51 protein-coding genes (1 of these 51 running past the window's edge) are annotated in these 57,671 nt (G+C 43.6%); 22 read left to right on the top strand and 29 right to left on the bottom strand.

Going from position 1 to position 57,671, the window contains the following annotated elements; genetic code table 11:
- Positions 1-23: 23 nt before the first annotated feature.
- On the bottom strand, positions 24-548 hold the full coding sequence (locus V7R55_RS16460; RefSeq protein ID WP_334060355.1) for a hypothetical protein: 525 nt from the start codon (positions 546-548) through the stop codon (positions 24-26).
- Between the two features lie 519 nt (positions 549-1,067).
- On the opposite strand from V7R55_RS16460, the gene V7R55_RS16465 reads away from it, so the two are divergent.
- The gene (locus V7R55_RS16465; RefSeq protein WP_012518669.1) at positions 1,068-1,289 is read left to right on the top strand and encodes a TA system antitoxin ParD family protein; all 222 of its coding nucleotides are present in this window, start codon (positions 1,068-1,070) and stop codon (positions 1,287-1,289) included.
- A complete protein-coding gene (locus tag V7R55_RS16470; protein ID WP_159120624.1) occupies positions 1,282-1,572 on the top strand; it encodes a type II toxin-antitoxin system RelE/ParE family toxin in 291 nt (96 codons plus the stop codon). Before V7R55_RS16465 ends, V7R55_RS16470 begins: the two co-directional genes overlap by 8 nt.
- 220 nt (positions 1,573-1,792) lie before the next feature.
- On the opposite strand, the gene V7R55_RS16475 is transcribed toward V7R55_RS16470, so the two are convergent.
- The gene (locus tag V7R55_RS16475; RefSeq protein WP_334060356.1) at positions 1,793-2,251 is read right to left on the bottom strand and encodes a hypothetical protein; all 459 of its coding nucleotides are present in this window, start codon (positions 2,249-2,251) and stop codon (positions 1,793-1,795) included.
- Between the two features lie 232 nt (positions 2,252-2,483).
- Positions 2,484-3,449, bottom strand: coding sequence for a cysteine synthase A (cysK, locus tag V7R55_RS16480; protein WP_334060357.1), 966 nt, complete (start codon positions 3,447-3,449; stop codon positions 2,484-2,486).
- Between the two features lie 271 nt (positions 3,450-3,720).
- Here cysK and V7R55_RS16485 point away from each other — a divergent pair, with 271 nt between their 5' ends.
- From V7R55_RS16485 to V7R55_RS16495, 3 genes are all read left to right on the top strand, one after another.
- A complete protein-coding gene (locus V7R55_RS16485; RefSeq protein WP_334060358.1) occupies positions 3,721-4,557 on the top strand; it encodes an AAA family ATPase in 837 nt (278 codons plus the stop codon).
- Positions 4,557-5,738, top strand: coding sequence for a vWA domain-containing protein (locus tag V7R55_RS16490; protein WP_334060359.1), 1,182 nt, complete (start codon positions 4,557-4,559; stop codon positions 5,736-5,738). Before V7R55_RS16485 ends, V7R55_RS16490 begins: the two co-directional genes overlap by 1 nt.
- A gap of 139 nt (positions 5,739-5,877) precedes the next feature.
- Positions 5,878-6,564, top strand: a complete 687-nt coding sequence (locus tag V7R55_RS16495) for a nucleotidyltransferase family protein (RefSeq protein ID WP_334060360.1) — start codon at positions 5,878-5,880, stop codon at positions 6,562-6,564.
- A 40-nt stretch (positions 6,565-6,604) separates the two neighbouring features.
- Here V7R55_RS16495 and V7R55_RS16500 read toward each other — a convergent pair whose 3' ends face one another.
- From V7R55_RS16500 to cmoA, 9 genes are all read right to left on the bottom strand, one after another.
- Complete coding sequence (locus tag V7R55_RS16500; RefSeq protein WP_334060361.1) at positions 6,605-7,978, bottom strand: MATE family efflux transporter; 1,374 nt, start codon at positions 7,976-7,978, stop codon at positions 6,605-6,607.
- A 140-nt stretch (positions 7,979-8,118) separates the two neighbouring features.
- A complete protein-coding gene (gene moeA / locus V7R55_RS16505; protein ID WP_334060362.1) occupies positions 8,119-9,333 on the bottom strand; it encodes a molybdopterin molybdotransferase MoeA in 1,215 nt (404 codons plus the stop codon).
- A 151-nt stretch (positions 9,334-9,484) separates the two neighbouring features.
- Positions 9,485-10,156 carry a phosphoglycolate phosphatase gene (locus V7R55_RS16510; RefSeq protein ID WP_334060363.1) on the bottom strand — a complete coding sequence of 224 codons (672 nt, stop codon included), beginning with the start codon at positions 10,154-10,156 and terminating at the stop codon, positions 9,485-9,487.
- Between the two features lie 75 nt (positions 10,157-10,231).
- The gene (locus tag V7R55_RS16515) at positions 10,232-11,986 is read right to left on the bottom strand and encodes a sugar phosphorylase (RefSeq protein ID WP_334060364.1); all 1,755 of its coding nucleotides are present in this window, start codon (positions 11,984-11,986) and stop codon (positions 10,232-10,234) included.
- 5 nt (positions 11,987-11,991) lie between these two features.
- Positions 11,992-13,215 (bottom strand): glycosyl transferase, encoded by a 1,224-nt coding sequence (locus V7R55_RS16520; RefSeq protein WP_334060365.1) that lies wholly within the window; start codon positions 13,213-13,215, stop codon positions 11,992-11,994.
- 12 nt (positions 13,216-13,227) lie between these two features.
- Positions 13,228-14,037 (bottom strand): HAD-IIB family hydrolase, encoded by an 810-nt coding sequence (locus V7R55_RS16525; protein ID WP_334060366.1) that lies wholly within the window; start codon positions 14,035-14,037, stop codon positions 13,228-13,230.
- Positions 14,034-14,906 (bottom strand): kinase, encoded by an 873-nt coding sequence (locus tag V7R55_RS16530; protein WP_334060367.1) that lies wholly within the window; start codon positions 14,904-14,906, stop codon positions 14,034-14,036. Before V7R55_RS16530 ends, V7R55_RS16525 begins: the two co-directional genes overlap by 4 nt.
- A gap of 94 nt (positions 14,907-15,000) precedes the next feature.
- Positions 15,001-15,999 (bottom strand): tRNA 5-methoxyuridine(34)/uridine 5-oxyacetic acid(34) synthase CmoB, encoded by a 999-nt coding sequence (cmoB, locus tag V7R55_RS16535; protein WP_334060368.1) that lies wholly within the window; start codon positions 15,997-15,999, stop codon positions 15,001-15,003.
- A gap of 56 nt (positions 16,000-16,055) precedes the next feature.
- On the bottom strand, positions 16,056-16,787 hold the full coding sequence (gene cmoA, locus V7R55_RS16540) for a carboxy-S-adenosyl-L-methionine synthase CmoA (protein WP_334060369.1): 732 nt from the start codon (positions 16,785-16,787) through the stop codon (positions 16,056-16,058).
- Between the two features lie 174 nt (positions 16,788-16,961).
- Between cmoA and V7R55_RS16545 the strand changes: the two genes are divergently transcribed.
- Positions 16,962-17,597: a response regulator transcription factor gene (locus V7R55_RS16545; protein WP_334060370.1), complete on the top strand. Its 636-nt coding sequence runs from the start codon at positions 16,962-16,964 to the stop codon at positions 17,595-17,597.
- Between the two features lie 383 nt (positions 17,598-17,980).
- Here V7R55_RS16545 and fadE read toward each other — a convergent pair whose 3' ends face one another.
- The 4 genes from fadE to purM form a co-directional block, all read right to left on the bottom strand.
- Complete coding sequence (gene fadE / locus V7R55_RS16550; RefSeq protein ID WP_334060371.1) at positions 17,981-20,443, bottom strand: acyl-CoA dehydrogenase FadE; 2,463 nt, start codon at positions 20,441-20,443, stop codon at positions 17,981-17,983.
- Between the two features lie 384 nt (positions 20,444-20,827).
- Positions 20,828-21,580, bottom strand: a complete 753-nt coding sequence (locus V7R55_RS16555) for a DUF3108 domain-containing protein (RefSeq protein WP_334060372.1) — start codon at positions 21,578-21,580, stop codon at positions 20,828-20,830.
- Positions 21,540-22,190: a phosphoribosylglycinamide formyltransferase gene (gene purN / locus V7R55_RS16560; RefSeq protein ID WP_334060373.1), complete on the bottom strand. Its 651-nt coding sequence runs from the start codon at positions 22,188-22,190 to the stop codon at positions 21,540-21,542. The genes V7R55_RS16555 and purN overlap by 41 nt, the downstream gene beginning before the upstream one ends.
- On the bottom strand, positions 22,187-23,227 hold the full coding sequence (gene purM / locus V7R55_RS16565) for a phosphoribosylformylglycinamidine cyclo-ligase (RefSeq protein ID WP_334060374.1): 1,041 nt from the start codon (positions 23,225-23,227) through the stop codon (positions 22,187-22,189). The genes purN and purM overlap by 4 nt, the downstream gene beginning before the upstream one ends.
- Before the next feature lie 303 nt (positions 23,228-23,530).
- On the opposite strand from purM, the gene V7R55_RS16570 reads away from it, so the two are divergent.
- Complete coding sequence (locus V7R55_RS16570; protein ID WP_334060375.1) at positions 23,531-24,967, top strand: DUF2066 domain-containing protein; 1,437 nt, start codon at positions 23,531-23,533, stop codon at positions 24,965-24,967.
- Between the two features lie 6 nt (positions 24,968-24,973).
- A complete protein-coding gene (hda, locus tag V7R55_RS16575) occupies positions 24,974-25,711 on the top strand; it encodes a DnaA regulatory inactivator Hda (RefSeq protein WP_334060376.1) in 738 nt (245 codons plus the stop codon).
- Between the two features lie 58 nt (positions 25,712-25,769).
- Here the strand turns inward: hda and V7R55_RS16580 are convergent, their stop codons facing one another.
- The 4 genes from V7R55_RS16580 to arsC form a co-directional block, all read right to left on the bottom strand.
- Positions 25,770-27,734, bottom strand: coding sequence for a hypothetical protein (locus V7R55_RS16580; protein ID WP_334060377.1), 1,965 nt, complete (start codon positions 27,732-27,734; stop codon positions 25,770-25,772).
- A 104-nt stretch (positions 27,735-27,838) separates the two neighbouring features.
- Entirely contained in the window at positions 27,839-28,261 is a 423-nt protein-coding gene (locus V7R55_RS16585) for a DUF2069 domain-containing protein (RefSeq protein ID WP_334060378.1), read from the bottom strand.
- Between the two features lie 74 nt (positions 28,262-28,335).
- The gene (wrbA, locus tag V7R55_RS16590) at positions 28,336-28,944 is read right to left on the bottom strand and encodes an NAD(P)H:quinone oxidoreductase (protein WP_334060379.1); all 609 of its coding nucleotides are present in this window, start codon (positions 28,942-28,944) and stop codon (positions 28,336-28,338) included.
- On the bottom strand, positions 28,944-29,297 hold the full coding sequence (gene arsC, locus V7R55_RS16595) for an arsenate reductase (glutaredoxin) (protein ID WP_334060380.1): 354 nt from the start codon (positions 29,295-29,297) through the stop codon (positions 28,944-28,946). The genes wrbA and arsC overlap by 1 nt, the downstream gene beginning before the upstream one ends.
- A gap of 215 nt (positions 29,298-29,512) precedes the next feature.
- Between arsC and V7R55_RS16600 the strand changes: the two genes are divergently transcribed.
- The gene (locus V7R55_RS16600) at positions 29,513-30,031 is read left to right on the top strand and encodes a TlpA family protein disulfide reductase (RefSeq protein WP_334060381.1); all 519 of its coding nucleotides are present in this window, start codon (positions 29,513-29,515) and stop codon (positions 30,029-30,031) included.
- Positions 30,032-30,077: 46 nt separating this feature from the next.
- Here V7R55_RS16600 and V7R55_RS16605 read toward each other — a convergent pair whose 3' ends face one another.
- Positions 30,078-31,541, bottom strand: coding sequence for a M48 family metalloprotease (locus V7R55_RS16605; RefSeq protein ID WP_334060382.1), 1,464 nt, complete (start codon positions 31,539-31,541; stop codon positions 30,078-30,080).
- A 386-nt stretch (positions 31,542-31,927) separates the two neighbouring features.
- Between V7R55_RS16605 and V7R55_RS16610 the strand changes: the two genes are divergently transcribed.
- Positions 31,928-33,001 carry an AI-2E family transporter gene (locus V7R55_RS16610; RefSeq protein ID WP_334060383.1) on the top strand — a complete coding sequence of 358 codons (1,074 nt, stop codon included), beginning with the start codon at positions 31,928-31,930 and terminating at the stop codon, positions 32,999-33,001.
- 66 nt (positions 33,002-33,067) lie between these two features.
- Here the strand turns inward: V7R55_RS16610 and bcp are convergent, their stop codons facing one another.
- Together bcp and V7R55_RS16620 are read right to left on the bottom strand one after the other, a co-directional pair.
- The gene (gene bcp, locus V7R55_RS16615; protein WP_334060384.1) at positions 33,068-33,532 is read right to left on the bottom strand and encodes a thioredoxin-dependent thiol peroxidase; all 465 of its coding nucleotides are present in this window, start codon (positions 33,530-33,532) and stop codon (positions 33,068-33,070) included.
- On the bottom strand, positions 33,510-34,073 hold the full coding sequence (locus V7R55_RS16620) for a glycine cleavage system protein R (RefSeq protein ID WP_334060385.1): 564 nt from the start codon (positions 34,071-34,073) through the stop codon (positions 33,510-33,512). The genes bcp and V7R55_RS16620 overlap by 23 nt, the downstream gene beginning before the upstream one ends.
- A gap of 178 nt (positions 34,074-34,251) precedes the next feature.
- Here V7R55_RS16620 and dapA point away from each other — a divergent pair, with 178 nt between their 5' ends.
- The 5 genes from dapA (at position 34,252) to V7R55_RS16645 (ending at position 40,780) form a co-directional block, all read left to right on the top strand.
- On the top strand, positions 34,252-35,136 hold the full coding sequence (gene dapA, locus V7R55_RS16625) for a 4-hydroxy-tetrahydrodipicolinate synthase (protein ID WP_334060386.1): 885 nt from the start codon (positions 34,252-34,254) through the stop codon (positions 35,134-35,136).
- Positions 35,137-35,148: 12 nt separating this feature from the next.
- Complete coding sequence (bamC, locus tag V7R55_RS16630; protein ID WP_334060387.1) at positions 35,149-36,252, top strand: outer membrane protein assembly factor BamC; 1,104 nt, start codon at positions 35,149-35,151, stop codon at positions 36,250-36,252.
- Positions 36,253-36,264: 12 nt separating this feature from the next.
- Positions 36,265-36,978, top strand: a complete 714-nt coding sequence (gene purC / locus V7R55_RS16635) for a phosphoribosylaminoimidazolesuccinocarboxamide synthase (protein WP_334060388.1) — start codon at positions 36,265-36,267, stop codon at positions 36,976-36,978.
- A 203-nt stretch (positions 36,979-37,181) separates the two neighbouring features.
- A complete protein-coding gene (locus tag V7R55_RS16640; protein ID WP_334060389.1) occupies positions 37,182-38,057 on the top strand; it encodes a DMT family transporter in 876 nt (291 codons plus the stop codon).
- 389 nt (positions 38,058-38,446) lie between these two features.
- Entirely contained in the window at positions 38,447-40,780 is a 2,334-nt protein-coding gene (locus tag V7R55_RS16645; RefSeq protein WP_334060390.1) for a sensor domain-containing phosphodiesterase, read from the top strand.
- Positions 40,781-40,830: 50 nt separating this feature from the next.
- Here the strand turns inward: V7R55_RS16645 and V7R55_RS16650 are convergent, their stop codons facing one another.
- Positions 40,831-41,928 carry an NADH:flavin oxidoreductase gene (locus V7R55_RS16650; RefSeq protein WP_334060391.1) on the bottom strand — a complete coding sequence of 366 codons (1,098 nt, stop codon included), beginning with the start codon at positions 41,926-41,928 and terminating at the stop codon, positions 40,831-40,833.
- 931 nt (positions 41,929-42,859) lie between these two features.
- On the opposite strand from V7R55_RS16650, the gene V7R55_RS16655 reads away from it, so the two are divergent.
- Entirely contained in the window at positions 42,860-43,102 is a 243-nt protein-coding gene (locus tag V7R55_RS16655; RefSeq protein WP_334060392.1) for a DUF2164 domain-containing protein, read from the top strand.
- Positions 43,103-43,185: 83 nt separating this feature from the next.
- Here the strand turns inward: V7R55_RS16655 and V7R55_RS16660 are convergent, their stop codons facing one another.
- From V7R55_RS16660 to ubiG, 5 genes are all read right to left on the bottom strand, one after another.
- Positions 43,186-43,923: an SDR family oxidoreductase gene (locus V7R55_RS16660; RefSeq protein WP_334060393.1), complete on the bottom strand. Its 738-nt coding sequence runs from the start codon at positions 43,921-43,923 to the stop codon at positions 43,186-43,188.
- Positions 43,924-44,037: 114 nt separating this feature from the next.
- Positions 44,038-44,310: a class I ribonucleotide reductase maintenance protein YfaE gene (yfaE, locus tag V7R55_RS16665; protein ID WP_334060394.1), complete on the bottom strand. Its 273-nt coding sequence runs from the start codon at positions 44,308-44,310 to the stop codon at positions 44,038-44,040.
- Between the two features lie 12 nt (positions 44,311-44,322).
- Positions 44,323-45,453, bottom strand: a complete 1,131-nt coding sequence (gene nrdB, locus V7R55_RS16670) for a class Ia ribonucleoside-diphosphate reductase subunit beta (RefSeq protein ID WP_334060395.1) — start codon at positions 45,451-45,453, stop codon at positions 44,323-44,325.
- Positions 45,454-45,579: 126 nt separating this feature from the next.
- A complete protein-coding gene (gene nrdA / locus V7R55_RS16675) occupies positions 45,580-47,901 on the bottom strand; it encodes a class 1a ribonucleoside-diphosphate reductase subunit alpha (RefSeq protein WP_334060396.1) in 2,322 nt (773 codons plus the stop codon).
- A 546-nt stretch (positions 47,902-48,447) separates the two neighbouring features.
- Complete coding sequence (gene ubiG, locus V7R55_RS16680; protein WP_334060397.1) at positions 48,448-49,152, bottom strand: bifunctional 2-polyprenyl-6-hydroxyphenol methylase/3-demethylubiquinol 3-O-methyltransferase UbiG; 705 nt, start codon at positions 49,150-49,152, stop codon at positions 48,448-48,450.
- A 302-nt stretch (positions 49,153-49,454) separates the two neighbouring features.
- Here ubiG and gyrA point away from each other — a divergent pair, with 302 nt between their 5' ends.
- The 6 genes from gyrA to ihfB form a co-directional block, all read left to right on the top strand.
- Positions 49,455-52,169: a DNA topoisomerase (ATP-hydrolyzing) subunit A gene (gene gyrA, locus V7R55_RS16685; protein ID WP_334060398.1), complete on the top strand. Its 2,715-nt coding sequence runs from the start codon at positions 49,455-49,457 to the stop codon at positions 52,167-52,169.
- Between the two features lie 144 nt (positions 52,170-52,313).
- Entirely contained in the window at positions 52,314-53,399 is a 1,086-nt protein-coding gene (gene serC / locus V7R55_RS16690; RefSeq protein ID WP_334060399.1) for a 3-phosphoserine/phosphohydroxythreonine transaminase, read from the top strand.
- 1 nt (position 53,400) lies between these two features.
- On the top strand, positions 53,401-54,684 hold the full coding sequence (gene aroA / locus V7R55_RS16695; protein WP_334060400.1) for a 3-phosphoshikimate 1-carboxyvinyltransferase: 1,284 nt from the start codon (positions 53,401-53,403) through the stop codon (positions 54,682-54,684).
- Positions 54,685-54,865: 181 nt separating this feature from the next.
- Positions 54,866-55,537, top strand: coding sequence for a (d)CMP kinase (cmk, locus tag V7R55_RS16700; RefSeq protein WP_334060401.1), 672 nt, complete (start codon positions 54,866-54,868; stop codon positions 55,535-55,537).
- 118 nt (positions 55,538-55,655) lie between these two features.
- Positions 55,656-57,326, top strand: a complete 1,671-nt coding sequence (gene rpsA / locus V7R55_RS16705) for a 30S ribosomal protein S1 (RefSeq protein ID WP_039220847.1) — start codon at positions 55,656-55,658, stop codon at positions 57,324-57,326.
- 76 nt (positions 57,327-57,402) lie between these two features.
- Positions 57,403-57,671, top strand: the 5' portion of a protein-coding gene (gene ihfB, locus V7R55_RS16710) for an integration host factor subunit beta (RefSeq protein ID WP_014949641.1). Its footprint extends 19 nt past the window's final position; only the first 269 of its 288 coding nucleotides appear in the window; it begins with the start codon at positions 57,403-57,405; its stop codon lies off the right edge, out of view.

The raw sequence follows: 57,671 nt of genomic DNA on the forward strand, positions 1-57,671 counted from the left end.
GTTTATGCGATTGTTAGGTGCGTTTATGAAAAATGAGACAGACCTGCTTTTTTAATGTAAGGAGCTAAAGTCGCTATCGTCTTACTGTTACGATACCAAACAATATAGGTGTAATCCCATTCTTCTGAGATAACGCATTCTAGTTCTGGAATTACAAACTGGTAAAACTGTGAAGAGTCTTTATTTAATGACTGTTCGTAGCTATCAAGAATAGCTGAAACATCGGTAATTTTAGTTAGAGTTTCAGTGTTGCAATTTACCTTTTGAATTTGAAACTTACTCTCTAAAAGAGCTAAGAAATTGTAGAATCTTTGCCACTCATGCTTAGTAACCGAATCCAGTTTGTACTGGTTGTTTTCACCGAGCCAACCAGACCATAAGGAAATGAATTCCTTTTTAAATTCAGATTTAACTTCCGAATTCTGAAAATATTTGTGATACATGGTTTTACTTGAAGCACCTAACGATAAGCTAACGGGCAGTGACGTAGCGGCATAATCGCGAAGCGCCGCTGCGTTACTGTCCCAGTGTGGTACGCAGTGGCACACGTGTTAAGCGCCTTGTTATGTTCGTTCGCTACCATGGAACACCATTTAAATGTGCAAAAACCCCAGATGCAGCAGAGAAAAGGAATGGCACTAAACAACAAGATAGCAATTTAAAGTTGACCTGTTTTCGCAAAAAATAGACGAAGAACAAAAACACCAAAAATAGTAAAGCACATTGAACAACGGCTAGCCCAATTAGATAAAGATATTCCTGTCTACTCGGGCTATCAGGGTTATTAATGAAGCCTTGGATACCAATAAATGAGAAGTAGCAGGGTAACAACGCTAACACTGATATGAGAGGTAGTACAAACTTCGCTTTAATTAGAATTCTCCAAAGAACATAACACCCGCATAACAGGCAAAAATACGTAGGCTACAATACCAAGCGAAGCGCAGGGAGCCTACGTGTTTTTGTCCCTAGCGAGCGCAGCGAGTGTTAATGCGTTTGTTATGCGCAATTTGCCACACCTGTAGCGTATTGCTACAATGTAATGGGTAATCATTAGGAGACATATTATGGCAACCGCGAGCGTAAGACTAGACCAAGATCTAGTTGAGAAAGCTACAATCATGGGAAAAGCACTAAATCGAACTATGCCAAAACAGATTGAGCATTGGGCAAAGATAGGTGAAATGATGGAAGATAACCCTGATTTGCCCTACGAATTCGTGAAACAGGCAATTATTTCCAAAGCTGAAAAAGAGGCTGGAAAATTGGAGCCTTACGATTTTGGCTAAGATTACAAGTGTTTTACAGACAGCTAATTTTAAGAGAGCAGTAAAGAAGTTACATCAGAATCAGAAAAAAGATTTGGATAAAGCCGTTAAGGAACTAATGGCCGATCCTCTTCTAGGTGAGCAGAAAAAAGGCGACCTGGCCTTTCTTCGCGTGCACAAGTTCAAGATGGTTAAGCAGTTAACCTTATTAGGCTACAGCTACGAGGATGGCACTGTAATACTTGAGTTGATTGCACTTGGCTCTCATGAAAACTTTTATCGCGATGTTAAAAAGTTATTCTGACTAATTGCGTATAACAATTTAGTTTACGGAAAAAATCCTTTATGCAAGATGGAAAATATCCGTATATCAGTTTGATGTTGTTTCAAGTTATCACCCTAAAACAAACCTTTAAATAAAAAAGCATCACTCTTGAGCAGGAAAGTCGGAAAAAATCCTTTTTATTTTTCGTATAATAAAATTATTGGTTAACTGTATATAAAAACAGTTGTCATTCTGCTCGTCATAAATAAGCGTCTGGGTGAATTTTGTTTACCTTCCATTCGCCGCCTTCTTTTATCAAATCTAGGCTTCTTAGGTCTTCTACTTTGTCACCGTTGTAGTTTCCGCTCAAAAATACGGTAATAGTGGATTTCTCTGCAAATTCGTTTCTGCCAATTTTACCAGCACTTTGCGGGGTTACGGTTACAGTGTCGTACTTCAAATTAAGCAGATGTCGTTGAACGTTACTATTGGTGTGGTATCGCGTCAGTATGCGGGACATTTTTTCACTGGATAGGCGTATTGCTGTGTCAAGATTGTCGTCTTCGTAAACGCTTTTGAGGAACATAACTGTGGTGTATTCAGGTGTGCTTTCGTCAAGCATGCCATACCGCCCAATTCCTTCTTTTTTCTCACCACAAGCCGATAAAATCAAAACTGTAAAGAGCCCTAATAGGGCGTACTGCATACGCGTTTTCATTTGGGTTACCTTAATAAAAAGAGGTCCGTTTCTTATTGATAGTTTCATATCTTAACTAAGTCAATGTAACGACTGCCAAGAAGTTTGCTAAGCGGATTATTCACAAAAACCTGTATAAAAGCAAAATGACGATAGGATTTTACAAATTGATGTTGTAGACGGGTTGTAATCAGAAGCATAAAAAAACGAGACGCTAGGCCTCGTTTTTAGAGTTGTTGAAATTAGAAGGCAATTATTGCACTTCTTCTTGCTCGTCAAATGCACCGGCAAATAGTGGGCTGCTTAAGTAACGTTCTGTACCACTTGCCAGCAGTACCACAACCACTTTGTCTTTGTTTTCTGGACGTTCAGCGAAACGCTTAGCGGCAACAACGGCAGCACCAGAAGAGATACCCGCTAGAATACCTTCGTCAGTCATTAGCTTGCGCGCCATGTCCATACATTCGTCGTTAGTTACTTGTTCAACTTCGTCAATTAGGTCCAAGTCTAGGTTACCTGGAATGAAACCTGCGCCAATACCCTGAATTTTATGTGGTCCAGGCGTAAGTTCTTCACCCGCAAGCGCTTGGGTAATTACTGGTGAGTCTGTTGGCTCAACGGCAATAGAAGTGATCGCTTTGCCTTTTGTGTTCTTAAGGTAGCGACTTACACCCGTAATAGTACCACCCGTACCTACACCTGCTACAAACGCGTCAACTTTACCGTCGGTATCTTCCCAAATTTCAGGGCCCGTCGTTTTTTCGTGAATAGCGGGGTTAGCCGGGTTGTCGAATTGTTGAAGCAGTACGTACTTGTCTGGGTCTGACGCAACAATTTCTTGTGCAGCGGCAACCGCACCTTTCATGCCCTTAGGTGCTTCGGTAAGTACAAGGTTTGCGCCCAATGCTTTTAGAAGTTTACGGCGTTCAAGGCTCATGCTGCTAGGCATGGTTAGCGTTAGCTTGTAACCGCGAGAAGCCGCAACAAATGCTAACGCGATACCTGTGTTACCACTGGTCGGCTCTACAATTTCTTTACCTTCGGTAAGGACACCGCGCTTTTCAGCATCCCAAATCATGTTAGCGCCAATACGGCACTTAACGCTGAAGCTTGGGTTACGCGATTCAATTTTTGCGTATACATTACCTGATGTTACGCGATTTAGCTTAACTAGTGGCGTGCGGCCAATAGATAGGGAATTGTCGTCAAATACGTTCATTATAAATCCTTACCTCGTTCCTTATTTTACAGGAAACCCCGTCTGTCGTGATCTGTACGACCTTTTTAGTAGTTAATAATTCAACGCGTGTGATAGTTAATAATTCACAGCCTGAATTAGGGGATTTCGTCATACCCCTATATCATTGGTCCCAATCAGTAAAATGCAAAGTGCTTTTTAGCTATATGTTATATCTATGGGCAATCATGAGAAGGCCTTGATATTATAGTTAAAATTGCAAAGACGAAAAATTATACGGAGTACAACAATAATGGCTTTTAGTGGCACGTCTAATTATATCGCAACCAAAGACTTACAATTGGCGGTTAATGCTGCCATCACGTTAGAACGTCCGCTTTTAATCAAGGGCGAGCCAGGCACGGGTAAAACCATGCTTGCTGAAGAGTTGGCCGAGAGTTTAGGCACCGAATTAATTCAGTGGCACATCAAATCAACCACCAAAGCGCAGCAGGGTTTGTACGAATACGATGCAGTATCGCGCCTTCGTGACTCTCAACTTGGCGATGACCGTGTTCACGATATAGGCAACTACATCGTAAAAGGAAAGTTGTGGCAAGCGTTTAGTGCAGAAAAGCGCCCGGTACTTCTGATTGACGAAATCGACAAAGCAGACATTGAGTTTCCGAACGATTTATTACTAGAGCTCGATAAAATGGAGTTTTTCGTATACGAAACACAAGAACGTGTAGTCGCGAAGCAGCGTCCAATTGTTATTATTACATCGAACAACGAAAAAGAGCTGCCAGATGCTTTCTTGCGCCGCTGTTTTTTCCACTACATTCAATTCCCAAATCCAGAGGACATGCAAGAAATCGTTAACGTGCATTTCCCAGATTTAAAGAAAAAGCTGCTTGATGAAGCGTTAAAGGCCTTCTTTGAAATTCGCGATGTTCCAGGGCTTAAGAAAAAGCCTTCTACGTCTGAACTTATCGACTGGTTGAAGCTACTAGTTGCTGAAGATATTCCACCTGAGGCGCTGCATTCAAAAGACGGTAAAGCAGCTATTCCACCGCTTTACGGGGCACTACTTAAAAACGAACAAGACATACATTTGTTTGAAAAACTGGTCTTTATGGCGCGTCGCTAATGCTTATTCAGTTTTTTTATACACTGCGAAAATATCAGGTTAAAACCACGCTGCGCGAGTTGCTGGATTTGCTTAGCGCGCTAGAAAAGCACGTGGTGTATGCCGATATCGAAGCGTTCTACAGTTTGTCGCGTACCATAATGGTGAAGGACGAAACTCAGTACGATAAGTTCGACAGGGCGTTTGCTGAATATTTTGAAGGTGTTGAATCTATCGACTTGTTCGGTAAAGACATTCCTGAAGAATGGCTTCGTAAGAAAACCGAGAAAAACTTGAGCCCAGAAGAGCGCGAGGCGCTCCGTAAGGCGGGCGGTCTCGACGAACTGATGGAAACCTTGAAGAAACGCTTAGAAGAACAAGAAAAGCGTCACCAAGGTGGGAATAAATGGGTTGGCACCGGCGGAACTTCGCCCTTTGGTGCGTATGGCGACAATCCAGAAGGCGTGCGAATAGGGCAAAAGGGCAATAGAAAGTTCTCGGCGGCTAAAGTGTGGGATAAGCGCGAGTTTAAAAACTTAAGCTCGGATGTAGAACTGGGTACGCGTAATATTAAAGTTGCCCTTAGAAAGCTGCGCAAGTTTGCTCGCACCGGCGCAAGCGAGCATTTAGATGTGCCTACGACGATAGGCGAAACCGCGAAAAAAGGTGGCTTGCTCGATATTCATATGGCGCCAGAACGTCATAACGCGGTAAAGGTGCTAATGTTTTTTGATGTGGGTGGCTCAATGGACCCTCACGTTAAGAGCACCCAAGAGCTTTTTTCAGCAGTGCAAACCGAGTTTAAGTACCTCGAGTACTTTTACTTTCATAATTGCGTGTATGAGGAAGTGTGGAAAGATAATCTTCGCCGTAATAAAGAGCGTATTCCAATCTGGGATATCATTCATCGATACGGCAAAGACTATAAGGTTATCTTTGTAGGTGACGCTACCATGGGGCCATATGAAATTACCTACCCAGGGGGCAGTGTAGAGCATTGGAATGAAGAGCCAGGTAGCGTATGGATGCAGCGTTTGTTAAACCATTTTAATAACGCGGTATGGCTAAACCCGCAGCCTGAAAATTATTGGCCGTATTATTCGTCTGTTAAAATTATTCGCGAAATAATGGAAGACAGAATGTATGGGCTGACCCTTGAAGGGTTAACGGAAGCGATTAAAGGGCTTAGTAGAAGCCGTTAAATCATTTTAGGGAGCAAGGCTATTATGCACACCCGTATACTGCGCTGGCACAAGCGCGTTAATAAAAAAATGGGTTTTATTGCGACGTTAGTGATTTTTCGTTTGTCTTGATAAAGCGCATTAACTAATAGGTGTTACATTGAGTTCGGATGTTTATTGCTTAGGTTTTGTTTTACTTGCAGGCGGGCAGAGTTCCCGCTATGACGGCAATAAACTCTTGTCAAAGCATCCTGTTACAAAATTACCGCTTGTTCAGCATAGTGCTAATATTGTTATTCGCGCTCGCGATGTAATAGGGTCAATGAGTAAACATCCTGTCACGGTTGTAGTAGGTAAATGGCACGACAGCGTTAGTTCGCAGTTGGCTGAGACTTTTTGTTGTCCAACTGAAACTCCCATTGAGGTGATACACAATAAACAGTGGGGAGAGGGGATAGCGTCAAGTATTCGCAGTGGGCTTACACATGTGCTGAACCTAGCATTGCCGAACACCAAGCCTTCACACGTACTTTTTACCCTCGCTGACTTGCCAAGCCTTAACATACAGGATCTTACTCTCCTTATTGATGCTTCTAAAGCTTACCCAAACCACATAGTGTGTAGCGAATGGCAGAAGGATGGAGAACCTAATAGTCGGTTAACAGTGCCTGCTATTTTTCCAGAGTCGATGTTTAGCGAACTATTAGCGCTACAGGGAGATACCGGTGCTAAGCCAATCATTAAAAGGTATGCGAAGTTAGGGAAAGTAAGGGCTGTGTCTATACCCAATGCACAATTCGATATAGACACCCCGCAAGATTGGGACATATTCAAAAGACGGAATTAACGGCCCCGTCTTTCTTATCTAGTCAAAACGTTGAACGCGTTTACGCATTCGCTATACGATGGGCTGCACTTGGTCGTTGAATATAAAGAAGGCGCGCCCCAAGCATTACTGCTGCCGCACTTAGGCCTACGATAAATCCAATCCAGAACCCTGCAGCAGCCATCGGCTCAGCTGTTATCCAGTCAGTTCTTCCCAAAACTACACCAGTAGGAAGACCTATTAGCCAGTACGACACAAAGGTAATGATAAACATCGCTGTAGTATCTTTGTAGCCGCGTAATGCATTGGCAGAGATAACCTGAACAGCGTCTGATAGCTGAAACAGTGCAGCGTATATGAGTAGCGCGTTAGCTAACGTGTAAACAGCATCGTCGCTGGTATATAGCCCAATAATGAAACCTTTAGCCAGCAGAGTGAAACTCGCCGTACATGCTGAGGTGAAAAAGCCGATAAAAATAGCGGTACGGGCTGCTATTTTAGCCTGACGCTGATTTCTTTGCCCAATGCGATACCCAATGCGAATCGCGGCAGCCATCCCAATACTCATAGGAAACATAAACATAAGCGCGGAGAAATTCAGGGCAACTTGGTGGGCCGCTACCGTAGTGGCGCCAAATGGTGCTAGTAACAATGCAACTAGTGAAAACAGCGTTACTTCGAACAAAATTGTCATGGCGATAGGCAACCCCATTTTAAAGGTTCGGCTTATAGTTACCATGTCTGGCTTGTACAGCTGGCTAAACAAATTATATTTTTGCAAGGCCGGGGCGAAACGCACGTAAATGAAAGTTGCAATCAGCATGGTATAAATAACAATGGCCGTAGCTATACCACAACCTGCGCCGCCCATAGCAGGCAGCGGGCCAACACCGTATATAAATAGGTAGTTTCCAACAATATTAGCCATTAAGCCAATAACGGTAATGATCATCGTTGGCTTGGTTTTACCTAAGCCTTCACAATAGTTTCTAAGCCATTGGTACAGTGCGAACCCCGGCATGGCAAATAGTACGTAAAGCACGTAGTCTACCGTAATGCTGTGCAGTTCAGGCGCCATAGGGAAAAGCGCTACCATATTTTCAGTAAAAGGAATTAACCCTGCTATTACTAGTCCTACAAAGAAAATTAGGTAACCTGCTTGCTGACTGGCATCAGCAATGCTGCTAATACTTTTGTTGCCCTGTAAGCGTGAGATAATAGGGGGAAGCGCAAGGGCTATACCTTGTATAAAACACAGAAGCGGTACGGTTATGCTAAATCCAAGGGCCACTGCTGCCATGTCGGTAGCGCTGTAACGTCCTGCCATAATCGTATCGCTTACGCCCATTAGCATTTGTGTAATTTGTGCAACTAGCAATGGCCAGGCTAGCTTTAAAATATCTCTTCCTTCTACAAGAAAGCGTTTCTTATTCACGGTAATGTGTCTCTGTATGGGTCGCAATGAGCGAGAAGAATAATGTTTAATTGTTTCGCGTAACGTTTTGATAAAGGCTTCTGAATAAATACAGCCACAAAACTGAATTGCGAAAAAAATGCGCTAAAGCAATATCCGTTTTAAAAATGCAACGGCATAACAGGAACTGTGTCGCCGGCTTTTAGCTCACTGGTATCTTCATGGACTATCATAAGGCAGTTGGCAGAGGTGATTGACGTCATAACACCAGAGCTTTGTGATTTAAACGGCGTGACTTCCCATTCTCCCTGGTCGTTTTTTACCATAGTTGCGCGCTGGAAATCTCGTCGGCCCGCACGGCGTTTAAGCGGTGTGGTAATCGTCGCGTTCACAAAAAACGGCTCATGTCTTTGTGCTTGGCCCTGCATTTTCTTGATAACGGGCACAACCAGTAACTTGGCCGTGACAAATGAAGAAACGGGGTTGCCCGGCAAACCACAAAACAAGGTATTATTAATTTTGCCTAAAGCGAAAGGCTTGCCAGGTTTAACCGCAACTTTCCAAAAATCGATAGCACCTAATTCAGCGATGATATCTTTAACATAGTCTGCGTCGCCAACTGAAACACCACCGCTACTTACCATCACGTCAACACGCTCGCTGGCTTCAATAAAAAGTTTACGCAAAGAGGTTTCGTCATCTTGTACAATACCAAAATCTACAAGCTCTACATTTTCATTGCGTAATATGCTGCTCACACCCACACGGTTCGACTCGAAAATTTGTGTTGGTTTAAGGGCGTCACCAGGGGCAGCTAGTTCAGAACCCGTTGCTACCACTCCAACGCGGAGTTTTCGGTAAACCGCTACGGTGCTATTTCCCTGAGAGGAAAGCAACATAAGATGCTCGGCGTGAAGGCGGGTGCCTTTACTAATGAGGGTATCGCCACAAGCAATATCATTGGCTTTTTTGCGAATATTCTCTTTCGCAGAGGGAAGTTTGTTTATGACTACAGCCTCACCGCGGCTTTCAGTATTTTCTACCATCACGACGGCATTGGCATTATCTGGAATTGGCGCGCCAGTCATTATTTTAAACGCTTTGCCATTTTCAAGCGGCTCGTCAGCGCTCATGCCTGCGGTAATAACACCTTGCACTTCAAGCTCAGTACTATCAGAAAGGCCTTCAACGTTAACGGCGTAGCCGTCCATCGCCGAGTTGTCCCAAGGGGGGACATCAATATGAGCAATAACATCTTCGGCTAAGATGCGGTTGTTGGCGTCAAAAATACTCACATGTTCAATGTCGCTTATCGTTTCTGCAGCGTTAAGCGCTTTAGTAAGGGCTTCTTCAAGTGAAAGCCATTTAGATGACATACCAACAACTCCAATTAATTATTTAACAGGCGGATATTACAGAAAAAGACACCTTATACCAAAGGTTAAAGCGTGAAATCAAAGAAAGTAGCTAGCAATGCGTGTAAAGCGCAGTCACGGATTCTACCCAAGTGACATCTGTAGAGTTTTATCAATAATGCAGTGTCAGGATTTCACTAAAGCTGTCAAACACCCAGTCAGGTTGATAGGTCGCAATACTTTCGCCGTAATTGTAGCCATAGGTAAGGCCAATACTTTTTATATTGGCGGCTTTTGCAGCAAGAATATCGTTCTTGGAGTCACCTACCATTACGCACTGTGAAGGCGAGATGTTAAGTTGTTCACAGGCATGCAAAAGGGGTAGGGCCGACGGCTTTTTCTCCGATAAACTGTCACCGCCGATAGTAAGTGAGAACAGAGACGACAAAGAGAATGAAGACAAAATAGGCTCAATAAACTCTGAAGGCTTGTTAGTTATTAATGCTAGCGTACAACCACGCTGTTTTAACGTATGAAGCGTGTCGAATACACCTTCGTAAAGCGCGGTGCTTTTAGTGTCTAACGTTCGGTAATAGAACAGGAAATTTTCTAATAAAGCGTCAACATCAGATTGCATGTGGTGGTGATTAATCTCCGCCCCACCACTCAACCCACGTTCCACAAGAACCCGAGCACCATTCCCTACCCAGTGTCGTATGACGTGCTCGTCATAAGTCGGTAGTTGATGATCACTTAGCATTTTATTAAGAGCGGTAGCTAGATCTGGCACGGAATCGACAAGGGTTCCGTCTAAGTCGAAAAGAAAGGTATTAATCTCTTGCATTAAAAACTTGATTAACTAATTAGTGAAGGAAGCATAACACCGCAGTATCCATACCGCGGTAGATTTTTCAGCTATTTACTCAAAATCTTGGTTGCTTATCCAAAGTACTTGATAAGGTTTCATTTGCAAGAAACCACTTGATAGTTGTATCTCATCGCGAGTAACGAGATCGATCCAATTATCGGTACCAATAAGGTTGATGTCAGACAGTAGAATAGTTTGTTCTTCGTCCGAAATATTGCTAACACAGAAAATACTTTGCTTTCTATCCAAGCTTTGACGCCAGTAACCGAATAATTGATTACCGAGCTGTAAAGTAAATTGTGTAGCGTTGGGGTGGAAAGCAGGCTGTGCTTTACGTATGCGTATCAGCTGCGAAATTCGCGTGAGTACTTTATGATGTTGAGAGAAAGGTGAGTCCAACAGGGCCTCTAACTCACCAAAGTCCCACCTCTTCCTATTTATAGAGCGATTTTGGCCGGTATTAGCAACTTTCTCATAATCGTTAGATGTGCCAAGTAAACTGTGAATGTAAATACCTGGAATGCCTTCCATACCCAACATAATGGCGTGGGCGCAGATAAAGCGGTCAACCTGATATTTGTCGGGACCTTTAATAGTGCCTTGCAGAGCGTCAAATAGCGTAATATTGATCTCATAAGGTTTTTGCTGTCCGTGCTCAGATGCACGCCATGACACTTTTCCTCCAAAGTGCTGCATAGCATGAACTAAATCAGATATTTCTTCTTCAGAGAGCAAACCTTCGGCTGGGCGAAGCCCAATACCGTCATGAGAAGCAATAAAGTTGAAATAAGCCGTGCCGTTTTGTGCCGGCGGCATGCTCATCATCCAACTTTTCAAGTACGAGCAGTCACCAGTAACTAGAGTGTTTACAAGCAAAGGCGGTAGTGAAAAGTTATAGATTGCGTGAGCCTCGTTTGCATTACCAAAATATGTAAGGTTTTCCCTGTTGGGAATATTGGTCTCGGTAATAATGATAATGGATGGGTCAACATGCTCGATAAGAGTTCTTATTAAGCGAATAACCTCGTGGGTTTGAAATAGGTTTATACAGTTTGTACCTACAATTTTCCAAAGAAATGCAACGGCATCCAAACGGAAAATTTTAGCGCCTTTATCGATGTAAAGCTTGATAATATCAATAAAGGCCAGCAGCACTTTGGGGTTTCTAAAGTCAAAGTCGACTTGGTCGTGACTAAAGGTACACCAAACGTGTTTTGTACCGTCTGCGGTTTCTGTTTCACGAAGTAATGGCGACACGCGCGGGCGCGTTACCATTGATAAGTCATCGGTTGGCTCGGCTGTGAAAAAAAAGTCAGATCCCGGCCCTTCGCCTTTGATAAAGTTATCGAACCACGCGCTTCTTGCAGAGCAGTGATTGATCACTAAATCCGTCATCAATCCGTAATCAGCGGCTATGGCTTCAACATCCTCCCAAGAGCCTAAAGATTCGTTCACGGTGGAATAATCAATAACCGAAAATCCATCGTCTGAACTGTAGGGGAAAAATGGCAAAATATGCACGTTGTTTACTGTGTTCTTACAATAACGATGTAAAAACTTGTTTAATGTAACCAACGGGCGCTCACCTTCGTCGATAACGCTATCACCGTAGGTAATCATGATGATGTCGTCTTCATCCCAGTAATTGTGATGTGACTTAGGTGAAGCAATGTCCGTTTGCTGCTGAAGGCCTATTGTATTCATTAGAGCAGTTGCTAGCGTCTCGTACGAGACGTCTAGCGTTACATCAGTATAAATACTTTCTAAATGGTGTTTTACTTTGTCATGGAGTTGATCCCATGCCATATTACTTACTCCATATATTCTGCAGTATCGGCTTCGACCGCTTCTAATAATCTTTCTAAAATATCAGGTACCGCACTAGTTACGCGGTTCCAGCTAGGTATAAACGGCGTTTCCATCGGATTTTCTAAGAAGTTTTGCCCCGCCTTCATAATATTGCTGGCGAACATTTCTACCGCTTTTTCTTCACTGTGAATGTCTAAGCTCAGTCCATTCATTACCGCGTCATTGTGATAAGTTTCTATAAAGTCTAGCGCAATTCTAAAATAGGTGGCTTTAATCGACCGGAACATTTCATTGCTAAATGTGTAGCCTTGCGTTGCCAGCTTTCTGAAAATAGCTTTAGTAATGTCGATAGACATCTTAGACAAACCACCTTGATCGTTATTAAGCGAAAGGTCTTGGTGTTTATGGTCGTAAATATCACATATATCCGCTTGGCACAGTCGGTTGTGAGAATAGTTGCGGTGCATTTCCGACAACACGCCAATCTCTAAGCCCCAGTCACTCGGTATACGAATATCGTTTAAAACATCTCTTCTAAACGAAAATTCACCCGCAAGTGGGTAGCGAAAGCTGTCCATAAATTCCAAGTACTCGTTATCACCCATAATGCGTTTTAGTGCGCGAAGTAGGGGAGTGACAAGAAGGCGTGAAACACGACCATTAATTTTGCCGTTCGCTACACGTGCATAGTATCCCTTACAAAATTCATAGTTGAACATAGGGTTAGCGACAGGATAAATAAGCTTAGCAAGCAAGTCTTTGTCGTAGGTAACAATATCGCAATCGTGTAATGCCACAGATTCTGCACGATTAGACGCCAATACATAGCCCATGCAATACCAAACATTGCGGCCTTTTCCTAACTCTTTAGGCGCTAGACCTTGAGACTGAAGCTCTTCGTCAAGGGCTTTTAGACGCGGACCATCGTTCCAAAGAACTCTGTGGTGTTGAGGGAGTTTTCCAAAGAATTTTAGCGCATGTTTATACTGATCTTCGTTGGCTCGATCTAAACCAATGACAATTTCTGATAAATAGGGAACGCCTGTAAGTTCATTGACTATATGCGGAAGTGCATCGCCTTCTAGTTCAGAAAAAAGCGACGGAAGAATAAGAGCCATAGGGCGCTTTTGCGAAAACTGTAAAAGCTCTTTTTCTAGCTCTTCGGTAGGACGACGAGCCAAGTTATGTAACGTAGTAACCACACCATTTTGATAAAAATCAGCCATGTGTCCTCCTGATCATAGGGATAGCAATTGAGTAAGCATTTCGTTCCAGCCTTCAGGGCCGGTTAGGGTGCTGGTATAGACCTCTTCTTTTTTTACAGCAGGTGGAGGATTTACCGGTGATAAAATGCGAATTGGGACGTGCGCCGCTTCAAGCATTGCTACGTCATTCTTACCATCGCCAAGTGCGATGGTGTTAACTTTGGTGGTATGTTGCTTTTGATATTCACTAGCTAGCCATTTAAGAGCTTGGCCTTTATCGCAATTACCTGAAACATGAATAAAACGACCACCCTCTAACGGAAAGGCGCCGCGCTCCTTTACAACTTTAAGAAAGCGCTGTTTTTCTTCGTCGCTGCCTAGCCATAATACGGGTTCGCCAAACTGACGTTTAGCCGCCAGTGATGCTGAACGTTCATCAAGATCTGTACATTCCTGAATTTCTGGTACCGACATTTTTGAGAATTGCTTATATTTACCCTCAAATTCGCCGCCAATTTTTTCTAGTAATTTGATCCAGTAATTTTTATTAGATATAAATGCTTTACACCAATAGCCGTCTATCCAGACCGTGCCACTAGGCTTTTGTTTGAAAAAGCCGTGAGGGATGAAGATAGCGGCGCCATTCTCAATAATGAACGGTCCGTCTAAGCCAATTTGTTCACGTAATGGCTGTAATTCAGCAAAGGTTTTACTGGTAGTGGGAATAACGGGAATGTCTTGTGCTTCTAATGCCGTTAAAGCCGGTTTCGCCGCCTCGAAAGAGTAGGTATGGTGGTCTAACAGCGTGCCGTCCATATCGGTGAAAACAAGCGTTTTCGTCATCGTTCTACGTCCTGTTTAGTTATTGTTCTTGTTTCATCAAGATAGAATACGGTATCGCACATTTCAGGCAAATGCGCTAATGCGTGTTCAGTAATACGCTGATAGTGTTGCACAAAGTTTGCCACTTCTTCATCAGACATGATTCCGTCACTATCTTTCAAAGCTTTTTTGGCAAGTTTATGTTCTTGTTCCAAACGCCATTGGTAAACACAATCGAAACTGGGTGCTTTAAGCATAATGCGATAGTCAATTTTTTCGAAGAGTGTTTGATAGTCACCCGCTAATTCAGTATTTACGAATGAACGCCAAATGCTTAGTGGATCTTCAACTTCTTCAAGGTGGTTGACGGGGCGTTTTAAGTCGCCTGAAGCCTGAGGAGGCGCACCTACACACCACCCTTCTAGTATGATGAAATCAGGTGAAGATTCTATGACAGGCCACTGCTCTTGCGGAAATGGGTTGTCCGTTGCTTTGTTAAAACGAGGTAGGGAGGTCCGTGTACCTTTGGCTAAACTACGAAGCGTATTTAAAGCTAAGGTTATGTCGTGCGTGCCCGGTACACCGCGTGTTGCCAAAAGCGGGTGCACTTTGATAGCAAGCGCATTGCGCTGAGATTGGTCGTAGTAAAAGTCGTCAATAGACAATGATACAACTTGTTTATTGTGGTCCGATGAAAGGAAAGATTCGATAAAACTGGTCAGAGTAGATTTTCCCGAACCCTGACTACCGTTTATACCAACGATAAAAGGTTTTTTTGCACCCTTTTGGTGCTTTAGCAGCTGCTCACATAATGGGGTGAACCATTTTTGTGCAGTTTCTGCATAGCTACTTGGCAATTGGTGCGTCGTTAAAAAGCTATGTATATCCATGTTGTCACCTTAATCAATGCAGAATTCGCACGTTCTTCTTGATTAAGATAACAACATTTGTGCCAATCAGGTAACTTGCAAGGTACCCTAGGAATTACTTCTTATTTGCTACGATAACGGCCCGTTGTGGTGCAGGATAACCTTCAATGGTGCGAGTAATATCTTCTGGATCGAGAAAATCTTTCAAAGATTGCGATTCCATCCAAGACGTTGCACGTTGTTCGTCTAGGGTCGTGTGGTTAACATCCACAGCGCGGATATTTTCAAACCCAAGGCGACCCAGCCATACAGAAAGAGCGGCGGTACTCGGTAAAAACCAAACGTTTCGCATTTGAGCATAGCGCTCACCGGCCATTAGCACGGTGTTTTCGTCACCATCAACAACAAGGGTCTCAAGTACTAGCTCCCCACCTTTTCTTAGCTGATCTTTCAGCTGCTGTAAAAAAGCCATAGGATCTTTACGGTGATACAGCACGCCCATAGAAAATACAGTGTCAAAGGCTTTTAGTGGCTGCATATCTTCAATGCCCAATGGCAAAAAGTGAATGTTGTCACAGGGCGTTGAGGAATTACTGATAAATTGTTTAATGGCGTGAAATTGAATGAGAAACAGTTGAGTCGGATCTATACCCACCACTTTATCGGCACCTTCACCCAGCATACGCCACATGTGATAGCCACTACCACAACCTACATCTAAAACGTTTCGGCCTTTTAATGAAGCAATGTGAGGTGCAACACGGTCCCATTTCCAGTCTGAACGCCACTCTGTGTCTACGTGAATTCCGTGCAGATGGAACGGCCCTTTACGCCAGGGCATAAACTGTTTCAGCAAACCTTCTATTTGCTTTTGAGTGTATTCATCAATGTCTTTATTTGTACCTATCGAAACGCTAGATGACAGGTCAACACGGCTTGGTGAGGTCGAAGGAAGTTTTCCAAGTAGACGGCACCACTTATCAAATTCGCCATGCTTAGCGTTTCGCTGCCAATCGTCCATTTGGGCTGGTAGGGTTTGCAACCAGTGCGAAAGAGGGCTGTCTATCAACGATTTAAAGCAGTCGTTAAACCAAGTCTGTTCTAGTTTACTCATAGTTGTCTTTATATATATTGAAATCTAAATAATGCGACGCTGACATGCACTGGTGTCTAACTCTTGATAGCGACCATCGACGTAAAGTTGTAGCACTTGTACCACATTACAACGTCCGCAAACCCTGCTTTTTTCAGGCGCGTTTCATGTTCATTGAAGGTATCGGTCAACATGACTTTCTCTAGCGCAGCGCGCTTTTGGCTTACTTCTAGTTCGCTGTATCCGTTGTCACGTTTAAATTGATGGTGTAAGTCTACAAGCAACTCGTTTCCCTTTAGGGTAGGGTGACGAATTTTCTCTGACAATACTAGGATACCGCCAGGGTTTAACCCGTCATGAATGCGCTTTAATAGTGCTTCTCTCTCTGCAGGAGGGATAAATTGCAGGGTAAAGTTCATCACAACCATGGACGCATTTCTTATCTCAATGTCTTGTGCGAAGCCGTGCTGGATAGAAATAGGGTTTGGAATTGAAAATGTTTGAATAACGCGTTTGCAGCGTTCAACCATTGCCTCAGATGCATCTACACCAATGATTTTACATGTCTCTTTTGGCAATGCCCTAGCAACAGATAAACTCGCAGCGCCTAAACTACAGCCAAGATCATAAACCACCGAATTTGGAGTAACGGCAGTTTTAGCCAATTCACCTATGGTGTGAACAATCGTTTCGTACCCAGGTACTGAACGCTGAATCATATCAGGAAAAACATCAACGACTGACTCATCAAATTTAAAGTCATCTACTTTATTTAGTGCCTTTGCGTAAATATTGTCGTGCTTCTTCACTGTGAATCTTCTATTAGCTAATTTGGTGCGCAATTTTACCGCCTGATACGTAAATGCCAATGGAAAACACTAAATTTGTTAGTTTTTTACATGATATTTCGGTATTAGGTCTTTTAGTTACTATTCTAAAGTATTAATCTATACCAATAATACAAAAAGGAAGCAGTAACGCTAATGACGAGAATTCTAGTAGCAGACGATCACCCATTGTTCCGCGAAGCATTGAGCGGCGCATTGGAACCTTACTTTGAGAATGCACAGATAATTCAAGCTGGAAGTTTGGACGATGCATTGGCTAAGCTTAATGAATATGACGGCGTGGAGCTTGTGCTTCTTGATCTAAACATGCCTGGTGGTGAATACTTTAACGGCCTTATTACACTGCGTGAGCAATACCCTAATATTCCGGTTGGCGTCATTTCTGGCAGCGATACGGTAGAAGTGGTAGCGCAAGTAATGAGTTTGGGCGCACAGGGCTTCATTCCTAAAGTATCTGAAACACGAGAAATCGCTCAAGCTATCGTAGACATCATCGCTGGCAAAAAATGGCTTCCAGAGGGCATGGAAGAAGAGCTAGAGAAAGTTGATGATGAATTGAAAGTACTGCTTCAGCGCTTCCGTGAGCTAACGCCAAAACAAATTCAGGTGCTTTCTTACCTAAGAGCGGGCTTGATGAATAAGCAAATCGCTCATGAAATGAACGTTACCGAAGCAACAATCAAAGCGCACATCAGTGCTATACTACGTAAGCTAGAAATTAATACGCGTACACAAGCCGTGTTGCTGATGGATAAACTTCAGCTCAGCTAAATCCACGTAGTCTAAAAAACCGGATTATAAAGCGACCCCCATTAGTTGGACATTCCAATTGTTGGGGGTTTTTTTATGTCAAAACGCAATAGAGCGTTTAAAATAACTTCGCCGCCCTAGATTACGATGTCCAAGCTTCTCTCAACCATGTCTTTTGCTTTATTTCAGCTGTCTCACTAAGGAGTAGGTTACAGTGCAAAAGTTTGCGTTTTTGCCCTTTAATCGAAATCAATGAATAAAGTTAAGGTTTTGGCGGGCTCTGTATTACTGCATGTGACCGGGTTAACAAAGCTAATACCATGTGCAATTAGTAAAGTGAGCGTGGATATAATGAATTTTTGACAAAAAAAAGGCCGCATTAGCGGCCTTGTTTATGGTTTGAATTAAGCAGCTTTACCACCACGTTTTTTAGCAGCAGTTGTAGAATTAACTTTGGCTACTAACTCTTCATGATCGAAGTCATCAACATTGATAGTGCGAAGTCTTCCTGCTTCTGTCTTGCGTAGCAAGTTCGCTTCTTCTTCATTAATAACATCTTCAGCAAGCGCTTCGTCAGCTAATACGTCCAATCGAGTGAACGGTAGCTTGGCCTTTTTGTGCTTACAAATACGCTCGAAGATAGGCTCGCTTGCTAATACATCATCAAGAGTTTGCTCAAGGTCACCAAACAAACTGCCTTCCTCACGTGTCAGATACTGGCCATAGCCTAAACGGCTACGTGCAGTTGAAGGTGTTTGAAGCATTTGCGCAATAGCATGTTCTGTTTTATCAGATGGCTTACCAATACGACGACCAAATGGAATAACCATAACGCGAAGTGCTGCGGCAATTGCGCGGTTAGGGAAGTTCGCTAAGAAGTCATCTATTGCAGTTTCAATATCGTGCAATGTGGTTTGCATTGCCCAATGAAGAAGCGGAAGATCTTCTTTCAAACGACCTTCTTCGTCGAAACGCTTCAAGGTAGTGCTGCCCATGTATAGGCCACTAAGAATATCGCCTAAACGAGCAGACAAACGCTCGCGACGCTTAAGGTCACCGCCAAGTACGCCCATAGAAACATCAGTAAGCAGAGCTAGGTTAGCGCTATAACCTTGAAGCAACTTATAGTAGCGCGCTGTTTCATCTGTAAATGGTGCGCTGCTAAACGCGCCATTGGTTAATGAGAACCAAATACTGCGAACCGTGTTAGCAACCGCAAAGCCGATATGACCGAATACGGCTTTATCGAATGCTTGAAGCGCTTCTTTCTTATCTTCAATTGATGCAGCTTGAATTTCTTTAAGCACGTATGGGTGACATCGCATTGCGCCTTGACCGAAAATCATCATGTTACGAGTTAGAATGTTTGCACCTTCAACTGTAATTGATACCGGCACACCTTGATAGCCACGACCTAGGTAGTTATTTGGCCCAAGCATTACGCCTTTACCGCCGTGAACATCCATCGAGTCATTAATGACTTGACGCATTTTCTCAGTTAAATGGTACTTACAGATTGCCGAGATAACTGAAGGTTTCTCGCCTAGGTCAACACCCACTGTTGAAAAGCGCGTTACGCCGTCCATCAAGTACGCATTACCACCGATACGCGCGAGCATTTCTTCAACGCCTTCCATATGGCCTACAGGCATGCGGAATTGACGACGAATACGTGCATACGCACCTGTTGCAAGTGAAACAGATTTTGCGCCACCAGCAGCAGAAGAAGGCAGGGTAATACAACGACCTACTGATAAACACTCTACAAGCATACGCCAGCCACGACCTGCCATTGCCGGACCACCAATGATGTAATCGATAGGCACAAAGATTTGTTCGCCCTTGATAGGACCATTCTGGAATGGAGTATTAAGAGGGAAGTGGCGACGGCCAATTTCTAGACCTTTGGTGTCACGAGGGATGAGTGCACAGGTAATGCCAGGCTCTTTGTTATCCCCAAGAAGACCTTCAGGGTCTTGCAGTTTGAACGCTAGCCCGATGACGGTAGCCACAGGAGCAAGAGTAATGTAGCGCTTGTTAAAAGTAAGGCGCATACCCAGCACTTCTTCACCGTTCCATTCGCCCTTACAAACAACACCAACATCAGGGATTGCGCCAGCGTCAGAACCCGCTTCGGGGCCTGTTAATGCGAAACACGGAATTTCTTCACCCGCTGCAAGGCGAGGTAGATAGTGGTCCTGCTGCTCTTTCGTACCATAGTGTTGCAGAAGTTCGCCTGGACCTAGTGAGTTTGGTACACCAACCGTGCTTGATAGCACTGCGCTTACGCCTGCAAGTTTTTGCAGAACGCGCGATTGTGCGTAAGCCGAGAACTCAAGACCGCCATATTCTTTTTTAATGATCATGGCGAAGAATTTGTGTTCTTTTAGGAACTGCCAAATTTCAGGAGGAAGGTCTGCATCTTTGTGGTTTATTTGCCACTCATCAACCATCGAACAAACTTCATCACAGGGGCCGTCTAAAAACGCTTGTTCTTCGGCAGTTAAGCGGCCTCTAGGGATACGATGTAGCTTGTCCCAATCAGGCTTACCACTAAAGATGTCGCCGTCCCACCAAACAGTACCTGCGTCGATGGCTTCCTGTTCAGTGCTCGACATTTCTGGCATAACCTTGCGATAGAAAGCAAGCAGCTTCTTAGAAATATGCTGTTGTCTAATGTTAACAAGTGTGAATGGCAGTGTTAAAGCAAGAAACACTACCCAACCGAGGAGGCCGATATCACCGAAAAGGGTGCCTAAAATCATGACACCTGCGCCCATGGCAACAGCCGTTACCAAGCTGGTGCGCTGATAGCTAGCAACCGCTAGTGTCAGAACCACCAGTAAAAACCATATAAAATCTGCCATACTTCACTCCTGAAAGGCGTTAAACGTTACGCTCGTCATACGCTCTGACCTGCAAAACGCTTTCGTAAAAAACGTCTATAACCGAGGTCTGACCAGCATGCTGTAAACCTATTATTTAATAAGGCAAAGATCAAGATTTTTACATGAATATTCTATTAACAACGACATAAATAATAGGGTAGTGAGCATTACCAGAGTTAAGTATAGACGTTAGTTATATCGGATGATTTAAAATATGAATCGATGCAGTTTATAGATGAGTGTAGCAGCTAGTTTCCGTCGAAATGTGATAATAAAAAAGCACGCCTAACTTTTAATTAGAGCGTGCTTTATACACAATTAGATAAGTTATCAGAAAAATGCGTTGAGCCGTTTTAGCATACTTTAAAGCAAGTCAAACGACTTAAGCTTGATATCACCTTGCTCATCACCTTCTTTAAACTGCTGAAGCCTGACTAGCGTGTAATTTAGTGAAGGTGCGAACCAAGCAAAGGTTTCTCGTTTTTTGGAGTCGCGGATAAGCTTCACTTTAACTGCTTCAACTTTTCCAAACGGCAATGACAATATTTCTTCATCTACCACTTGTACGCCATAGTGCCGTAGCTCGCCACGGTAGTTAACAAAGTTATAGTCTAGAGACGTTTTACCTTCGGCAAGCTGCTTAGCTAGATCTATTCGATAAATTTGATTATCAAATTCACCGTTCCATTCAAAGGTTTCGCCATTTTCGACTTCAATCTTCCCTTGACCTTGTTGACTAAACGTTACTTTTAGCTCTTTATCCGGTCCAGTTCCTGAGCGATTATAGTAATACTCAGAAGGTACAACCGTATCTTCGTTTACCGTGAAGATCGAGTGCTCGCTGCGCTTATCTGATAAGAAAAACTTCGAGACCTTGGAGGTGTAAATCAAGGAATATTGTTGGTTGCCTAACTTCGAAAGCTCAATATTCGCTTCACCTACGTCGTCACCCCATTTGTAAGCGGTATACGTAGCCTTATAAGGCTGAAGCGGTAGCTCAGCTTTCTCTGCACTGGACATTGTCTGCGCGTTCCCTGAGAGGGATACCGCTAACAGGGCACTCAAAGCAAAAGGCTTAATCGCTTGCATAACCAGATTCTGGTAGTTCTTGCTCATCTAAAACTGCCTTATTGTTTCGCATTGATAATCTGCCAGCGCTAAACCATGATAGCACTAGTGGATAAATGCGGCGTTCTTGTTCCTGAACACGCTCAGCCAAGTCGCTAGCTGTGTCTTCATCAAACACAGGTACCCGACTTTGAATGATAACCGGACCACCATCAAGTTCAGGTGTAACAAAGTGCACACTTACGCCGTGCTCTTTATCTCCATTGTCGATAGCTCGCTGATGCGTATTCAAACCTTTGTACTTTGGCAACAAAGATGGATGAATGTTCACTAATTTTCCAGCAAAGCTATCAACAAACTCTGGCGTTAAGATGCGCATAAAGCCAGCAAGCACAACACAGTCTGCGCCAAAAGCATCAATTTGTGCTTTAAGTGCTTCGTCATAAGACTCACGAGTATCAAAATCAGTGTGATCGAGACACACGGCTTCAATCCCCGCTTCTTTTGCTCGCTTAAGGCCATAAGCGTTAGGGCGATTGCTAATTACACCGCTGATTTTAGCGTTAAGACGGCCGCCCTTAATCTCATCAATAATGGCCTGTAAGTTACTGCCATTACCAGAAATAAGGACACAAATTTTGGTTACATTACTACTCACGCGTTGATCTCTACTTGCTCTTCGCCGTCTTTTGCAGCGATGTCACCAATAACCCACGCCTTTTCACCATGTTGATTAAGAATGTCTAGGGCCGCATCGGTATCGCTTTCATCAACAACGATAACTAAGCCAACACCACAGTTAAACGTGCGGTACATTTCATGGCGCGTTACGTTACCGTTTTCTTGAAGCCAAGAGAAAATAGCAGGCCATTTCCACGAGCTTTCATCAATGACCACTTTTGCATCTTCAGGAAGTACGCGAGGGATGTTTTCCCAGAAGCCGCCACCTGTTATGTGTGAAATTGCGCTTACTTGAACCTCTTCAAGCAAAGCCAATACCGACTTAACGTAAATGCGAGTAGGCTCAAGCAGCTGGTCAATGATTGGCTTTCCGTTTAGGTCAGCATTTACATCAGCGCCGCTTACTTCGATAATTTTTCTTACTAACGAATAGCCGTTTGAGTGGGGACCCGACGAACCTAAAGCAATAAGTTTTTGGCCTGGTTTAACCTTCGTGCCGTCAATAACGTTGTCAGCCTCAACTACACCAACGCAGAAGCCCGCAATGTCGTAATCGCCATCGTGATACATACCAGGCATTTCAGCGGTTTCACCGCCAATAAGTGCACACCCAGCCTGTTCACACCCAGCACCAATACCAGTAACCACGGAAGCTGCAACGTCAACATCAAGTTTACCGGTTGCGTAATAGTCTAAGAAAAAAAGCGGCTCAGCACCTTGTACTATTAGGTCGTTAACACACATTGCAACAAGATCAATGCCCACACCGTCATGGCGATTAGCATCCATAGCCACTCTAAGTTTTGTACCCACGCCGTCAGTACCTGAAACAAGTAGCGGTTTTTTGTATTTTGTAGGTAATTCGCAAAGAGCACCAAAACCACCCAAATTACCCTTTACTTCTGGTCTGTGGGTTTTCTTGGTAACTGATTTGATGCGTTCAACAAGTTGGTTGCCTGCATCGATATCTACGCCTGCATCTTTGTAACTTAAAGAGGTTTTATTTTCGCTCACGGTTGGGCCCTGAAACTAAGAGGTAGAAAACCGCGGATTCTACCAGCAAGTCGGCACAAGTCCAATTTGTGACGGCTATTTTATGCGCTTTTTGATCTTTTTTATTTTAAGGGTGAAATTAAACTGAATATAAAAGACAATAGAGCGCTATCTTTTGGTGAACATCTTGCTTAATAAAACGTATTGCTCTGATATTAAGACTGAGCAATGTGAATATTGAGCTGCTTTCAAGCTTCACTTGAAATGTGTTTAGCTCGTGAATTGGTAGGTAAGGAATTGAATTTTAGAGAGTATGGAGTGTCAATGTTGACGGCAGTAATGCGTAACACCAATAGGGTAAACAAACAGAGAACAGGTTTGAAACGAATACTGTGTATTTCCCTTGTTGCAATACTTAACTACAGTGCGGTCACGCACGCCGCTCAGCGCGTTGTTGTTAATGAAGCACAAGTTCAAGTTGAAGATCAAACACAGCGCACTCAGCAAACAGCACTCAAAAAAGCGCTCAAGCAAGTATTCATTAAAATGTCTGGCAGCACGAGTGTACTCGACAATGGGGGTGTTAGAGCGGCATTAGCGTCACCACAGTCGTTACTTCGTTCATATCGCTTTGCGTTTGAAAATAATAAGACCTACTACATTGCTGAATTCGACCAAGCGAAGGTCAAAGAAATTATGCAGAGAGAGCTGCTGCCGCTGTGGGGTGACAGACGTCCTGAGACCATAGTGTGGCTGGCTCTTGAAGACGAAAGCGAAACTCGTACTATCCTTGATGAGTCACTCGATACTGAGCTACAGAATGCCTTGAAAAAAACAGCCAAAGAGCGTGGCTTACCTCTCAGCTTGCCGTTAATGGATTTAACCGATAACGTAAACATTTCTACTTATGACGTTTGGGGACGATTTGTAGATCCGCTAAGAAAAGCTTCTATGCGTTATAGCGTCGACAACATTATTGGTGCCAGAGTTTATCGCAATGACCCGAGTGCCATTCCTGAGTTGCCTGAACACGAGATACCGTCTGGTACGGTAGAGTCATTAGTTGATGTGCTTAATGGTGAGGCGCAAATTAGTCGGCAAAATGATCAACAGGGCAATTATGAACAGCCCACTGCAGACTCGTTGAACGGCGTAAATATCAACGACTCAGCGAACGCAGAACGCCTATCTATAACTGGTAACGATGAAAATGATGATGGAGTCTCAGCGAGCCAGCTTGAAGGAAACACTGGCGAGACTCAGCCTGCGGGTCAAGTAGAAACTACGATAATGCCATTTACTATGGACGAATTTACCAATTACGCAAAACGCGCAGACGAAGGTGACTTCGCGCTGGATTGGGTATTCATCGGCGGTGGTAAAGTAAGTTACGGCAGCATTTATGGTGATTCACCGGAAGCCTTAGGTATTCAACTTGTTGACGCGTATTCAAATTACTTGTCATCGCTCTATGCGGTTGTAGGTATTGAGAAGTCTGAGCGCGAAGTGATCGAGGTCTCAATCGCTAACATTGGCTCCATCTCAAGCTATGCTAGCGCCACTGACTACTTAAACAGTTTGAGCGTTATTGAAAGCGCGACGCTTATTGAACAATCGGGTACAGTGGCAACCTACTCGTTAACTTTAGTGGGTACGGTTGATGATTTACTTAACAGCGTTAAGTTAGAAAACAAGTTACGCCCTGTAACTGACGCCTACGGACAAACCGTTAACGGAAACAGTTTTTACTGGAGCAATTAAATTAGCATGCAGCTGCCTTTGCCTGTTACGTTACCTGTTGATGAAAACTTTGATAGTTTCGTTTCCACAGGTAATGAAGAAGTGGTTTCAGTGCTTGAGCAAATCGCACAAGCGCAGCCATTCTGGCAAGACGCCTCGAAGTTGAGCGCGTTAGCGTCACTGCAACTACCTTTGCTCACCTTATTAGGAAGCAGTGCAGTTGGTAAAAGTCATTTACTATTTGCCACATGCCACCAGTTGGCCGGTAGGTCAGTCAATCACCTGTATTTAAATCTTAATGACTTTAAGGCGTGGTCTTTAGATATCTTCGAGGGGCTAGAAAATCTATCGCTCATCGCATTAGATAATATACACGCCATAGCAGGTGATAAGCGCTGGGAAGAAGCGCTTTTTGATTTATTAAATCGCGTTATGGAAGCTAAACAAGCCATGGTGATTTGCACCAGCCACTTAGGGCCGTCAAACCCAGCATTCGTGCTACCTGATTTGCGTTCCCGCTTGGCATGGGGCGTTATTTATCACGTGAATCAACTTGATGATAGCGGACGTGAAGAGGCGGTAAGGCTACGCGCTGAAGAACGGGGTCTAAAACTTTCAAATCAAGCATTACAGTTTCTTTTACATCATAGTGAACGCGACTTAAAAAGTCTCATGTCTTTGCTAGCCCGTTTAGACACACGCTCACTCCAAGAACAAAAACGCCTGTCGGTGGGCATGGTTAAGCGTGAGCTTAACCTAAATTAGCTAAAGCGTGAGCTTAACCTAAATTATCAAATGCGCACATTAACAAGCTACACATCATCTAATGCTTTGCTTTCTTACTGCGATGCCTAGAAGTAGCAGCAAACTCTTCAGCCAATGTCATCGAATTGAGACTAGGGGTTATTTTTTTCTCCTTACTGCTTTGTACGAGTACATCATTATTGTTCGGTTGCTCATTCGGATTGGTGCTAGATGCAGATTCACGCCATGTCACATCGTTGGGAAGAAGGTAGGGCTCTGGTAACGAAGCTTGTATAGCGGGCACATTGAGTGCGGGTAAAATCCTACTCACTACATAGTCCACGCGCTGCGTAACGTTGTCATCACTCACGCGATTTCGCTGTGCCCAAGTAGGAGTGAAGCTGCTGTCTTCAATTGTGTCTCGCGAGAAAACCCCAACATCGGCTTCTGCATTAAGCCGATAAAGCATCATAAACCGTTCAAATAGCATGGCAAGATCTTCGCGTTCTGTAAAATAGGAATAAAAAGCCACGGCGCCGTCCTCTTCGAACCAATTTGCAACCTGTAGTGCAGTATAATCGCGCTGTCTATTTGACGCAGTTGCACCGCCGTATCTCACATCAGCAAGAGCGTGTAGCTGAGAAGATGTTAATGGCAGAGATGACGTCAGCCCTGTTGAAATAGGAGAGGTATCGTCATAAGCGGAAAGGGGGCTCGCATTGCTGCTTAGTTGCTGCCATTGTGTGTAATCAAAAAAATCATTGGCGTGAGCCAGTTCATGATAAAGCAAATAACTCAGTGCAGCCTCCACATCTTTTGCGTCACGGGTTTGTCTGTCAACAACATCCGATGCACTGATATTTGGGAAATAGTAAGCCCCGTCTTTTATGTAACGCCAAGACGTTATGAAATCCAAATCCCCACCAAAGCCACTTCTATAATCAGGACGTGTATTCAAGGTGTCGCGCTCTTGCGGTGTGCGCCAAAAATTGTTGGCGTCTAAATATATTGCGCCCGTGGCAACCCAATAAAATGAAGGGCGGATATCGTATGAAATGACTACGGCATTAGTTGCACGAAGAAGTTGTAGCATGTCATCACGGGTTGCTGATGTTTCTAGAAATGACTTAAACGCATCACCCATCCAAGGGTGCGAAACATATGTCCTATCTAAAATGTCATCAATAGTCGGGTTTTCAGCTAATTGGCCAATCAACGGAAGCCGAGAAAAGGTGCAGCTACTTGATACTTCGTTATTATAAACACAGTCAGCTAGTGCATCAGCGAAGGGGCTATTGGGGCGGTAAGGCTGCATATGAGCGCTTACAGTTTCAGGAACACTTGTTTCATCATCAACAAAATAGCCGCTGCGGTCAATCTCGATGTCTTTCACTAAAACTTGCGCAGTGTCGGTGAGTATTTCACCATTTGAAAGCGTAACCACGCTTTCGATTTCTACAACCGAGTCGCTGTTAACGCTAGGAGCCTGAAAGTAGATGGAATGAGAGTAGTCTCCATCATCATAATCGAAACTATCGACCGTGGCCCCTGAACTTTGACGCCAAGCAATGTCAGTAACGGTCAAGTTTTGTGTATTTACAGTATCGACCCGCAAAGAAACTCTGCCGCCTTCTGATGCCTCGTGACCTAACCGCAACGCAGCCAGAGCCGCTGAGTTTTCGCTCACTTCTAAGGTCAATGTGTCGGAAAGTGTCGAGCCGTCTTCCAGGCTTACATTAACCGAAATATCGAAGTTGCCAGCGGAAGTTACGTCAAATCCAATCGCTTGGGTGTGGGCATTGAGGGGCTGCTGTGACATCCCCGAAACTTGCCAGTTTATGTCGGTTATTGCAGTACCGTTAGGGGCAGCAACAGCGAAGTCAACAGCGTCCCCGACGAGCGCGAAAGGCGAACCTGAAATGCTTATTGTTGGGGGCGAAGATGGCGCACTTGGAACTGAATTATCGCTAGAACCTCCACCGCAAGAGGTCAGTGATATACTACAAATTAGTACCAGTGAGATTTCAGATAAACGCTGCGTCATTTCAACCTCCTCAACGCGCACATTGCCTTCGCATATACTCGATATATACCGCCCACGTGCGCTTTTGTTACGGGCCGCAGTATCTCATTGAAACCATAAGATGTTTACTGCTGTCCTTGTTCAAAACGCGCTTTTTCTTCCTTCATTTCTTCTTTAAGCTTTTTGAGACCCAGGCCCAATTCACGACCACGTTTTCTCGCAAACGCGCTACACCCGACGAACATGCCGGTACACAACACAATCTCTACAACCGCGTACCAACGTTCAGCAGGTACTGCGTAGGCAACGGTACACCCGTGAATAAGGTAAAATAAGACAACAAAATTCGCCCACGCATGGGTATATGGCTTACCTTTTAATACGCCCCAGTAGGGTAACAGTAAAGGTAAAATATAAAACAAAGCAATGAATTCTGGAGAGTAAGTATGTTCTTTAGTAAATGTAAATTGCCAAAGCGTTATCCATATGATTAACCCAGTGTGACTAATAAGTGCTAGATAGCGAAAGAAACGCGTATCTGGTGCCATGTTTATTCTCCGAAGAAATCAGGTTGTAGTATTTATCTTGAATTTATTTCAGTACGCGTTTGATGTGTCGCGTTTTAATCGCCGTCTGCCAGCTTTTTCGCAAACGTAGCTAAGCGCTTGCCTTGAGCAATGCACAATGCTTTTTCTTCCTCGCTTAGCTGTTCAGGTGCACTCAAAGTGTGGTGTGCTACGTGGGTAACACCATATGGACTCCCGCCCATAGTTGTATTGTGCAATTCTGGCTCACTGTATGGAAGACCGCAAATTACCATGCCGTGATGAATAAGTGGAATCATCATTGACAGTAATGTGGACTCTTGACCGCCATGCATCGACGATGACGAAGTAAACACGCAGGCTGGCTTATCAATCAATGTACCTTTTAACCATTGACTGCTTGTCGAATCTAAAAAGTGTTTAACAGGCGCGGCCATGTTGCCAAAGCGAGTAGGGCTGCCAAGGGCCAATGCGCTACACTGCTCAAGTTCCTGAAGTGTAACTACAGGGACGGTATTAGAAGCATCATTTGACGCGTCGCCAGCAGCATTGCCAGAATTATCAATGCTTTTAACCGTACGCACTATCACAGGCACATTTTGTGACGATATACCCTGCGCGATAGCGTCGGCTAAACGCTTCGTACTACCATGTCGACTGTAATAAAGAACGAGAGCAGGCGACACTATAAAATTTCCAGTACAGATTCTGGTGGCCGGCCAATACGTGCTAACTCGCCTTTAATAACAATAGGACGTTCAATCAGTTTGGGTGTTTTAGCCATGGCTTCAAAAAGTGCATCATCGGACAATGCAACATCCCCTAAATTAGCGTCTTTGTACTCCGTCTCCTTTGTACGCATCATGCTTCTAACCGATTCAATGTTAAGTTTTTTAAATATAGCTTTAAGCGCTTGTGCATCGAGGGGGTGTTTTAAGTATTCAACAACAACCGGCGCTTCGCCTTTTTCTTCAAGTAATGCAAGCGTTTGTCTGCTCTTGGAGCAGCGGGGATTGTGAATAATTGTTATGTCTGACATACGAGCCCTTCTTAAGGTTATTACTTTTCGCGCGAACTATTGCGTTTTTGCTCCCTAATATCAAGCAGTTTACACTTAGTTGTTACTAAAGTGAGCAATATATCCTACGCCGCACCAATCAGCTAAGTGCGTAACAGAGACGATTTAAATACTATTAGAGAAGGGGAATAGAATCTGGCACTATAATCGAAACAAAAAGTTAATTAGAGGGTTGCATGTCGTTCTCACCATTAAATCGCAATGTGGGTAAAGCTAAAGCGCTTCTTCTTATCGTTCTTTTTACTACCGCTGCCCTAGCAGGGCTCTTTACCTTTAAGAGTCTTCAGAGTGATTTTGAAACCTTGGAGGGAAAAACATATAGTTGGAATGGCCTTCAGGGGCAATGGGTTGTCGTGAACTATTTCGCGCCTTGGTGCGCGCCATGCCTTCGAGAGATGCCTGAGTTAGCGTCATTTAACCAATCCTTGCCTGATGATACTCTACTATTCGCAGTTAACTACGACCCCAAAACAAAGACTGAACTGATAGAGATGACAAAAAAGTACGGTATCGCGCTGCCAGTAATTGTTAGCACTTCTGATACCAAACTTCCCATGGTCAAGCCTCCTTATTTACCCGCTACTTTTATCATAGGCCCAGATGGCAGCATAAGAGACACGATAATGGGTGAAGTGACAGCATCAAGCTTACATCAACGCCTAAATGAACTAAAAGGCGCTGGCAAAACTGACTAATGCGAACCTAAATTTGTGGCATTAGTCAGTGCTCCACGCTTGCGTATTACAGTCTTTCTAAGCGTTCTTCCTGATCGCGAAACTGCTTGATGCGTGCCCTGATCCGCTGTTTCGCAAGGTGGTTCTCACCAGCAAAATTGTATGCGTATTGAAGCTCATCCACCGCGCGATTGTAAGCACCATAAAGGGCATAGACTTCAGCTTTGCTTTGGTGCATTTGCGAAAACTGGTTAGATTTTTGATAAGCTTCACTCATCAATTGGTGGGCGATTTGATAGTCTTTTCTTACCAATAAAAAGTCTTTAAGCAGCGAAATAGCATTGTCATATTCCTGTGCGCTGATGTAGGCGTTCGCCTGATTGAGCGCCAAAACCTGGTTTCTCGGGTTATGTTTTACGTGAGGCTCAAGCATTTCTACGGCTTTTAAAGGCTGCCCCATAGAGATATAGATATCGGTCATAGCATCGAGATAGAAAAGATTATCACTGTCGCCCGCGACAAGCTTGTCCATAACCTTTTTTGCTTTTTCAATTTTTTCCTTACGCATGTAGGCCAGTGCTAAACCGTAAAGCGATGCTTCTTCACTGCGCTGAACATCTTGATCTACCGCAGCTTCAAAATACTCCATAGCATAATCAGCTTTAAACGAATAACGCGCTTTTATTCGTGCTTTTGCTAATTCAAATTGTTTATTTACCGGAAGGTACCGTCTGGGGTAATCACGAGCGCGACTTCTTGCGTCTGCTATACGGGTTTCGGTTAAGGGGTGAGTAAGAAGGCGCGCAGGCGGTTTGGAAACCATACGATATTCTTCTGCCATAGTGGAGAAGAAGGAGGCTGCAGCAGTTGGGTCATAACCGGCTCTTGCTAGCATAGCAATACCAATTCGGTCTGCCTCTTGTTCGTTTGTCCGTGTGTAGTCAATTTGCAGCTGGGCCGACGCCGCTGAACCCGCTTGCATTGCAGCGATCCCTGCCTCTGGGTTAGCCATGGCAATGAGAACGCCACCAATAAGCGAAGCCAATGCCAGAGGCGACGAGCGCTTTTGTGCCTGCATACGTCGCGCAATGTGTCGCTGGGTAACGTGAGATATTTCGTGCGCAAGCACCGAAGCTAGTTCGCTTTCATTTTCAGCTCTACGCATCAACCCTGTATGAACACCAATATGACCGCCGAAAAACGCAAATGCATTTATGGCATCGTTGTTAACCCAGAAAAACTCAAAGGGGAATTTTGCATTGTCGGCATGCACCACTAAACGATTACCAATATCTTGCAAATACTCATCCAATACAGGGTCTGAGATAATTGGGCTTTGCCCGCGCATTTGGCGCATTACGGCATCGCCTACGATCATCTCTTTATCAAGTGATATGGCATCAGAAGCAACCACGCCTATTTCGGGCAGCGCATTTTTATTGTTGTAATTGGCATCTTGTGCAACAGCCGTTAAGCTCAACGTGAACACGAAGGAAAGGGCGACTAAAGACGCTGAAAAATATTTTCTCATGAACCTACAATAATTGTATATGGTTAATACTGCATAAGACTTAGAGCACTAAGTTGCTAAACAGTTTCAAATTTTATTTTTACTTATAACCACTTTTTTGAGTGGACAAGAATTTCCGTACTGGTTTTAAAAGACTCGTGTTAGACAACTGCTGGGCAGAATTTTCAGCAAGTGAGTATTCTAGCCATACGCTCACCATATATTACGACAAGCTAGCGCAATTTATTTAACATTTGTCGAAACTGTTACTCTACACAGTAATAGTAATACTGTAAAAACATCATACCAGTTTGATTTTGAAAGATTCTTAACCACTACTTATTGCTAATTGCTAGTGCTATAAACTATGATGCGTCTCCTATTCTTGGTAATTTCTAGGCGTTTCTATGATTAGCGTTTTTGGTCGATGGTACCGACGCAAATTTTCCGATCCCGATGCAGCAATGCTGCTTATTCTAATTCTTTTATCCACGGCTGTATTGCTGTTGTGGGGCGGGCTAATCATGCCTGTGCTAGTAGCCGCGGTTATAGCCTACCTTCTTGACTGGCCGGTAAGTCGACTGGTGAATGTGGGTGTAAGTCGGACCCTAGCATGCGGTGTCGTCATGCTTGGATTTATCACTATCACTATTTTAACCCTGATTGGGCTGGTTCCAATTATCTCTAAACAGAGCGTGAACCTCATCCAAGAAACCCCATTAATTTGGCAAAAAGCCCAAGAATGGATTTTAACGCTACCTGATAAATACCCAGATTATGTACAGGTTTACCAAATCCATCAGATGATGGAGGGCTTAAACGACAAGCTTGTAGAAGTAGGCGAAACACTTATTTCTGCTTCGTTTAGTAATATTGCCAATTTAGCAGCCTTACTCGTTTACGTCATATTGGTGCCTTTGATGGTATTCTTCATGCTGAAAGACAAGCTGTTCTTTTTAGACAGTATTTCTCGGTTATTACCAAAAGAACGTCGCTTAATTACCCAAGTGGGCCACGAAATGAACTCTCAGATTGCTAATTATATTCGTGGAAAAGTCATTGAGATTATTATTGTTGGCGTAGTGAGCTGTGTAACCTTCGTTCTTATGGACTTGCGCTACGCTATTTTACTTGGGGTCTTAGTCGGTTTTTCTGTTCTAATCCCGTATATAGGGGCTGCAGTTGTCACTATTCCGGTAGCGGTCGTAGCGATGTTTCAGTGGGGAATATCACCGGAGTTTTGGTATCTAATGATTGCCTACGGCATTATTCAGGCACTGGATGGTAATTTATTGGTCCCTTTATTGTTTTCTGAGGCGGTCAGTCTTCATCCACTTTATATCATCGTGGCTGTCTTGGTATTTGGTGGCCTTTGGGGTTTTTGGGGCGTGTTTTTCGCTATCCCATTAGCGACTCTTGTTAAAGCCGTAGTTACTGCATGGTCAAGTAATCCTGTTGCAATCCCCGAAGCGGCAAAGTAGCTAATGCTAAGAACAAAAAAGCCCCGATAACTGCACGTTACCGGGGCTTTTTTGCTATCTCAGAAATTAGCCGTTCAGGTAATCAAGCACAACTGTGTGGTGCTCTTTTGTTTTGAACTTATTAAAAACGTGCTCAATGGTTCCGTTTTCGTCTATCAAGAAAGTTTGACGATGAATGCCATCATATTCTTTACCCATAAACTTCTTCGGGCCCCATACACCGAACGCATCTGCAACGGCATGGTCTTCATCAGAAAGCAGAGTAAAATTAAGGTTTTCTTTCTCAACAAACTTCGGCAGGCGCTTAACTGCATCTGGGCTTATGCCCATTACAACCACGTTCTTTGCAGTCAGTTCATCATTAACATCACGTAAACCCTGTGCTTGAGTCGTACAGCCTGGCGTCATTGCCTTAGGGTAAAAATACACAAGCACTTTTTTACCTGCGTAGTCAGCTAAAGATACGGTTTCGTCATTTTGGTTCTGCAATGAGAATTGTGGAGCTTTATCACCAGCTTGTAACGTTTTCATTGGGATCCTTTTTGTGTTTGTCTACTACTTTGCCTGTCACATTTAACGATTTGAACAGGGACATTAGATCAGATTCTAAAACATCAATATTTTCATCTGAGGGAAGCGAAACAACAAATTTGCATCGCATGTTATCTTTTCCAGTGACTTTGTCTTTGTAGGTACGCTGCCTAAACGCACTAATCATGGCATTTCGCTGTGCGAAAAAGCCAGTAACTGCCTTGATAAGGCCCGCCGCATCTTCACCACTAAATTCAACATTAAAGAGATGCGCGAGATTCTGTTTCTCATGATGGCTTGTTCGCTTCATCATAGACAGTAAATCGAGGCGCTGAAACAATGCAGGCAGTATGCACTCTGCTTTTGTAATGGCAGTCTGTGTTCCCTCAATTATCATAGTCAACGAGAACTCTTTGCCATAAATAGCTTGCCTACTATCTAAGATATTGCACTGAGCTTCTGATACCGTTGTTGCAATTTCGCTGAGGATGCCAGTGTTGTCTGTACCTAGAATGGTAACGATAAGTTGGTGTTTCGACATCTACTTCACTTCAATGTTAATAATGTCGAGATGTTAGCACAGAGTTTTTTTGTAAGTCAGGGCCTTTTTCTTGCGTTTGAATAAGATATTGTCAAATTCTCGTCATTTTACATGCGCTATTACTTGTGTTTAAGCACCGAGATAATTACCATGTGCGCTCACATTTTGCGGAGAGATTATGTTTACTGGTAGTTACGTAGCACTCGTCACGCCGATGCTAGAAAACGGCGACATTGATTACAAGTCTTTAGAGAAACTTGTGAAGTTCCATATAGAGCAGGGCACTCATGGTATTGTGTCCGTTGGAACTACGGGTGAATCTGCAACGCTACCGTTCGATGAACATATCAATGTAGTCAAAGAAACAGTGGCAATGGCATCGGGTGCTATCCCAGTTATTGCGGGTAGTGGTGCAAACTCAACTGCCGAAGCAATTTTTCTTACCGAGCAGTTAGGTGCTACAGGTATCGATGGTTTCCTAAGCGTAGTCCCTTATTATAACAAGCCGCAGCAGGCTGGTATGATAGCTCATTTTAACGCTATTGCCGATGCGAGCGACTTGCCTGTAATTCTTTACAATGTACCTGGCCGCACCGTCGCTGATATGCTTCCTGAGACTGTTGCAGAGTTATCTGCTCACAAAAATATTGTCGGCTTGAAAGACGCGACCGGTGATATCGCTCGATTAAAAGAAACTCAGCCACTTGTGCCGGAAGATTTTGTTATTCTTAGTGGCGATGACGGTACAAGTGCCGAATTCATGTGCGAGGGCGGGCATGGTGTTATTTCTGTAACCGCTAATATCGTACCTAGAGCCATTGCACAGATGTGCGAAGCGGCCCTCAATAAAGATTTCGATAAATGTCGAGCGATCGACGAAACAATCAAGCTATTGCACAACGACCTTTTCATAGAGCCAAACCCTGTAATGCCGAAGTGGGCGTTATACAAAATGGGCATGATGGAAAGCGCTGTTATGCGATTACCTATGGTTCTACCGGAACTATCAAGCCAAAAACGTATCGAAGAACTACTAAAAAAATACGCATTGATTTCTGGTTAATAAGGAACACAGATGAAAAGAACGCTGGCTATAGCAAGTTCAGTAGCGATGGTTGCACTTGCAGGTTGTTCAAGCCAAATTGATAGAAAGACCGCGTCAGGTAGCTACGAGTACTTAAAAACTAAGGAACAAAAAACGTTAGACGTACCTCCTGGTTTAGATGCGCCCACCTTCTCAAGAGATTTTGCTATCCCTGAGGTTGGTAAAGAAGCAGACCCTTCCTTAGTGGGTAAAGGTTTAATGGTTCGTTCTCCAGCACTAGTACTTCCTTTAGTTACTGGTTCTCATGTAGAGGAAGGTAAGAGTTCAGCAACCATTTGGTTCGACCAAGTTGACGATAGCCAGCCGTTGAGCCAAGCAATCTGGAACTCACTATTGAGCTTCTTAGACGAGCAGGGAATCGGTGTTGATAGCTTCAGCCCCGAAGACAAAGTTTTGATCACAGATTGGATGGTCATGACTAAAGAAATTGACGGTCCTTGGTATAGCTTTGTCGATAAAGAAAGTGAAATAGGTCGTCGCTTTGAATTTAGCCTAGATGTAAAACCTCACGGCCGCAGCGCTGCATTGACGGTTGATTTAAAAGACTACATGCAAACTACTGGTAACGATGTCGTTGCAGAAGTATCTTCGATGGAAGAACGCCGCGAAGAGGTCGAAGTATTGAACCAGGTTGTTGGCCATTACGAATATCAAATTCAGCTTGCTGAAACGCGAAGAATAGCGAAGATTCGTCAAGGCATTAACACGGAAATGGGTTTCAACAAAGATGGTGAAGCAGCGTACATCGTGGAAGCGCAATACGATGTTGCATGGCCAAGAATGCTTCTCGTTCTACGCAAACTTGGCTTTGACGTAAAAGATTTAGATAAATCAAATGGCCTACTATTCGTCACTTACAATGGCGATCAAGGTAGTTGGTGGGATGGTTTATTTTCAAGCGATACCGAATTACTCGAAAAGGGTGATTATCGCTTGAAAGTTGCAAAAGCGGGTGCAAATCGCACATCAGTTACTTTTATGAACAATGAAAGTGTACCGTTTGAAGCAAATCAGGTTTCCGACCTTTACAGTGCATTCGCTGAGGTCATGTCAGAAGATAACCTTGATATATAACTGAGACTGAGAATGGAAAAACGCGACGAGCTTTACCGCGGTAAAGCAAAAACTGTTTATTACACTGATGATAGCGATAAGCTTATTCTTCATTTTCGAAACGACACTTCAGCGTTCGACGGTGAAAAAATAGAGCAGCTTGACCGCAAGGGTGAAGTAAACAACAAGTTTAACCACTTTATAATGACAAAGCTTGAAGAAGCGGGCATTGCAACACAAGTTGAAGCTTTGGTTTCTGATACTGAGTCTTTGGTTAAAAAGCTCGACATGATCCCTGTTGAGTGTGTGGTGAGAAACTTGTCTGCTGGCTCTTTGGTCCGCAGATTAGGTGTGGAAGAAGGTAAAGAGCTTAATCCACCTATTTTCGAGTTTTTCCTTAAAAACGATGCGCTTCACGATCCGATGGTGAATGACTATCACATCCTATCGTTTGGCTGGGCTACAGAAGCACAAGTTGCTGAAATGAAGACACTAACCTTCAAAGTGAACAATGTACTTAAAGCATTGTTTGACGAAGCAGGTATGTTGCTCGTTGACTACAAACTGGAGTTTGGTATCGATAAAGACGGTAACATTGTACTGGGTGATGAGTTTACACCCGATGGGTGTCGCCTATGGGACAAAGAAACCCGTAAGAAGATGGATAAAGATCGCTTCAGACAGGGCCTTGGCTCTGTTGTAGAAACTTACATTGAAGTTGCTGAGCGTTTAGGCTTGTCGCTGTAGTGTTATCAGCATTTTATGACTAATTGAAAGAGGACCATGCGGTCCTCTTTTTCGTTTATACAATGCTACAACGTTAATTGCTGTGTTACCTTATTTTTTAGTCACTCTCGATTTATCTAAAAAGAACACTTTTACTCAGTCTATTTATGACAAATCACACGGTCATATTTTCCTGAGTCCAATTAAATGCTGGGGAGAAGCGCTTGCTTAAAACTCTTTCACTGGTGGCTATTGCAATGTTCGCGTTTGCCGCCAATTCGCTTCTGTGTCGTATGGCACTTTCAAATCCAACGATAGACCCTGTAAGCTTTACTTCCTTACGCATAGTGAGTGGTGCAGTTGCTCTTTTGCTTTTATCTTTTTTTTCAAGACGAAAACAACCACAGCGCCATTATACTGAAAATTTATGGCAAGACGTTAAACGTAATGCGAGTGTGTTTGGTGGCCTTTCATTGTTTGTTTATGCCATTAGCTTTTCCTTTGCTTACATATCCATGTCTACGGGTACGGGCGCGCTATTACTGTTTGGCGCGGTTCAATTAACGATGATATCAGTTGGCTTAATGGGTGGTGAGCGCTTCAAAATACGTCAGTGGTTTGGTTTCGCTCTTGCATTCACAGGTTTAATTATTCTCTTGTTACCAAGTGCATCTGCGCCATCTTTATTGTCGGGAGCTGTAATGGTTATTGCTGGTATATCGTGGGGCATATACTCACTACTGGGTAAAAAAAGTGCATCTGCGCTTTTATCTACTTCAGGCAACTTTATTTATGCTTCGTTGCTTTGTATTTTAATGATGGGTACCGTGCTACTACTCAATGATGAGTATTTAGTTTTAAACAAGGCTGGCATTTACTATGCCTTAGCGTCTGGAATTTTAGCCTCTGGATGCGGGTACGCTATCTGGTATAGCGTATTGCCGCTTATCAAGTCAACAAGTGCAGCGACCGTCCAGTTGAGTGTGCCTGTTATCGCAACGATGATGGGGTGGACGGTACTAGAAGAACAACTTAATTTACAAATTATAATCGCGTCACTTGCCACCCTTGGCGGTATCTATTTAGTTATTAAAAAATAATTGGAACCTAGTGTTCAGTTGCCGTTGACGGCTTAATAATACTGGAAATATAAAGTCTGCTGAATACCCGTTTTTTAGGGGAAGGTAAGGAACCTCTGTGAATATAGACTAAAGGCTAATGTTTGTGGGGTGAAAGAATGCTACCGTGATTAGTTAAGTAGACTGCCAAGCGATGGCATGCAAAATGACAAACCTACCAGTTAAGACTGTGGTCGAGTACTGCATTTAACTCAAGTCAGCCCATTTTTCACTGTCGCCTATCTTGTCATTTGTTGCTTACTGGATATAGCTAAACAAGGCAAAAGGAATAATGTAGCGTTGGCATAGAGTTTTTTGTTAACTGCTGAAATCTGATTGCGCCAAATGTAATGCGTTGTTAGGAAATTATGGTGAGTTATTTTCGTAAAATTACCAATGAACATGAACGACTAAGTGCGTTAAAGCGCCTTGCTATCGTCGACACGCCAGTTGAGGCGCGTTTTGATCGATTAACTCATTTGGCGTGCCGTGTTTTTAATTGTAAGTTTGCATTTATTTCATTTGTTGATGAGCACCGTCAATGGTTTAAATCATCGGCAAACATTGCTATTACAGAAACACCTATACACGAAGCAATGTGCACTCATACCATTGAGCAGTCACAGCCTCTCGTTACTCCAAATACATTAGAAGACAAGCGTTTTAGAGAAAACCCTCATGTTGTGGGCGAGCCACACTTTCGGTTTTATGCTGGTGTAAGGCTTATATTTGAAGGCCATGCGGTTGGTACTTTGTGTGTCCTTGATAATGAGCCCAAGCAGTTAAGTCAATCTCAAATTGAACAATTGCAAGGATTTGGGGAGCTAGTCGAAAGTGAGCTAAATAAAAAAGAATATAAAGACCTCTCCGAACAGTTGGAAGAGTACCAATTTAAACTAGAACAAACGCAAAAAATAACGCGTGTACGAAGTGCAATTTTGGAAAAAGTGGTAAATGCAGAATCTTTACATACTGTTCTTCATGACATTGTGTATGCGATTGAAGCCGAATACAAAGAGCAAATTTGCAGTGTTTTGTTGCTTGAGAACGGAAAGCTCAAAAAGGGTGCTGCCCCATCGTTACCCGACTTTTATAATGACGCCATTGACGGAGTAGACATTGGTGAAGGTGTTGGCTCGTGCGGAAATACCGCGGCAACCAATGAACCTACTATTGTCGAGGATATAAGTACACATCCATTTTGGTCTGCATGGAAGGAGCTGGCGGCATCGGCAGGTGTAGCTGCATGTTGGTCTCAGCCTATACAAGGAGCGAATGGCGAAGCCATCGGTACTTTCGCCATTTATCATCGCGAAAAGGCGATACCCACTGCAGAAGAAAGAGTGTTAATTAGGCAATTTGCCCATATCGCCAGCATCGCTATAGAGCGGGAATTGGCGAATAGAGTCATATGGAGACAGGCCAACTTCGATTCTTTGACAGGCTTACCCAACCGAAACTTGATGCTCGATCACCTTCAATTGGCGATGAAAACTGCCGATCGAGAGAATGAAAAAGTCGCTGTTGTGTTTTTAGACTTAGACAATTTTAAGGATGTAAATGACGCATTAGGGCACGATGTCGGCGACAAGCTATTGGTAGAGTGTGCTATGCGTATAAAACGCTGTTTACGCGCTGATGACACGGTATCAAGGTTAGGTGGCGACGAATTTGTCATTATTTTAAACGGTATATGTGGCTTAAGTTCGATAGAAAATGTTGTACAGAAAGTACTGAGTGAAATAATTAAGCCTTATACGTTAGAGTTTGAGCGCATTCACACAAGCGCGAGCATGGGAATTACTTTATATCCCGATGATGCGAATGAAGTAAAAGATCTATTAAAAAATGCTGACCAAGCCATGTATGGTGCAAAAGCTCATGGTAAAAATAGTTACCACTATTTTACGCATGACATGCAAAAAGCAGCAATTAGAAGAATATCGTTATTGAATGACCTGCGTTATGCAGTAAAAAACAACGAACTGTTTCTTGAGTACCAGCCCATCGTGTGTTTCAACGACTCAAAAGAGGTGAAAGCTGAAGCTTTGCTTCGGTGGCAGCACCCTATAAAAGGTCGCATAGCACCCGATGATTTTATTCCTTTAGCTGAAGAGTCAGGGCTTATTATAGAAATAAGCAACTGGGTTTTCGATGAAGTCACTAGACGAATAAAACAATGGCGACGCGAGCATAGCAAGTTTGTTCAGATAAGTATTAACACGTCGCCTAGTCAATATTTTAATCAGGAATCTAATATCACCGAATGGTTAACTTTGTTACTAGAGAAAGGGCTCAGTGCTCGCTCTATATTACTTGAAGTTACTGAAAACTTACTCATGGAGGCCGACGCTGAAGTATCTAAAAAGCTGTTTCAATTCAGGCAGGCGGGGATTGATATAGCCTTAGATGATTTTGGTACTGGTTTTTCTTCTATCTCTTATCTTAAAAAATTTCCGACTGATTACATAAAAATAGACAAGAGTTTCGTCAACTCTATGACTGATGTTAGCAACGACAAAGTGTTATGCGAAGCGATAATTGTTATGGCTAAAAAACTGGGCATTGGCGTTGTTGCTGAGGGTGTAGAAACACAAGAGCAGTTTAATATATTAAGCGCAATGGGATGTGACTATGCTCAGGGCTACTTTATTGCGAGACCAATGCAACTCTCTGACTTTGAAGCTTATTTGAAAGAAAACTAGCGCGTTGTGCGCTAGTTTTATCGAGCATTCAAATTGGTATTTACTTGAACTTAAGAAAGCGTGGCTAGCGCCTTTCCAGAGTACTGGTTTAACTCGTCGATTCGGTTTTCTTTAATTTTGTTGGCCCAGTTTGGATCCTGTAGAAGAGCCCTTCCAACTGCAACTAGGTCAAACTCGTCTGCCTCTAACCGTTCAAGTAAATCATCGACCGAACGAGTGCTTGAATCTTGTCCTTTAAATGCGCCGAAAAAGTCGTCATTTAGTCCAACAGACCCTACTGTTATAGTAGGTTTGCCTGTTATTTTTTTCGTCCAACCAGCAAGGTTAAGCTCATCCCCTTCAAACTCATTTTCCCAGTAACGACGTTGAGAACAATGAAAAATATCTACGCCAGCTTCGCTTAGTGGAAGTAGAAACTGCTCTAGCTCTTGAGGCGTGTGTGCTAAGCGAGCGGTATAGTCTTGTTGTTTCCATTGTGAGTAGCGAAGCACGATAGGGAAATCGGGTCCAGTTGCAGCGCGAATAGCTTTGATTATTTCTACTGCAAACCGACCGCGGTTTTCCATACTTCCACCCCAGCTATCGGTACGCTGATTAGTGCCTTCCCAGAAAAACTGGTCGATTAGATATCCATGCGCTCCGTGAATCTCAATCCCGTCCATGCCGATAGTCTTGGCGTCTGCAGCAGCTTGAGCAAAGGCAGAAATCACAGATTCGATGTGTTCAACAGTCATTGGTTCAGCGCCCTGTTTACCAGGCTTGAACAGTCCCGAAGGCCCTGCACTTGGAAGCTCAGGGTAGGGGGCTTTTTCTGCAACCCGTGCCATACCCACGTGCCACAGTTGTGGCATGATTTTTCCGCCTACGCTATGAACTTCGTCTACCACATTTTTCCATCCGGCTAACGCCTCGCCACCGTGAAATTGAGGAATGTTCGCATCCATCGTAGCGACTTTGTCGTTTACGGTAGTACCTTCGGTGATGATTAAACCTGTACCACCCTGTGCGCGTCGCTTGTAATAAGCGGCTACATCAGGCGTGGGAATTCCGTTTGGGGAAAACTGGCGAGTCATAGGTGCCATTACGATTCGGTTGTTCAACGATAGGTTACCTTGTGAATAAGGCTTAAACAGTGCGTTAGCTGTCATTTTTTATTCCTGTTTTTTATTGCAATTAGGGCTGTGTGCATTTCATTCAGAAAATGAAATGTTGTTATTCTTTGAGGAGCCTTAAACATGTTATTGGACAAATGTTTTTGCTTCGTACACCCTTGGAGGATCCACATAATTACCAATGGGCTAGAAAGGCTGTGGTTTACAACAGATACTACTGGTGAGTTGGGGCAAGTCAATTTTCAAATCTTGATAGTAAGCCATAAGTGAAAGTGAGCTAAGTGCCCCACGGAAAGAGCTCCTTATCTAGGTGTGAGTAAGATTAATCTAAAATCTCCACAATTTTACTGGTGGCTTGAGTAAGGCGTATTACCTTATTTTCAGTATGAACCGTTATCATCCCGTCTTTATCTCACGACACAATTACACGGACTTGGTCATAAATGTCATGAACTGAACGTTTTCCAACGGTTAGTTTTTTCTGCCATCCCGGCGGTAATTCACTCGTCCGTTCATACTTTTTCTCTATTCCCAGAGGAAATGATTTATCATTCTGGGGCTTACTAGAGTTAGCCCAAGCAGGTAAGCTATAAAGCGCAATCGTCGCTGTGATACCGATAATAGTTAAATATTCATTGTTAACTTCAAAAATACGTAAAATAGCTACATCAATTTGAAGTAGTTATTCAAAACAGCTTGTGCAAACTCGTGCAGAAACGCTTTTAGCGCAAGGACAGTTAGACTTTGCATTTGGAATGCTCGTTACTGAAAATCAGTAATCAAGCATAGCGTTCAAAGTGAAGTCAGCGAAAACGATATTAGTTCGAAACTTAATACAAAAAAAATTAAAACGATAGTGAGTAGCGTACTAACGGTAATGTGCCATTAATAGCCGAGAGGCAGGGAGTCAGTCGGCTGGGATAAGTGAATAACATAATATTTAAGGCGTTATAAAAAAAGGAATAATATGAGTGATATCGCATTTACCCGTGAAGAAAAAGAGGCGTTAGTCGCTAAGCTGCAACAATATTTTGATGATGAGTTAAATGTGGAACTTGGTCAATTTGACGGAGAGTTTCTTCTCGATTTTATCAGTAAGGAAATAGGCGCATCGTTTTATAACAAAGGCATAAGTGACGCTAGAGCCGTTGTTGCATCGCGCTTACAGGTCATTGATGAAGAACTGTATGCCATCGAAAAAGTCATTTGAGTTCTTGTAGCTTTTAAAGCCTGCATCTAGCAGGCTTTATAGTAAATGGGTGATCCATTCTTATACGCAAAAAATAATCAGCACTAGAGTTCCTGATTGGTAGGTCTAATGATCATTTCGTTTATGTCTACGTCGCCAGGTTGCTCTATGGCAAACGTCACTGCACGTGCAATAGCATCTGCATCGATAGCATCGTCATACATATCGTCTGCCATTTGCTTCGAGTCTTTATGAGAAATGTGGTCAGTCAGTTCTGTCGCCACTGCTCCTGGTGATATATTGGTTGAGCGAATCTTACCATTTGACTCCTTTCGAATGCCTTCACTGATTGCTTTAACAGCGAATTTAGTCGCGCAATAAACCGTTGCTCCAGGGAATACCACATGACCGGCTACAGAAGAAAGATTAATAATATGTCCGCTTTTTTGCTCTCGCATTTGTCCTAAAACAGCGGCTACACCATACATAACGCCTTTAATGTTTACATCTATCATCTGGTCCCACTCGTCAACCTTCATCTCGTCAAGCGGGGCAAGTGGCATAAGGCCAGCATTATTTACGAGTACGTCAATACGGCCGTAGGCATCTATAGCTGCTTTCGCAAGCGCCTTGACTTCATCTTTTTTCGTGACATCTACCGTTTTATAAGTAGCGTGGCCACCTGAAGATTCAATTTCATCTACAAGTTTTTTAAGGCGATCTTCACGGCGAGCGCCTAACACTAATTTAGCACCTTTGCTTGCGAGCATTTTCGCTGTCGCCTCTCCAAGCCCGCTACTTGCACCTGTGATGATGACTACTTTTCCAGAAACTTCACTCATAACATTATCCTTACGTTTGATTAATCGTAGGTTGCTACGTCTAAGTATCGAAGTGGATTACTTCAATTCACATAATTGCTGTGAGAGTGTTGTTCAGAGCGATGAATGGAGACCTTATAGCGGTACTTTAATTTTCACCGGGCATTTAGCCACACAACAGCACGGAAGAATTTCATCATCGTCTATAAAAGCAAGAGGGTCTGTAGTGTATTCAACCTCACCTTCGATAAGCTTAGTACGGCACGCTCCGCAAAAGCCTTCACGGCAATGGTAGTGAATATTAACGCCCGCTGATTCAAGGGCGTTTAAGATAGTGGTATCAGAAGGGGCAATAATCGCCCCCACATCGACAACGTCGATGCGGAGTGATTTATAATTACTGCTCATTAAGCTGGAATTTTACAGCTCAAAATCAGCAAAGTCGTCTTCGCTTACTGCAGAGTCGATTTGACCAACAAGATAAGAGCTTATTTCAGACTCTTGAGGTGCAACTTGTACATTGTCTGAATTTAGATAGTTATTCATCCATGGAAGTGGGTTACTACTAACGTCAAACGGTGTGTCTAAGCCAATTGCCGACATACGTTGATTAGCAATGTACTCAACGTATTGGCAAAGAATTTCTTTGTTCAGACCAATCATTGAACCGTTTTGGAATAGATAGTCAGCCCATTGCTTTTCTTGCTCCACAGCGTTCATAAAGATAGCGCGGGCTTCTTCTTTACACTCTTCTGCTATTTGTGCCATTTCAGGGTCGTCTTTGCCCTTAGCCCATAAGTTTAGAATGTGCTGGGTTGAAGATAAGTGAAGGTTCTCGTCACGCGCAATTAATCGAATGATTTTAGAATTACCTTCCATCAACTTGCGTTCTGCGAAAGCGAACGTACAAGCAAAAGACACGTAGAAGCGGATTGCTTCAAGCGCATTTACCGAGTTCATGCACAGATAAAGCTTCTTTTTAAGCTCGTACATATTAATCGTGTACGCAGTACCATTAACGGTATGAACGCCTTCACCTTGTGTTTGCCATAGTTGAGTGGCAAAGATAAGGTCGTCATAATACTTAGAGATATCTGCGGCACGGCGCTTAATCTCGTCGTTTACTACGATATCTTCAAATATTTCACTCGGATCTGAGAACAAGTTGCGCAAGATATGGGTGTATGAACGCGAATGGATAGTCTCAAAGAAAGACCATGTTTCAACCCATGTTTCTAACTCTGGTAGTGAGATAATAGGCAAGAACGCAATATTTGGGCTACGACCTTGTACCGAGTCTAGCAGGGTCTGGTACTTAAGGTTTGATATGAAGATATGTTTTTCTGGGTCAGTCAATTTTTGAAAGTCGACACGATCGCGAGAAACGTCCACTTCTTCAGGGCGCCAAAAAAAGCTAATTTGTTTCTCAATAAGCTTTTCGAAAATGGCATGCTTTTGCTGATCATAGCGTGCAACGTTTACGGGATTACCGAAAAACATCGGCTCGATCAATGGATTAGTACTTTGCTGATTAAACGTAGTGTATTTCATGATGGCCTAACTAAAAACTTAATGATTAACGCGTATTATTGTTTGTGTTCTTGCTGCGAAACGTTAATGGCAGGCGTTACCGTAAAATCCTTTTACGAACCTGCCATTTTTGCAAAAGGGCGTGTACTAGATTTTACACGCACCGCCTGCACAATCATCATCTTCCTCTACCACAACTTCTTCTTGACGTGGTAAAGGCTCGTTTGCTTTAGCGTCTAGCGCCGAGGTGTCTGAAGCACCGTCACGAGTGTTATGATAATAGAGTGTCTTAACACCAAGTTTGTATGTAGTAAGAAGGTCTTTAAGCAGAAGCTTCATTGGTACCTTGTTACCTTCATAACGACTTGGGTCATAATTGGTATTCGCAGAGATAGTTTGGTCAATAAACTTCTGCATGATACCAACAAGTTGCAGGTAACCATCGTTAGAAGGAATGTCCCAAAGTAGCTCATATTTATCTTTTAATGTTTCGTATTCAGGTACTACTTGTTTAAGTACACCATCTTTACTTGACTTAATGCTGATAAAACCACGTGGAGGCTCAATACCGTTGGTCGCATTAGAAATCTGCGAAGATGTCTCTGAAGGCATTAATGCCGACAGTGTAGAGTTGCGCAGTCCGTGTGTTTTTACTTCTTCACGAAGGGCATCCCAGTCGTAGTGAAGCGGTTCATTGCACACGCTATCAAGGTCTTTCTTGTAGCTGTCAATTGGCATGATGCCTTGCGAATAGGTAGTTTCGTTAAATTTAGGGCACGCACCTTTTTCTTTAGCCAAGTTGTTCGACGCTTTCAATAGATAGTACTGCATTGCTTCAAACGTGCGGTGAACTAAAGCATTAGCACTGTGATCTGAATATTTAACGCCGTTCTTAGCAAGGTAATATGCAAAGTTAATAACACCAACACCCAATGTACGGCGGCCCATAGTTGCGTTGTACGCAGCCGGAACAGGGTAGTCTTGGTAATCAAGTAGATTATCAAGAGCGCGTACTGCAAGGTCGGCTAGTTCTTCAAACTCATCAACTGACTCAATTGCACCTAAGTTAAATGCTGACAACGTACAAAGTGCGATCTCACCGTTTTCGTCGTTAACGTGTTGCAGTGGTTTAGTTGGTAACGCAATTTCAAGACACAAGTTGCTTTGACGAACTGGCGCAACTTCTGGGTTAAACGGGCTATGCGTATTACAATGGTCAACGTTTTGTAGGTATATACGACCTGTGCTGGCGCGTTCTTGCATGAACAAGCTAAACAGTTCCATCGCTTTAATTTGCTTCTTACGGATGCTGTCGTCGTTCTCGTATTTAACGTATAGCTCTTCGAATTTCTCTTGATCGGCGAAGAACGCATCGTAAAGACCAGGTACATCAGATGGGCTAAATAATGAAATGTAGCCATCTTTCATCATGCGCTGGTACATCAGTTTGTTGAACTGAACACCGTAGTCTAAGTGACGTACACGGTTTTCTTCTACACCACGGTTATTCTTAAGCACTAGTAGAGATTCTACTTCCATATGCCAGATAGGGTAGAACAACGTAGCCGCACCACCACGAACGCCACCTTGTGAACAGCTTTTCACTGCAGTCTGGAAGTATTTGTAGAACGGAATACAGCCAGTGTGGAATGCTTCACCACCGCGAATAGGGCTGCCCAGTGCACGAATGCGTCCTGCATTTACACCGATGCCCGCGCGTTGGCTTACGTATTTAACTATCGCGCTTGCCGTTGCGTTAATAGAGTCTAGGCTGTCGCCTGTTTCAATTAGTACGCATGAGCTAAATTGACGAGTTGGCGTTCGTACGCCGGCCATAATTGGTGTAGGTAGCGAAAGCTTGAATGTTGATGCAGCATCGTAGAAACGACGAATGTAGTCCATACGCGTCGCTTTGTCGTAGTTTGCGAAAAGACATGCTGCTACAAGAATATAAAGGAACTGTGCACTTTCATAAATTTCACCAGTAACACGGTTTTGAACCAAGTACTTGCCTTCAAGTTGTTTAACCGCAGCATAGCTGAAATTCATATCGCGCCAGTGGTCGATGTAGGTCTCCATCTCTGCGAATTCTTCAGGCGTGTAGTCTTCAAGTAAATGCTTGTCGTACTTTCCTAAATCTACCATTTTACCAACGTGTTCAAGTAACGCTGGCGGCTCAAATTGCCCGTACGCTTTCTTACGAAGATGGAAGATAGCCAAGCGCGCGGCCAAGTACTGGTAATCTGGTGCATCAGTAGAGATCAAGTCAGCTGCCGATTTAATCAGTGTTTCGTGGATCTCGCTGGTATTAATGCCGTCATAGAACTGAATTTGCGCTTTTATTTCAACTTGTGAAACAGAAACGTTGTTTAGTCCTTTGGCTGCCCATGTAACGACTTTGTGGATTTTTTCTAAGTCGATGGACTCTTTTTCACCGTTTCGTTTGGTGACGAATAAGTTGTTGTTCATGTTACTGGCCGTTTGTCTGTTAGCGCTTGATGCGTGGGCTATCTATTGCCCATTTTCGTTTTAATTCTAAATGCGTGTGTCGCTATTACAGTTGGCTCACGCCAGATAAAAACACACACAAAAGCGGTCTAAACCAACACTGAAAGTATTAAAGTAGAGACTGCTTGTTAAATTCTTTACTGCTTTTATTTCTTCAGCGAGATTGTTCTATATAACTGAATTTGACATTCCCAAAGCCAGTTATTCATTAATTTACGATCCCGAATATTACATATGGGATCCCGTGCTGAATTAAACACAAGATAGTGAGGTTTCGCTTTGATTGCAACCCAATATCTGGTGGTATTTCAACCACTCAATCTGGCATGAAATTTATGTTAGTAACAACTAACTTTTTAGCGTTCTACAAGCGTAAAATATCTGGATTGCAAGCGTTTTAATTAAAATCTTAACTGCAAAAATTAATTTATTCTTAGAATTCAATTTTTATACAGACACGATATATGGTGTTTAAAATATCGCCGCAGCCCTATATATAGTGTTAAATTAACTTTGCGCTACTGTATATAGTAAGTAGTTTACGTCTACATTATTAGACGAAAGATAAAAACCTTGGGAAATTGGGTCCATGTGCAAACCAGTCATGTCGCGCGGAAGTAAACCAGCTTGATCCGTCATCGCCATGAGTTCAGAAGGCTTTATAAATTTACCGTGATCGTGAGTGCCCTTGGGAACCAATCTAAGGATATATTCTGCGCCAAGGATCCCCATTAAATATGACTTGAGGTTTCTGTTCAGTGTAGAGAAAAAGACATGGCCACCAGGCTTGACTAATTTAGCGCACGCCATAACAACAGAGGCAGGGTCGGGCACATGCTCAAGCATTTCCATACATGTCACTACATCAAATTGACCTGCGTTTGCCTCGGCGAATGCTTCTGCCGTTGAACAGACGTAATCAACTTTCACTCCAGACTCTAGGCCGTGAAGCTTGGCCACTTCTAATGAAGCTTCTGCCATATCTAAACCCGTTACCACAGCTCCAGCACGGGCCATAGATTCTGCGAGAATGCCGCCGCCACAGCCAATATCGACTACCTTTTTGTCAAACAGCCCTTCGCTGTGTTGATTAATGAAGTCTAAACGAAGTGGGTTGATAAGATGCAGTGGCTTAAATTCTCCCTCTGGATCCCACCAGCGAGATGCAAGTTCAGAGAATTTATTGATTTCTTGTTGATCGACATTCGTCATGAGTAAAACAGTCCTTAACCTATCTCTTTTTAAGATATCGTAAATTCTGGTTGTGTTTCACTGTTTTTACACAGAATTAGACAAATTTTATGAAGGGGTGAGCGAAAAGTAATCGCTTGCCTTTTAGTTGATTAATAAGCGTAATTAAGCGCTACATAAATCTGTCATCAAGTGGTACACTCGAAGCACGATTATGACCCACATAATAACAACAGTGCGCTCCCAAGCCTTGCTTACACAATGATGTGAAGTAAAGCGCTGGATAACGCAGAACAAACCAAAATAAAGGGATTAAGCAGTTTATGTCTGATAACGCTAAAGAAATCCTCCCCGTTAATATTGAGGAAGAGTTAAAGAACTCGTACCTTGATTACGCGATGAGCGTTATTGTCGGGCGAGCCTTGCCTGACGTAAGAGATGGCTTGAAGCCAGTGCACCGTCGTGTGCTGTTCGCAATGAACGAACTGAAAAACGACTTTAACAAGCCATACAAAAAATCTGCCCGTGTGGTAGGTGACGTAATTGGTAAATATCACCCTCACGGTGACTCTGCGGTTTACGACACTATTGTTCGTATGGCCCAACCGTTTTCACTGCGCTATATGCTGGTTGACGGTCAAGGTAACTTTGGTTCTGTAGACGGCGACTCTGCCGCTGCGATGCGTTATACCGAAGTTCGCATGGCAAAAATTGCGCACGAATTACTAGCCGATTTAGATAAAGAAACCGTTGATTTTGTACCTAACTACGACGGTACTGAATTTATCCCTGAAGTATTACCAACTAAGGTTCCGAACCTTCTAGTTAACGGTTCGTCAGGTATCGCAGTTGGTATGGCGACAAACATACCGCCACATAACTTAACTGAAGTGATCAATGGTTGTGTTGCCTTAATTCAAGATCCATCAATTACCATTGATGATCTGATGACGCATATTCCTGGTCCTGACTTCCCAACAGCTGCGATGATCAGCGGTCGTAAAGGTATTGAAGACGCGTACCGCACCGGTCGCGGTAAAATTTATCTTCGCGCTAAAGCTGAAATAGAGACTGACAACAACGGTAAAGAAACTATCGTTGTTAACGAGATTCCTTACCAAGTTAACAAAGCACGTCTTATTGAAAAGATCGCAGAACTGGTAAAAGATAAGCGTATTGAAGGCGTCTCGGCACTGCGTGACGAGTCCGATAAAGACGGCATGCGCATTGTTATTGAAGTTAAACGTAACGAATCTGCCGAAGTTCTGCTTAACCATTTATATGCTAATACTCAGCTTCAAACGGTATTCGGTATTAATATGGTTGCGCTAGACAATGGTCAGCCTAAAGTATTTAACCTTAAAGAAACGCTTGAAGCCTTTATCCTTCACCGTCGTGAAGTGGTAACACGCCGTACTGTATTTGAATTACGTAAAGCCCGTGATCGCGCCCACATCCTTGAAGGTTTGGCAATTGCGCTTGCGAATATCGACCCAATTATTGAGTTGATAAAAGCGTCACAAAGCCCTGCAGATGCGAAGAAATCGCTTGTTGCCCAAGGTTGGGACTTAGGCGACGTTTCTCAAATGCTTGAACGCGCAGGCGATGACGCAGCGCGTCCAGATTGGTTAATGCCTGAGTTCGGTATCCGCGACGGCAAGTACTACCTAACGGAACAGCAGGCGCAAGCTATTCTTGACCTACGCCTGCACAAGCTAACGGGCCTTGAGCACGAGAAGATCCTTGAAGAATACAAGCAACTTCTAGAGCTAATCGCAGAACTTCTTCACATCCTTAATAGCCCAGAGCGTTTGATGGAAGTGATTCAAGAAGAACTTGAAAAAGTTCGCGATGAGTTTGGTGACGAGCGTCGTACTGAAATTACCGCTGCAAGCCACGATATAGATATTGAAGATCTAATCGAGCAAGAAGACGTTGTTGTAACGCTTTCTCGCGAAGGTTATGTGAAGTATCAGAAGCTTACAGACTACGAAGCACAACGTCGTGGCGGTCGCGGTAAGTCTGCAACCAAGATGAAAGATGAAGACTTCATCGAAAAGCTTCTTGTTGCGAATACACACGATCATATATTGTGCTTCTCAACCCGAGGTCGCTTGTACTGGTTGAAAGTTTATCAATTGCCGTTTGCTAGCCGAAATGCACGCGGACGCCCAATTGTGAACATACTGCCGCTAGAAGATAATGAACGCATTACTGCTATTCTTCCTATTAAAGAATTCGAAGAAGGCAAGTTTGTGCTTATGGCAACGGCAAACGGTACCGTCAAAAAGACTGATCTAAGCCTATACTCTCGCCCTCGTTCAAGCGGTATTATCGCTGTTAACCTAAATGAAGGTGATGAGCTAATTGGTGTTGATATCACACACGGTGATGACGACATCATGTTGTTCTCTGACGCGGGTAAAGTCGTTCGCTTTAACGAAAAGCTTCGCGACAGCGAAACCGGTGAAGTGAAACGAGACCCAGAGACGGGTGAGGAGCTTCTTGCACTTCGCCCAATGGGAAGAACGGCAACAGGTGTTCGCGGTATTCGTCTTCAAGATGGACAAAAAGTGGTATCGCTTATTGTTCCAAAAGGTGACGGCCCAGTCCTGACAGCAACAGAAAATGGTTTTGGTAAGCGTACCCCGCTAGAAGATTACCCAGCGAAGAGCCGTGCGACACAAGGTGTTGTGTCTATCAAGGTGTCTGAGCGTAACGGTAAAGTAGTTGGCGCTGTACAGGTAGACGAAACCAATGAAATTATGCTTATTAGTGACCAAGGTACACTGGTTCGTACTCGTGTAGGCGAAGTGTCAGTAGTAGGCCGTAACACACAGGGTGTTCGCTTGATACGTACAGTAGAAGGTGAGCATGTTGTAGGGTTACAGCGTATTGAAGAAGTGGCAGAGTTACAGGAACTCGATGAGGACGGTAACCCAATCATTTCAGAAGATGCGCCAGAACAAGCAGAAACTGCTGTTCAAGAGCAAGAAAACGCCGCAGAAGACGGTGATAGCTCAACGACAGAAGAGTAGGGATAGCGCGCAGGCATAGGTTTTGCGCACTATCAGTGTTCTTTCAAACAAGCGGCTTTTGCCGCTTGTTTACCTAATAGACCCGCAATATGCTTTTAATAAAGCGGGTTGAACGGTACTTATCTACAGGTGTTGAAAAACGCAATGAAAGAGGTTTTTAATTTTAGTGCTGGGCCGGCCATGCTTCCTAGAGAAGTGATGGAAAAGGCACAATCAGAATTTACAAATTGGCGCGATTTAGGCTGCTCTGTAATGGAAGTAAGCCATCGTGGTAAAGACTTCATTGAGATAGCCGCAAAAGCAGAGCAAGATTTGCGTGATCTGCTATCTGTGCCATCTAACTATCATGTGCTTTTCACACACGGTGGTGGACGTGGTCAATTTGCAGCTGTTCCCCTCAATTTGTCATCCGCCGGTGATACCAGCCTTCACTTAGTGAGCGGCTCTTGGTCAAAAGGTGCGGTGAGTGAAGCGAATAAATACAATAATGCGGTAGTAGTGGGCGACGTTACAGAAAAGGACGGGCTTCACTACATTGCCAAGCCTGCTCTTAGCGATATCGATCAATCTGCGGCCTACTATCACTTTTGTCCAAACGAAACGGTAGACGGTATCGCTTATGACTGGCTGCCAGAATCTGGCAAGGTGCCACTTGTTTCTGATATGTCATCAACGATATTGTCACAACCGCTAGACGTAGCAAAGCATGGCGTCATATACGCTGGGGCACAAAAGAATATTGGCCCAAGCGGCTTATCAGTTGTTATTGTTCGCGAAGACCTGGTTGGCAAAGCACGTAAAGAAACGCCCTCTATCTTCGATTATGCTCTAGCGGCAAAATCTGACTCTATGTACAACACACCGCCAACGTTCTCATGGTACTTAGCGGGGCTCGTATTTGAATGGCTTAAAGATATGGGCGGCGTTGACGCTATGGCTAAACGCAATGCTGAAAAGGCAGCGTTACTGTATTCAGCTATCGACAGCTCTGACTTCTATTCAAGTAAAGTTCACCCTGACAACCGTTCAAAAATGAATGTGCCGTTTCATTTAGCCAATGCTGAACTTGACGGATTGTTCCTTAAACAATCACAAGAAGCAGGGTTACTTGCCCTTAAAGGGCATCGTTCGGTAGGGGGCATGCGTGCCAGTATTTATAATGCAATGCCAGTAGAAGGCATTGTTGCGCTAGTTGAATTTATGCGCGAATTTGAAAGAGTGAATGGATAAAATGGAGCAGTTAACATTAGACCCGATTGCAAACGTGTCGGGAGAGGTCAATGTCCCTGGCTCAAAAAGTCTGTCTAATCGCGCACTGTTGCTTGCCGCGTTAGCTGAAGGTGAAACTGAATTAACCAACTTGCTAGATAGCGAAGATATTGAGCATATGCTTAATGCACTCACCAAATTAGGCATTAGCTATCACTTAAGCGAAGACAAAACCCAATGCGTAGTGAAGGGTAATGGTGGCGCATTTGAGGTGGCTGAGCCACTTGAGCTTTTCTTAGGTAATGCCGGCACTGCAATGCGTCCTTTATGCGCAGCACTAGCTGCAAGTAATGTGGATACCGTGTTAACCGGTGAGCCGCGAATGGAAGAGCGCCCAATTGGCGATTTAGTTGATGCGCTACGTGAAGCAGATGCCGAGGTGTCTTACCTTAAAAACGAAGGCTATCCTCCGCTACAAATTAAAGGTAAGACGCTAAACGGTGGCGAAATGTCGGTTGATGGCAGCGTGTCTAGTCAGTTTTTAACGGCACTTTTGATGGCAGCTCCCCTGTTTTCAGGAGATGTAACCATTCGCATTAAAGGCGAATTAGTATCTAAGCCTTATATCGATATCACGTTAGACACCATGGCTAAATTTGGCGTTACTGTCGAGAATGATAACTACCAGACGTTTACTGTTTCTGGTGACGCCAAGTACGTTGCGCCAGGTAAATTTATGGTAGAAGGCGATGCTTCTTCTGCATCTTACTTCCTTGCAGCTGGCGCCATTAAAGGCGGGACGGTACGCGTAACCGGAATTGGGCAGAAAAGCATTCAAGGTGACATCCGCTTTGCTGATGTGCTTGAAGCCATGGGTGCAAAGGTGGTGTGGAATGATGAGTACGTTGAAATAACCGGCGCGCCGCTTAAGGGCGTGAACATGGATATGAATCACATTCCGGATGCAGCCATGACCATTGCCACTACAGCGCTGTTTGCCGAAGGTCCAACGACCATGACTAACATCTATAACTGGCGTGTTAAAGAAACAGATCGTCTAGCGGCTATGGCAGCCGAGCTTCAAAAGCTAGGTGCTAAAGTAGAAGAAGGGCACGACTACATAAAAGTGTGGCCAACTGATTCGCTAAAACACGCTGAAATAGATACGTATAACGACCACCGTATTGCAATGTGCTTTTCTCTAGTTGCATTAAGCGATACCCCGGTCACAATTAACGACCCGGGTTGTACACGTAAAACCTTCCCAGACTATTTTACTCGCTTTAAAACTTTGTATAGCGCGTAAAAGCCTTATAAAAAAGAATCAGAGGTTAATGAAGTGCTGTACGGGTTACCCCTCTAGCTTCGTTGATCTGAATCAGATTTATTCTAATGTACAATGCCGTCACTAAGAGGCGGCATTGCTTATCTCTCACTAAAGCGTATAATTGCGCGCGATTTTTAGTAATTTAAACGATGGAGCAGGTATGCATTCCACACCCGTAGTCACGGTTGACGGTCCTAGTGGTGCTGGTAAAGGTACGTTAAGTAGCTTGCTGGCAAAGAAATTAGGGTGGCACTTTCTAGATAGCGGCGCAATTTACCGTGTATTAGCAGTCGCTGCACTACACCACGACCTTCCGTGTGATGATGAAGAATGTGTTGTTCCTCTAGCAACCGGTCTTGATGTTAGTTTCGAGACGAATGGCGATACCACTCGCATTATTTTGGAAGGCGAAGACGTTACTGACGATATTCGCACCGAAGAAGTTGGCGCCGTGGCGTCAAAAGTTGCGGCATTACCTCGGGTCCGCGAAGCGTTACTTCGCAGACAGCGCGCTTTCCAACAAGATCCTGGTCTTGTTGCCGATGGTCGCGACATGGGGACCGTGGTATTTCCTGATGCGCCTGTAAAGGTTTTCCTTACGGCAAGCGCAGAGGCCCGCGCTGAACGCCGCTATAGCCAGTTGAAAGCAAAGGGCATGGATGTTAATATTGCGCGCCTTTTAACCGATATCAAGGCAAGAGACGAGCGCGATACACAGCGTGCGGTGGCTCCTTTGGTACCGGCACAAGATGCAGTAATTATAGATTCAACGGACTTGGATATTGACCAAGTCTTTGAAAAAGCGATGGATATTATTTCCTCACGCCTTTAATGACGAGAGCTGATCGCATCCAAAGCAGTGTTGCTACAGGAAGTGGCGACTAATTTTAATAACCCCGCGTTATCCGGATAAGAAGCGTGGATATCAACTTAAAAGTTATTTGAGACTTATGACTGAAAATTTTGCACAACTTTTTGAAGAAAGCTTACAAGAACTAGAAACACGTCCTGGTTCAATTGTAAAAGGTACTGTTGTTTCTATCGACAAAGACATCGTTCTTGTTGACGCAGGCTTGAAATCAGAAAGTGCTATCCCAGCTGACCAATTTAAAAATGCTGAAGGCGAACTAGAAATCGCTATCGGTGATCAAGTAGACGTTGCACTAGATGCAGTTGAAGATGGTTTCGGTGAAACTATCCTTTCTCGTGAAAAAGCGAAGCGTCACGAAGCTTGGGTTGAGCTGGAAAAAGCTTACGAAGATAAAGCTACAATTAAAGGCGTTATCAACGGTAAAGTTAAAGGCGGTTTCACTGTTGAAGTTAACAGTGTACGCGCGTTCCTTCCTGGTTCTCTTGTTGACGTACGTCCAGTACGCGACACTACACACCTTGAAGGCAAAGAGCTTGAGTTTAAAGTAATCAAGTTAGACGCTAAGCGTAACAACGTTGTTGTTTCTCGTCGTGCAGTTATCGAAGCAGAAAGCAGCGCAGAGCGCGAAACGCTTCTTGCTAACCTTGAAGAAGGTCACGAAATCAAAGGTATCGTTAAGAACCTTACCGATTACGGTGCGTTCGTTGACCTTGGTGGCGTAGACGGTCTTCTACACATCACTGATATGGCTTGGAAGCGCGTTAAGCACCCAAGTGAAATCGTGAATGTTGGTGACGAAATCAACGTTAAAGTACTTAAGTTCGACAAAGAGAAGCAGCGCGTTTCTCTTGGTATGAAGCAAATGGGCAACGATCCATGGCAAGAAATTGCTTCTCGTTACCCAGAAGGTACTAAGATCAACGGTCAGGTTACTAACCTTACTGACTACGGCTGCTTCGTTGAAATCGAAGACGGCGTTGAAGGTCTTGTACACGTTTCTGAAATGGATTGGACTAACAAGAACATCCACCCATCTAAAGTTGTTAACCTAGGTGACACTGTAGATGTGATGGTTCTTGAAATTGACGAAGAGCGTCGTCGTATTTCTCTAGGTCTTAAGCAGTGCATTGCTAACCCTTGGGAAACATTTGCTGAGTCACACGAAAAAGGTGACAAAGTGTCTGGTAAGATCAAGTCAATCACTGACTTCGGTATCTTCATCGGTCTTGACGGCGGCATCGACGGTCTAGTTCACCTTTCTGACATCAGCTGGAACAAGTCTGGTGAAGACGCGGTTCGCGACTATAAGAAAGGCGACGAAATCTCTGCAGTTGTACTACAGGTCGACCCAGAGCGTGAGCGTATCTCTCTTGGCGTTAAGCAAATCGAAGAAGATCCTTTCAACAAGTATCTGACAGATAACAAGAAAGGTGCTATCGTTACTGGTACAGTAACAGCAGTAGATGCGAAAGGCGTTACTGTTAACCTAGCTGAAGAAGTTGACGGCTACATCCGCGTTGCAGACCTTGCTGTAGAGCGTGTTGAAGACGCAACAGAAGCGGCAAGCGTTGGTGATAGCATCGAAGCGAAGTTCATGGGCGTTGACCGTAAGAACCGCACTGTTAACCTATCTGTTAAAGCGAAAGATCAGGCTGACGAAAAAGAAGCTATCGATAAAGTTAACCAACAAGAAGATGTTGGTTTCGCTAACGCGATGGCAGAAGCATTTAAAGCTGCTAAAGGCGAATAATGCTTTTGTGGGTGTGCACCTGCACACCCAATTCGCGATAGCTGTTTAAACAATAATATTGACAATGAGGTTAAGCATGACCAAGTCTGAATTAATTGAACGGCTCGCGGATCAAGCGCGTCATATTCCGGCGAAAGAACTTGAACTGGCAATTAAAGAGCTTCTAGAACAAATGGCGCAAACTCTTCAAAAGGGAGAGCGTATTGAAATTAGAGGTTTTGGTAGTTTCTCTCTTCACTATCGCGCTCCTCGCGTAGGTAGAAACCCTAAAACGGGTGAGACGGTGAAACTTGACGGTAAATATGTACCGCACTTTAAGCCTGGTAAAGAACTTCGCGAAAGGGT

Source organism: Alteromonas sp. S005 (genome assembly GCF_036864475.1).
Classification (GTDB): Bacteria; Pseudomonadota; Gammaproteobacteria; order Enterobacterales; family Alteromonadaceae; genus Alteromonas.

Coding starts and splice junctions, on each gene's coding strand:
- V7R55_RS16465 (WP_012518669.1), top strand. CDS start 1,068: ATGGCAACCGCGAGCGTAAGACTAGACCAAGATCTAGTTGAGAAAGCT.
- V7R55_RS16475 (WP_334060356.1), bottom strand. CDS start 2,251: ATGAAAACGCGTATGCAGTACGCCCTATTAGGGCTCTTTACAGTTTTG.
- cysK (WP_334060357.1), bottom strand. CDS start 3,449: ATGAACGTATTTGACGACAATTCCCTATCTATTGGCCGCACGCCACTA.
- V7R55_RS16485 (WP_334060358.1), top strand. CDS start 3,721: ATGGCTTTTAGTGGCACGTCTAATTATATCGCAACCAAAGACTTACAA.
- V7R55_RS16490 (WP_334060359.1), top strand. CDS start 4,557: ATGCTTATTCAGTTTTTTTATACACTGCGAAAATATCAGGTTAAAACC.
- moeA (WP_334060362.1), bottom strand. CDS start 9,333: ATGTCATCTAAATGGCTTTCACTTGAAGAAGCCCTTACTAAAGCGCTT.
- V7R55_RS16510 (WP_334060363.1), bottom strand. CDS start 10,156: ATGCAAGAGATTAATACCTTTCTTTTCGACTTAGACGGAACCCTTGTC.
- V7R55_RS16515 (WP_334060364.1), bottom strand. CDS start 11,986: ATGGCATGGGATCAACTCCATGACAAAGTAAAACACCATTTAGAAAGT.
- V7R55_RS16520 (WP_334060365.1), bottom strand. CDS start 13,215: ATGGCTGATTTTTATCAAAATGGTGTGGTTACTACGTTACATAACTTG.
- V7R55_RS16525 (WP_334060366.1), bottom strand. CDS start 14,037: ATGACGAAAACGCTTGTTTTCACCGATATGGACGGCACGCTGTTAGAC.
- V7R55_RS16530 (WP_334060367.1), bottom strand. CDS start 14,906: ATGGATATACATAGCTTTTTAACGACGCACCAATTGCCAAGTAGCTAT.
- cmoB (WP_334060368.1), bottom strand. CDS start 15,999: ATGAGTAAACTAGAACAGACTTGGTTTAACGACTGCTTTAAATCGTTG.
- V7R55_RS16545 (WP_334060370.1), top strand. CDS start 16,962: ATGACGAGAATTCTAGTAGCAGACGATCACCCATTGTTCCGCGAAGCA.
- fadE (WP_334060371.1), bottom strand. CDS start 20,443: ATGGCAGATTTTATATGGTTTTTACTGGTGGTTCTGACACTAGCGGTT.
- V7R55_RS16555 (WP_334060372.1), bottom strand. CDS start 21,580: ATGAGCAAGAACTACCAGAATCTGGTTATGCAAGCGATTAAGCCTTTT.
- V7R55_RS16570 (WP_334060375.1), top strand. CDS start 23,531: ATGTTGACGGCAGTAATGCGTAACACCAATAGGGTAAACAAACAGAGA.
- hda (WP_334060376.1), top strand. CDS start 24,974: ATGCAGCTGCCTTTGCCTGTTACGTTACCTGTTGATGAAAACTTTGAT.
- V7R55_RS16580 (WP_334060377.1), bottom strand. CDS start 27,734: ATGACGCAGCGTTTATCTGAAATCTCACTGGTACTAATTTGTAGTATA.
- V7R55_RS16585 (WP_334060378.1), bottom strand. CDS start 28,261: ATGGCACCAGATACGCGTTTCTTTCGCTATCTAGCACTTATTAGTCAC.
- arsC (WP_334060380.1), bottom strand. CDS start 29,297: ATGTCAGACATAACAATTATTCACAATCCCCGCTGCTCCAAGAGCAGA.
- V7R55_RS16600 (WP_334060381.1), top strand. CDS start 29,513: ATGTCGTTCTCACCATTAAATCGCAATGTGGGTAAAGCTAAAGCGCTT.
- V7R55_RS16605 (WP_334060382.1), bottom strand. CDS start 31,541: ATGAGAAAATATTTTTCAGCGTCTTTAGTCGCCCTTTCCTTCGTGTTC.
- V7R55_RS16610 (WP_334060383.1), top strand. CDS start 31,928: ATGATTAGCGTTTTTGGTCGATGGTACCGACGCAAATTTTCCGATCCC.
- bcp (WP_334060384.1), bottom strand. CDS start 33,532: ATGAAAACGTTACAAGCTGGTGATAAAGCTCCACAATTCTCATTGCAG.
- V7R55_RS16620 (WP_334060385.1), bottom strand. CDS start 34,073: ATGTCGAAACACCAACTTATCGTTACCATTCTAGGTACAGACAACACT.
- dapA (WP_334060386.1), top strand. CDS start 34,252: ATGTTTACTGGTAGTTACGTAGCACTCGTCACGCCGATGCTAGAAAAC.
- bamC (WP_334060387.1), top strand. CDS start 35,149: ATGAAAAGAACGCTGGCTATAGCAAGTTCAGTAGCGATGGTTGCACTT.
- purC (WP_334060388.1), top strand. CDS start 36,265: ATGGAAAAACGCGACGAGCTTTACCGCGGTAAAGCAAAAACTGTTTAT.
- V7R55_RS16650 (WP_334060391.1), bottom strand. CDS start 41,928: ATGACAGCTAACGCACTGTTTAAGCCTTATTCACAAGGTAACCTATCG.
- V7R55_RS16655 (WP_334060392.1), top strand. CDS start 42,860: ATGAGTGATATCGCATTTACCCGTGAAGAAAAAGAGGCGTTAGTCGCT.
- V7R55_RS16660 (WP_334060393.1), bottom strand. CDS start 43,923: ATGAGTGAAGTTTCTGGAAAAGTAGTCATCATCACAGGTGCAAGTAGC.
- yfaE (WP_334060394.1), bottom strand. CDS start 44,310: ATGAGCAGTAATTATAAATCACTCCGCATCGACGTTGTCGATGTGGGG.
- nrdB (WP_334060395.1), bottom strand. CDS start 45,453: ATGAAATACACTACGTTTAATCAGCAAAGTACTAATCCATTGATCGAG.
- nrdA (WP_334060396.1), bottom strand. CDS start 47,901: ATGAACAACAACTTATTCGTCACCAAACGAAACGGTGAAAAAGAGTCC.
- ubiG (WP_334060397.1), bottom strand. CDS start 49,152: ATGACGAATGTCGATCAACAAGAAATCAATAAATTCTCTGAACTTGCA.
- gyrA (WP_334060398.1), top strand. CDS start 49,455: ATGTCTGATAACGCTAAAGAAATCCTCCCCGTTAATATTGAGGAAGAG.
- serC (WP_334060399.1), top strand. CDS start 52,314: ATGAAAGAGGTTTTTAATTTTAGTGCTGGGCCGGCCATGCTTCCTAGA.
- aroA (WP_334060400.1), top strand. CDS start 53,401: ATGGAGCAGTTAACATTAGACCCGATTGCAAACGTGTCGGGAGAGGTC.
- cmk (WP_334060401.1), top strand. CDS start 54,866: ATGCATTCCACACCCGTAGTCACGGTTGACGGTCCTAGTGGTGCTGGT.
- rpsA (WP_039220847.1), top strand. CDS start 55,656: ATGACTGAAAATTTTGCACAACTTTTTGAAGAAAGCTTACAAGAACTA.